This window comes from uncultured Chryseobacterium sp. (assembly GCF_936933875.1).
GTDB lineage: Bacteria > Bacteroidota > Bacteroidia > Flavobacteriales > Weeksellaceae > CAKZIK01.
This window is the reverse complement of the sequence record NZ_CAKZIK010000030.1, coordinates 1-57,671: the sequence shown is the minus strand read 5'-3', so window position 1 is coordinate 57,671 and position 57,671 is coordinate 1. Positions and strand designations below refer to the sequence as shown.

Annotated in this window: 58 protein-coding genes (1 of these 58 running past the window's edge); 33 read left to right on the top strand and 25 right to left on the bottom strand. The window is 36.2% G+C overall.

What is annotated here, in order from left to right; genetic code table 11:
* Positions 1-451, bottom strand: partial view of a PhoH family protein gene (locus Q0252_RS05410; protein ID WP_297984512.1) — the start only. It extends 509 nt beyond the left edge of the window; only the first 451 of its 960 coding nucleotides appear in the window; its start codon is at positions 449-451; the stop codon falls past the left edge of the window.
* Positions 452-565: 114 nt separating this feature from the next.
* Here Q0252_RS05410 and Q0252_RS05405 point away from each other — a divergent pair, with 114 nt between their 5' ends.
* From Q0252_RS05405 to gldG, 4 genes are all read left to right on the top strand, one after another.
* Entirely contained in the window at positions 566-1,396 is an 831-nt protein-coding gene (locus Q0252_RS05405; protein ID WP_297984511.1) for an SAM-dependent chlorinase/fluorinase, read from the top strand.
* A 61-nt stretch (positions 1,397-1,457) separates the two neighbouring features.
* Positions 1,458-2,006: a CopD family protein gene (locus Q0252_RS05400; protein WP_297984510.1), complete on the top strand. Its 549-nt coding sequence runs from the start codon at positions 1,458-1,460 to the stop codon at positions 2,004-2,006.
* Positions 2,007-2,013: 7 nt separating this feature from the next.
* Positions 2,014-2,742 carry an ABC transporter permease gene (locus tag Q0252_RS05395; RefSeq protein ID WP_297984509.1) on the top strand — a complete coding sequence of 243 codons (729 nt, stop codon included), beginning with the start codon at positions 2,014-2,016 and terminating at the stop codon, positions 2,740-2,742.
* A gap of 2 nt (positions 2,743-2,744) precedes the next feature.
* Complete coding sequence (gldG, locus tag Q0252_RS05390; RefSeq protein WP_297984508.1) at positions 2,745-4,406, top strand: gliding motility-associated ABC transporter substrate-binding protein GldG; 1,662 nt, start codon at positions 2,745-2,747, stop codon at positions 4,404-4,406.
* Positions 4,407-4,585: 179 nt separating this feature from the next.
* Here gldG and Q0252_RS05385 read toward each other — a convergent pair whose 3' ends face one another.
* Positions 4,586-5,014, bottom strand: a complete 429-nt coding sequence (locus Q0252_RS05385; protein ID WP_297984507.1) for a DUF4268 domain-containing protein — start codon at positions 5,012-5,014, stop codon at positions 4,586-4,588.
* A 176-nt stretch (positions 5,015-5,190) separates the two neighbouring features.
* Here Q0252_RS05385 and Q0252_RS05380 point away from each other — a divergent pair, with 176 nt between their 5' ends.
* From Q0252_RS05380 to Q0252_RS05355, 6 genes are all read left to right on the top strand, one after another.
* Positions 5,191-5,883: a phosphoadenylyl-sulfate reductase gene (locus Q0252_RS05380; RefSeq protein WP_297984506.1), complete on the top strand. Its 693-nt coding sequence runs from the start codon at positions 5,191-5,193 to the stop codon at positions 5,881-5,883.
* A 17-nt stretch (positions 5,884-5,900) separates the two neighbouring features.
* Positions 5,901-6,809, top strand: a complete 909-nt coding sequence (cysD, locus tag Q0252_RS05375; RefSeq protein ID WP_297984505.1) for a sulfate adenylyltransferase subunit CysD — start codon at positions 5,901-5,903, stop codon at positions 6,807-6,809.
* A 73-nt stretch (positions 6,810-6,882) separates the two neighbouring features.
* A complete protein-coding gene (locus tag Q0252_RS05370) occupies positions 6,883-8,124 on the top strand; it encodes a GTP-binding protein (protein WP_297984504.1) in 1,242 nt (413 codons plus the stop codon).
* 10 nt (positions 8,125-8,134) lie between these two features.
* On the top strand, positions 8,135-8,794 hold the full coding sequence (locus tag Q0252_RS05365; RefSeq protein ID WP_297984503.1) for a DUF2490 domain-containing protein: 660 nt from the start codon (positions 8,135-8,137) through the stop codon (positions 8,792-8,794).
* Between the two features lie 6 nt (positions 8,795-8,800).
* On the top strand, positions 8,801-10,324 hold the full coding sequence (locus tag Q0252_RS05360) for a TSUP family transporter (RefSeq protein ID WP_297984502.1): 1,524 nt from the start codon (positions 8,801-8,803) through the stop codon (positions 10,322-10,324).
* 431 nt (positions 10,325-10,755) lie between these two features.
* Positions 10,756-10,947: a cold-shock protein gene (locus Q0252_RS05355; RefSeq protein ID WP_124985582.1), complete on the top strand. Its 192-nt coding sequence runs from the start codon at positions 10,756-10,758 to the stop codon at positions 10,945-10,947.
* Positions 10,948-11,425: 478 nt separating this feature from the next.
* Here the strand turns inward: Q0252_RS05355 and Q0252_RS05350 are convergent, their stop codons facing one another.
* The 5 genes from Q0252_RS05350 to priA form a co-directional block, all read right to left on the bottom strand.
* Positions 11,426-11,743: a type II toxin-antitoxin system RelE/ParE family toxin gene (locus Q0252_RS05350; RefSeq protein ID WP_297984501.1), complete on the bottom strand. Its 318-nt coding sequence runs from the start codon at positions 11,741-11,743 to the stop codon at positions 11,426-11,428.
* A gap of 3 nt (positions 11,744-11,746) precedes the next feature.
* Complete coding sequence (locus tag Q0252_RS05345; protein WP_297984500.1) at positions 11,747-11,980, bottom strand: hypothetical protein; 234 nt, start codon at positions 11,978-11,980, stop codon at positions 11,747-11,749.
* Positions 11,981-12,136: 156 nt separating this feature from the next.
* Positions 12,137-13,333 carry a glycine C-acetyltransferase gene (gene kbl / locus Q0252_RS05340; protein ID WP_297984499.1) on the bottom strand — a complete coding sequence of 399 codons (1,197 nt, stop codon included), beginning with the start codon at positions 13,331-13,333 and terminating at the stop codon, positions 12,137-12,139.
* Positions 13,334-13,500: 167 nt separating this feature from the next.
* Positions 13,501-14,958, bottom strand: a complete 1,458-nt coding sequence (dacB, locus tag Q0252_RS05335; RefSeq protein WP_297984498.1) for a D-alanyl-D-alanine carboxypeptidase/D-alanyl-D-alanine-endopeptidase — start codon at positions 14,956-14,958, stop codon at positions 13,501-13,503.
* Between the two features lie 152 nt (positions 14,959-15,110).
* Positions 15,111-17,558 carry a primosomal protein N' gene (priA, locus tag Q0252_RS05330; RefSeq protein WP_297984497.1) on the bottom strand — a complete coding sequence of 816 codons (2,448 nt, stop codon included), beginning with the start codon at positions 17,556-17,558 and terminating at the stop codon, positions 15,111-15,113.
* 163 nt (positions 17,559-17,721) lie between these two features.
* On the opposite strand from priA, the gene Q0252_RS05325 reads away from it, so the two are divergent.
* The 3 genes from Q0252_RS05325 (at position 17,722) to Q0252_RS05315 (ending at position 19,569) form a co-directional block, all read left to right on the top strand.
* A complete protein-coding gene (locus Q0252_RS05325) occupies positions 17,722-18,237 on the top strand; it encodes a hypothetical protein (protein ID WP_297984496.1) in 516 nt (171 codons plus the stop codon).
* Between the two features lie 219 nt (positions 18,238-18,456).
* Complete coding sequence (locus Q0252_RS05320; RefSeq protein ID WP_297984495.1) at positions 18,457-19,035, top strand: hypothetical protein; 579 nt, start codon at positions 18,457-18,459, stop codon at positions 19,033-19,035.
* A 15-nt stretch (positions 19,036-19,050) separates the two neighbouring features.
* Positions 19,051-19,569, top strand: coding sequence for a DUF6705 family protein (locus tag Q0252_RS05315; RefSeq protein ID WP_297984494.1), 519 nt, complete (start codon positions 19,051-19,053; stop codon positions 19,567-19,569).
* Positions 19,570-19,617: 48 nt separating this feature from the next.
* Here Q0252_RS05315 and Q0252_RS05310 read toward each other — a convergent pair whose 3' ends face one another.
* Entirely contained in the window at positions 19,618-20,790 is a 1,173-nt protein-coding gene (locus tag Q0252_RS05310) for a proline dehydrogenase family protein (protein ID WP_297984493.1), read from the bottom strand.
* 97 nt (positions 20,791-20,887) lie between these two features.
* Here Q0252_RS05310 and aroB point away from each other — a divergent pair, with 97 nt between their 5' ends.
* Together aroB and Q0252_RS05300 are read left to right on the top strand one after the other, a co-directional pair.
* Entirely contained in the window at positions 20,888-21,928 is a 1,041-nt protein-coding gene (gene aroB / locus Q0252_RS05305) for a 3-dehydroquinate synthase (protein ID WP_297984492.1), read from the top strand.
* A gap of 314 nt (positions 21,929-22,242) precedes the next feature.
* Positions 22,243-22,866, top strand: a complete 624-nt coding sequence (locus Q0252_RS05300) for a porin family protein (RefSeq protein WP_297984491.1) — start codon at positions 22,243-22,245, stop codon at positions 22,864-22,866.
* A 53-nt stretch (positions 22,867-22,919) separates the two neighbouring features.
* On the opposite strand, the gene purF is transcribed toward Q0252_RS05300, so the two are convergent.
* The 6 genes from purF to Q0252_RS05270 all read right to left on the bottom strand — a co-directional run bounded on the left by purF (position 22,920) and on the right by Q0252_RS05270 (position 28,587).
* Positions 22,920-24,410: an amidophosphoribosyltransferase gene (purF, locus tag Q0252_RS05295; protein ID WP_297984490.1), complete on the bottom strand. Its 1,491-nt coding sequence runs from the start codon at positions 24,408-24,410 to the stop codon at positions 22,920-22,922.
* A gap of 24 nt (positions 24,411-24,434) precedes the next feature.
* Positions 24,435-25,157 carry a phosphoribosylaminoimidazolesuccinocarboxamide synthase gene (gene purC, locus Q0252_RS05290; RefSeq protein ID WP_297984489.1) on the bottom strand — a complete coding sequence of 241 codons (723 nt, stop codon included), beginning with the start codon at positions 25,155-25,157 and terminating at the stop codon, positions 24,435-24,437.
* A 68-nt stretch (positions 25,158-25,225) separates the two neighbouring features.
* Positions 25,226-25,927 (bottom strand): DUF3307 domain-containing protein, encoded by a 702-nt coding sequence (locus Q0252_RS05285; protein ID WP_297984488.1) that lies wholly within the window; start codon positions 25,925-25,927, stop codon positions 25,226-25,228.
* A 1-nt stretch (position 25,928) separates the two neighbouring features.
* Positions 25,929-26,531, bottom strand: a complete 603-nt coding sequence (locus Q0252_RS05280; protein ID WP_297984487.1) for a SatD family protein — start codon at positions 26,529-26,531, stop codon at positions 25,929-25,931.
* Positions 26,532-26,669: 138 nt separating this feature from the next.
* Entirely contained in the window at positions 26,670-27,347 is a 678-nt protein-coding gene (locus tag Q0252_RS05275; RefSeq protein ID WP_297984486.1) for a T9SS type A sorting domain-containing protein, read from the bottom strand.
* Positions 27,304-28,587: an endonuclease gene (locus tag Q0252_RS05270; protein WP_297984485.1), complete on the bottom strand. Its 1,284-nt coding sequence runs from the start codon at positions 28,585-28,587 to the stop codon at positions 27,304-27,306. The genes Q0252_RS05275 and Q0252_RS05270 overlap by 44 nt, the downstream gene beginning before the upstream one ends.
* A gap of 142 nt (positions 28,588-28,729) precedes the next feature.
* Here Q0252_RS05270 and Q0252_RS05265 point away from each other — a divergent pair, with 142 nt between their 5' ends.
* From Q0252_RS05265 to Q0252_RS05240, 6 genes are all read left to right on the top strand, one after another.
* Positions 28,730-29,869 carry an acyl-CoA dehydrogenase family protein gene (locus Q0252_RS05265; protein WP_297984484.1) on the top strand — a complete coding sequence of 380 codons (1,140 nt, stop codon included), beginning with the start codon at positions 28,730-28,732 and terminating at the stop codon, positions 29,867-29,869.
* A gap of 72 nt (positions 29,870-29,941) precedes the next feature.
* Positions 29,942-30,409: a nucleoside triphosphate pyrophosphohydrolase family protein gene (locus Q0252_RS05260; RefSeq protein ID WP_297984483.1), complete on the top strand. Its 468-nt coding sequence runs from the start codon at positions 29,942-29,944 to the stop codon at positions 30,407-30,409.
* Between the two features lie 4 nt (positions 30,410-30,413).
* Complete coding sequence (locus Q0252_RS05255; RefSeq protein WP_297984482.1) at positions 30,414-30,986, top strand: thioredoxin family protein; 573 nt, start codon at positions 30,414-30,416, stop codon at positions 30,984-30,986.
* Between the two features lie 2 nt (positions 30,987-30,988).
* Positions 30,989-31,603, top strand: coding sequence for a DUF4230 domain-containing protein (locus Q0252_RS05250; RefSeq protein ID WP_297984481.1), 615 nt, complete (start codon positions 30,989-30,991; stop codon positions 31,601-31,603).
* Between the two features lie 23 nt (positions 31,604-31,626).
* On the top strand, positions 31,627-31,809 hold the full coding sequence (locus tag Q0252_RS05245; protein ID WP_297984480.1) for a hypothetical protein: 183 nt from the start codon (positions 31,627-31,629) through the stop codon (positions 31,807-31,809).
* A gap of 178 nt (positions 31,810-31,987) precedes the next feature.
* Entirely contained in the window at positions 31,988-32,518 is a 531-nt protein-coding gene (locus tag Q0252_RS05240; RefSeq protein ID WP_297984479.1) for a hypothetical protein, read from the top strand.
* 62 nt (positions 32,519-32,580) lie between these two features.
* Here the strand turns inward: Q0252_RS05240 and Q0252_RS05235 are convergent, their stop codons facing one another.
* The gene (locus Q0252_RS05235; protein WP_297984478.1) at positions 32,581-33,444 is read right to left on the bottom strand and encodes an aldo/keto reductase family oxidoreductase; all 864 of its coding nucleotides are present in this window, start codon (positions 33,442-33,444) and stop codon (positions 32,581-32,583) included.
* A 27-nt stretch (positions 33,445-33,471) separates the two neighbouring features.
* Here Q0252_RS05235 and Q0252_RS05230 point away from each other — a divergent pair, with 27 nt between their 5' ends.
* From Q0252_RS05230 to Q0252_RS05200, 7 genes are all read left to right on the top strand, one after another.
* Complete coding sequence (locus Q0252_RS05230; protein ID WP_297984477.1) at positions 33,472-33,885, top strand: DUF6157 family protein; 414 nt, start codon at positions 33,472-33,474, stop codon at positions 33,883-33,885.
* Between the two features lie 74 nt (positions 33,886-33,959).
* Positions 33,960-34,367, top strand: a complete 408-nt coding sequence (locus tag Q0252_RS05225; RefSeq protein ID WP_297984476.1) for a hotdog domain-containing protein — start codon at positions 33,960-33,962, stop codon at positions 34,365-34,367.
* Entirely contained in the window at positions 34,364-34,924 is a 561-nt protein-coding gene (locus Q0252_RS05220) for an AraC family transcriptional regulator (protein ID WP_297984475.1), read from the top strand. Before Q0252_RS05225 ends, Q0252_RS05220 begins: the two co-directional genes overlap by 4 nt.
* Before the next feature lie 77 nt (positions 34,925-35,001).
* A complete protein-coding gene (locus tag Q0252_RS05215; protein WP_297984474.1) occupies positions 35,002-37,725 on the top strand; it encodes a heavy metal translocating P-type ATPase in 2,724 nt (907 codons plus the stop codon).
* A 1-nt stretch (position 37,726) separates the two neighbouring features.
* The gene (locus Q0252_RS05210; protein ID WP_297984473.1) at positions 37,727-38,332 is read left to right on the top strand and encodes a hypothetical protein; all 606 of its coding nucleotides are present in this window, start codon (positions 37,727-37,729) and stop codon (positions 38,330-38,332) included.
* Positions 38,333-38,419: 87 nt separating this feature from the next.
* A complete protein-coding gene (locus Q0252_RS05205) occupies positions 38,420-38,746 on the top strand; it encodes a hypothetical protein (RefSeq protein ID WP_297984472.1) in 327 nt (108 codons plus the stop codon).
* Entirely contained in the window at positions 38,743-39,423 is a 681-nt protein-coding gene (locus tag Q0252_RS05200) for an NAD-dependent deacylase (RefSeq protein ID WP_297984471.1), read from the top strand. Before Q0252_RS05205 ends, Q0252_RS05200 begins: the two co-directional genes overlap by 4 nt.
* 448 nt (positions 39,424-39,871) lie before the next feature.
* On the opposite strand, the gene Q0252_RS05195 is transcribed toward Q0252_RS05200, so the two are convergent.
* From Q0252_RS05195 to Q0252_RS05180, 4 genes are read right to left on the bottom strand one after another with little or no spacing between them, the layout of a single operon-like run.
* Positions 39,872-40,516, bottom strand: coding sequence for a response regulator transcription factor (locus tag Q0252_RS05195; protein ID WP_297984470.1), 645 nt, complete (start codon positions 40,514-40,516; stop codon positions 39,872-39,874).
* Between the two features lie 5 nt (positions 40,517-40,521).
* The gene (locus Q0252_RS05190) at positions 40,522-41,292 is read right to left on the bottom strand and encodes an ATP-binding protein (protein WP_297984469.1); all 771 of its coding nucleotides are present in this window, start codon (positions 41,290-41,292) and stop codon (positions 40,522-40,524) included.
* Positions 41,282-41,959: a hypothetical protein gene (locus Q0252_RS05185; RefSeq protein WP_297984468.1), complete on the bottom strand. Its 678-nt coding sequence runs from the start codon at positions 41,957-41,959 to the stop codon at positions 41,282-41,284. Before Q0252_RS05185 ends, Q0252_RS05190 begins: the two co-directional genes overlap by 11 nt.
* Positions 41,960-41,979: 20 nt before the next feature.
* Complete coding sequence (locus Q0252_RS05180; RefSeq protein WP_297984467.1) at positions 41,980-42,519, bottom strand: hypothetical protein; 540 nt, start codon at positions 42,517-42,519, stop codon at positions 41,980-41,982.
* Positions 42,520-42,614: 95 nt separating this feature from the next.
* Here Q0252_RS05180 and Q0252_RS05175 point away from each other — a divergent pair, with 95 nt between their 5' ends.
* The 3 genes from Q0252_RS05175 to Q0252_RS05165 all read left to right on the top strand — a co-directional run bounded on the left by Q0252_RS05175 (position 42,615) and on the right by Q0252_RS05165 (position 46,003).
* The gene (locus Q0252_RS05175) at positions 42,615-43,283 is read left to right on the top strand and encodes a YggS family pyridoxal phosphate-dependent enzyme (protein ID WP_297984466.1); all 669 of its coding nucleotides are present in this window, start codon (positions 42,615-42,617) and stop codon (positions 43,281-43,283) included.
* A gap of 106 nt (positions 43,284-43,389) precedes the next feature.
* Positions 43,390-44,574 (top strand): sigma-54 dependent transcriptional regulator, encoded by a 1,185-nt coding sequence (locus Q0252_RS05170; protein ID WP_297984465.1) that lies wholly within the window; start codon positions 43,390-43,392, stop codon positions 44,572-44,574.
* Positions 44,575-44,647: 73 nt separating this feature from the next.
* Positions 44,648-46,003, top strand: coding sequence for an MATE family efflux transporter (locus tag Q0252_RS05165; protein WP_297984464.1), 1,356 nt, complete (start codon positions 44,648-44,650; stop codon positions 46,001-46,003).
* Between the two features lie 64 nt (positions 46,004-46,067).
* On the opposite strand, the gene Q0252_RS05160 is transcribed toward Q0252_RS05165, so the two are convergent.
* From Q0252_RS05160 to Q0252_RS05135, 6 genes are all read right to left on the bottom strand, one after another.
* Positions 46,068-48,506, bottom strand: a complete 2,439-nt coding sequence (locus Q0252_RS05160) for a TonB-dependent receptor plug domain-containing protein (RefSeq protein ID WP_297984463.1) — start codon at positions 48,504-48,506, stop codon at positions 46,068-46,070.
* 10 nt (positions 48,507-48,516) lie between these two features.
* Positions 48,517-49,089, bottom strand: a complete 573-nt coding sequence (locus Q0252_RS05155) for an outer membrane beta-barrel protein (protein ID WP_297984462.1) — start codon at positions 49,087-49,089, stop codon at positions 48,517-48,519.
* A gap of 42 nt (positions 49,090-49,131) precedes the next feature.
* Positions 49,132-49,941 carry a 3-deoxy-8-phosphooctulonate synthase gene (kdsA, locus tag Q0252_RS05150; protein WP_297984461.1) on the bottom strand — a complete coding sequence of 270 codons (810 nt, stop codon included), beginning with the start codon at positions 49,939-49,941 and terminating at the stop codon, positions 49,132-49,134.
* 35 nt (positions 49,942-49,976) lie between these two features.
* Positions 49,977-50,501, bottom strand: a complete 525-nt coding sequence (locus Q0252_RS05145; protein WP_297984460.1) for a DUF1697 domain-containing protein — start codon at positions 50,499-50,501, stop codon at positions 49,977-49,979.
* A 28-nt stretch (positions 50,502-50,529) separates the two neighbouring features.
* Positions 50,530-52,020 (bottom strand): hypothetical protein, encoded by a 1,491-nt coding sequence (locus tag Q0252_RS05140; protein WP_297984459.1) that lies wholly within the window; start codon positions 52,018-52,020, stop codon positions 50,530-50,532.
* Positions 52,021-52,125: 105 nt separating this feature from the next.
* Positions 52,126-55,611: a DUF2723 domain-containing protein gene (locus Q0252_RS05135; RefSeq protein ID WP_297984458.1), complete on the bottom strand. Its 3,486-nt coding sequence runs from the start codon at positions 55,609-55,611 to the stop codon at positions 52,126-52,128.
* A 227-nt stretch (positions 55,612-55,838) separates the two neighbouring features.
* On the opposite strand from Q0252_RS05135, the gene Q0252_RS05130 reads away from it, so the two are divergent.
* Both Q0252_RS05130 and Q0252_RS05125 read left to right on the top strand, forming a co-directional pair.
* Positions 55,839-56,876, top strand: coding sequence for a PLP-dependent cysteine synthase family protein (locus Q0252_RS05130; protein WP_297984457.1), 1,038 nt, complete (start codon positions 55,839-55,841; stop codon positions 56,874-56,876).
* A gap of 116 nt (positions 56,877-56,992) precedes the next feature.
* Positions 56,993-57,671: pyridoxal phosphate-dependent aminotransferase family protein (locus Q0252_RS05125; protein ID WP_297984456.1), on the top strand; the 679-nt coding region annotated here is incomplete at its 3' end.

Sequence of the window (57,671 nt, the reverse complement as noted above, 5' to 3'; positions counted from 1 at the left end):
CGCGAAGTGCTCTCGCAGCCAAAGCTACACTGGTATAAGTTTTTCCGGTTCCGGCAGGACCAATTGCGAATACCATATCTTTAGTTTCACATTCTTTTACCAATTTTTTAAGGTTCGTAGTTTTGGCTTTAATTACCTTTCCGTTAACGCCTTTTACAATAATATCCTGGTCGAAAACCATCTGCTTTTCAGATTCGCTGGTGATTTTAAGAATATTTTCAAAGTCTTTTAAATTAATCGAATTGTTTCTCGAAATAAACTGCACAATATCATCCAGCTTATTTTTAAAAACATCCAGCGCTTCCTGATTACCCATGGCAAAAATAAAATTGTCGCGTCCGGTTATTTTAAGAGAAGGAAAAGAAGATTTCAGAAGGTTGTAATTTTGGTTCTGTACACCGTAAAAAGTTTTGGTGTTGATACCCGATAAGTCATAATTAATTTCAAACATACATTAATATCTTTCATTGATTTTGATTTTTAAATTTAAACAAAAATTCGGGATTCCTTCCATTTATTTATCCACAAGAAAGGTTTTTCCGGCAGATTGTTTTAATTTTGTGAAATGCCAATAATTACCCTTACTTCGGATTACGGACTCGTTGATTATCGCGTTGCCGCCATTAAAGGAAGCATTCTGTCCCAAAAGACAGATACACAAATCGTTGACATTTCTCATGAAATTGATGCCTACAATTTATTGCAGACTGCGTACATCGTTCGTAATGCCTACAAATTTTTCCCAACAGGAAGCGTACACATTATTTCTGTGGACAGCTTTTACAGAAAAGAAGTAAAAAGTGTTCTTTATTACGCAGACGGACATTATTTTATTGCAGCAGATAACGGCGTTTTGGGATTGATATTCTTTGATATCAAGCCTGATGCTGTTTATGAAATAACCCTGAACAACCGCTTCGACGATTATGTACAAAGCACAACCACAGATATTTTTGTTCCCGCTGCAGTTCATTTGCTGAATGGTGGGCTTCCTGAAGTTATTGGCAGAAAATTCAAAAATCCGAAAGACCTTTCTTTCCCAAGAGCAGTGTATACGCCAAGTGAAAAAATGATTATTGGTGAAGCGATGTACATCGATAATTTTGGAAACATTGTTTCTAATATCAGCAAGAAATTTTTTGAAAAGAATTTCAAAGGGTTCAACAGTTTTATCGTAAAATTCCGCACACTTGCGCTTTCTAATATATATAATCAGTACACCGATTTTGTTCCAGATTGGGAAAACGAAAGAGACTATCACGGAAAATCCGTAGCCATTTTCAACGATGCTGGATTGCTGGAATTATGCATCTACAAAGGAAATAAAAGCAATGGCGCAAAAAATCTTTTTGGGCTGAATGTTGGCGAAAAAATTTACATCGAGTTTACGAAATAACAGCCTTAAAACTCAGCTTTGTGCTTAATTTATTGTTTATATTTGCACACAAATTTTTCTGATGCTTTATACCATTATCAAAGCGGTTCACATCATCTTTATGGTATCTTATTTTGCCGGAATTTTCTATCTGGTAAGATTGTTTGTTTACTATAAAGATACCGACGAATTCGAGGAAACGAAAAAGAAAATCCTTCGCGAACAATACACTTTCATGGCAAGAAGACTTTGGAATATCATTACAGTTCCTGCAGGAATTATTATGTTATTGAGCGGTTTAACGATGATTTTTCTGAATTTCGGTTTGATGAAAACACCTTGGTTTCACCTGAAACTGACTTTTCTGATTGGCCTTGTAGTTTATCATTACTGGTGCTGGAAAAAAGTTTTACAACTCAAAAATCTTAATGGTGCTGAAATTCCTGTTGCGAACATCAAACTGAGACAAGCCAACGAAATCGCGACCTTTATTTTATTCCTTGTCGTTTTCACCGTGATTTTAAAATCTTACGCCATTGATTATTGGTGGCAATTAATTGCAGGATTTTTTGTTTTGGTATTTGCCATTATGATGACGGTAAAACTGGTTAACAAGAACAAAAAAAGTTAAACACTATATGTTTGCTATCTTTAAAAAAGAACTTTGGAGTTATTTTGGAAATTGGAGTGCATGGATTATTATTGCAGCTTTCAGTTTAATCGGGACGCTCTTTTTATTTTTCTTCGAAAACGATTCCAATATTTTTGATATCGGAACTGCTTCTCTACAAAGCTATTTCGTTTTGGTTCCATGGTTATTGATGTTTATTATTCCTGCTATTTCTATGAAGACTTTGGCGGAGGAACAACAAAGCGGAACTTTGAACTGGCTTTTTTCTCAACCCGTGAAAATTTCAGAAATCATTGGCGGAAAATTTCTCGCTGTTTGGTTGGTTGGAATTTTATGTTTGCTGCCGTCACTGGTTTATTTGTACACCGTTTATGTTCTGGGAGTTCCGGAAGGAAACATCGACATGGGAGCTACTTTGGGAAGTTATTTCGGTTTGATTCTTCTTATTGCTGCTTTTTCAGCGGTTGGAATTTTAGCTTCTTCCCTTTCTCAGAACCAAATTACGGCTTATTTGTTGGGCGTTTTCATGTGTTTTATTCTGTATTTTGGGATTGAACAATTGGCAAGCTATAAACTTTTGGGTGGTACAGATTATGTCCTTTCCAACCTTGGTTTTTATAAGCATTTTCTTGGTTTTACCAGAGGTTTAATCGATAGTCGTGATGTATTTTACTTTTTATTGATGATCACTTTGTGTCTGTTTTTATCTAATGTTTTTGTTGAAAAGAAAAGGTAGTTATGAAAATGAGCAAAAATAATATCATCTATATTATTGCCGGAATCGTTCTTCTCTTGGGAACTTTAGGAATTTTTTCTTTCCGTTTAGATTTAACCAAAGAAAAAAGATATACGCTTTCGGACAGTACTTTAAAAGTTTTGGAATCGGTTCAAAAACCGGTCACAGTTGACGTATATCTTGAAGGAGATTTTCCGGCGAGTTTTAAACAGCTTCAGAATGAAACGAAATTCATGCTCGAAGAATTTCAGAAAGTCAATCCGAAAATCAGCTACAAATTTATTGACCCAATAAAAACCAAAATTCCGCAGGATACTTTAATGGCGATGGGAATGCAGCCTTCTATTCTACCCGATATGAAGGACGGAAAAATTTCTCAGATTGTACTTTTTCCTTACGCAGTCATTAAACATGGTCAGTACGGAACTTCTGTTCCTTTAATTGTTCAGCAAAACGGAATTGAACCGGAAGAACAACTCAATCAGTCCATAGAAAATCTGGAATACAATCTTGTTTCCAATATCAAAGCGATTTCAACAGATAAAAGAAAAAATGTAGGAATCCTCATCAATCAGGATGAATTGAGACCGGAACAGTTTCAGGGATTTATGCAAATGGCGACGGAGAATTACAACGCAGGTCCTGTCATTCCCAAAAATCAGAAAGAACTGACTTTGGAAGATATTCCGATGCTTAAAAAAATTGATGCTTTGGTGATTGCAAAACCAAGAAAACCTTTTACCGACAGCGAAAAAGTAATTCTGGACCAATACATCATGAACGGCGGAAAAACGTTATGGATGATTGATGCCGTAAATGCCGAAATGGACACGCTTTTTCAGTCCAAAAAAATTATGGCGTATCCGATGGACAATAACTTAACGGACTTTTTCTTCAGCTATGGTTTAAGAATCAATCCGGGATTAACAAAGGACATGAAAAAATCTGCTCTGATTCGGATTGTTTCCGGAGAAGTGGCAGGAAATCCGCAGTACAGCTCATTTTTGTGGCCGTATTTTCCGTTGGGAATTGCTGAAAATCAAAATCCAATTACCAAAAATATTAATCCTGTAAAGTTTGAATTTCCCACTTCCATCGACACTTTAGGAAGACCGGGTGTTAAAACAAATGTACTGTACGAATCCAGCGAAAGAACAAACATTAAACAGGTTCCGAATTACGTTGCCCTTGCCGAAATTGTAAAAACCGACAGCATTGGACAAAATGAAAAACCTACCACTCCGAAAATTTATGCCGTTAGTTTGGAAGGAAAATTTAAATCAGCGTACGCTGCGAGAAGTGAAAAAAACGGTTATCCGAATTTCAAAGCTCAAAGTTCGGAAAACAAAATGATTGTCATTGCAGACGGCGACGTTGGAAGAAACCAAATCATGAAAGGCGAAGCGCTTCCTTTGGGAGCAGATGTTTTAACCAATCAGCAATACGGAAACGAACAGTTCTTGAGAAATGCTTTGGATTTTCTTCTGGACGATTCTAATTTAATGGAACTCCGCAACAGAAATATCGAAAACCGTTTGCTCGACAGGCAAAAAATCGAAGATGAAAGAACAAGCTGGCAATGGATTAATTTACTTCTGCCACTCGCAATTATCGCAGCTTTAGGAGGATTATTTTTCTGGCTGAGAAAGAGTAAGTTTGATTAATAGTTGATGTAAATTGTGAATGGTCAGTTGTTAATTTTACAAATTTAACTTAGAAGCGGATTCTACTCTTCCAGAGGGGTGGCGAAAAATCCAAAGGTTTTTTTTGACGGGGTGTTCAGATTATTTATAAACATTTCAGTACCAAAAATCTCCCAAATCTGCCAAATCCGCGAGAGACATCAAACATCCTTTATAAAATCCTCATACTCGTAAAAGAACCTTTCAAAACCATCCATTTTTTCGACAAAGAATTCGAAAATTTCCTGCCACGAATTTTTATTGAAGATCGAAACGTTTTCTTTTGTTACCCAAAATCTGGCAAACACTTTTCCGTTTTCAGCTTCGTAATATTCGTCTTTTACAAACTCCCCGATTTCATCTTTCAGCATATCTTCCAAAGACCAGATTTTTTCAAAATAGGCATTTCGGTACACTTCATCTTTCATTTCTATATCGAGGGAAACTTCGGCTTTCTTACTGTCTGCCGAAAACTTGAAAGAAAAATCCTTAATCTTAGTGTCGTACAGCAACCATTTCCTCGGAAAACTCTTTCCAAAGGCGGTCCAAAATTCTTGCTTAAATCGCTGTGCTTCCTCCTTGCTGAACATACGTAGATCCCGTTTATTTTAAAATTAAAGGCCATGCAAAACTTGGTTTTAGTTTGCGTTTACAAGATAACAAAAATCATGCTTTAATAGAATCCGGCAATCACAAAAAACGATGCTGTTATTTGGTTGACTGATTATTTTATCGGAAATTTGCACCTACCTAAAAAACACAGAAAATGTTATCACAGGAAGACATTTTACTTATCGAAAATCTTTCGTTTGAAGAAGGTTTGAAATTTATTACAGAAAAAATTTCTGGAGACGTAGTGTTCTCCACTTCTCTTGGACAGGAAGACCAGGTGATTACAGATGCCATCTTCAAAAATAATTTGCCAGTAAAAGTTTTTACGCTCGATACAGGACGCTTGTTTTATGAGCACTACGAACTTTTGGCAAAAAATAATGCCCGCTACAAAACCAAAACTCAAGTGTATTTTCCGGAAGCTTCCGATGTTGAAAAATATGTGAACGAAAAAGGAATCAACGCGTTTTATCAGTCGGTAGAAAACAGAAAAGAATGCTGCTTTATCCGCAAAGTAAAACCCTTAAACCGTGCTTTGGAAGGAGCAAAAGTTTGGATTACAGGATTGCGTTCCGACCAGTCTGAAAACCGCGAAGGCATGAAAATGGTGGAATGGGACGAAGAACGCCATTTATATAAGTACAATCCTTTAATTCACTGGACGTACAACGATGTTTTAAAATATATTGAAGAAAACAATGTTCAGGATTTACCGTTGCACAAACAGGGCTTCATCAGCGTAGGTTGTAAACCTTGTACAAGAGCGATTGTTGAAGGCGAAAATCCACGAGCCGGACGTTGGTATTGGGAAGAATCCCAAAAAGAATGCGGACTCCATTCTAAATAAAATTTAAAAAGAAAAACATGACACAATATCAGTTAGATTATTTAGAACAGCTGGAAGCAGAAAGCATCTTCATCATGCGTGAAGTTGCGGCGCAGTTCGAAAAGCCGGCTTTGCTGTTTAGTGGTGGTAAAGATTCCATCACATTGGTGCATTTGGCAATGAAAGCTTTTGCACCGATGAAAATTCCTTTTCCTTTGGTCCATATCGATACAGGGCACAACTTTCCTGAAGCTTTGGAATACCGCGATAATTTGGCAAAAACCATTGGTGCTGAATTGATTGTAAGAAAAGTAGAAGATACTATTCGCGAGAAAAAACTAACGGAACCGAAAGGGAAATTTGCTTCCAGAAACTGGCTTCAAACGCATACGCTTTTAGATACTATTGAAGAATTCAAATTTGATGCATGTATCGGAGGAGCCCGTCGCGACGAAGAAAAAGCACGTGCAAAAGAAAGATTTTTCTCTGTTCGTGATGAGTTCGGACAGTGGGAACCCAAATTGCAGCGCCCGGAATTGTGGAACATCTATAACGGAAGAATCCACAAAGGAGAAAATGTAAGGGTTTTCCCAATTTCCAACTGGACTGAGCTTGATGTTTGGAATTATTTAAAAAAAGAAAATATTCAGCTTCCATCGATTTATTTCGCACACAACCGCGATGTTATCGAACACGAAGGTCAGCTGATTGCCGTTTCGGATTTTATTACGATTGACGAAAACGATACAATTGTGAACAAAAAAGTGCGTTACAGAACCGTTGGAGACATGACCTGTACCGCAGCCGTGGAAAGTTCTGCAGAAACTTTGGACGATGTTGTGAAAGAAATCACCGCTTCCAGAATTTCCGAGCGTGGCGAAACCAGAATTGACGACAAAGTAACCGAAGCTGCAATGGAAGACCGTAAAAAAGGCGGCTATTTTTAAATCGTTGGATGACGGATACTGGAAGTCGAATGTTTCACCCAGCATCGAACATCTAACACCCAACAAATAATATATGGACATATTAAGATTTATCACTGCAGGAAGTGTTGACGACGGAAAAAGTACTTTAATCGGAAGATTATTGTACGACAGCAAAAGTATTTTGGTGGACCAGTTGGAAGCACTGGAGAAGCAGAGCAAAAATAAGAATGCAGACGGAATTGACCTTGCGATTCTTACCGACGGACTTCGTGCGGAAAGAGAACAGGGAATTACCATTGATGTTGCATACCGGTATTTTTCAACGCCGAAAAGAAAATTCATCATTGCAGATGCTCCCGGTCACGTTCAGTACACGAGAAATATGATTACGGGTGCTTCAAATTCGCAGTTAATTGTGATTTTGATTGATGCAAGACAGGGTGTTATCGAGCAAACCAGAAGACATTCGATTATTGCTTCACTCTTGAAGATGAAACATGTGGTAGTTGCCGTTAATAAGATGGATTTGGTAGATTATTCCGAAGAAGTTTTCAATAAAATTAAAGCAGATTACACCGAAGTTGCAGAACGTTTAGGTTTGAAAAATGTAGACTACTTCCCTATTTCGGCATTTCATGGCGATAATATCGTTGATAAATCTGAAAAAATGTCTTGGTTTGAAGGCGCTCCGCTTTTAGACTTTTTGGAAAATGTTGAAGTAAGAAACGATGTAGATTACGACAATGCGAGATTCCAGGTGCAGTATGTGATTCGTCCTCAGACAGATGAGTTGCACGATTACAGAGGTTACGCAGGCCAGATTATTTCCGGAACGTATAAAAAAGGGGATAAAATCACGATTCTTCCTCAAAATATTGAAACAACCATTTCTTTAGTAGAAACCGGCGGAAAGGAAGTTGACGAAGTTTTCGCTAAACAGCCTGCGGTTTTGCATATTGCAGAAGATATAGACATCAGTCGTGGAGATTATTTCGTGAAATCCGACAATCTTCCTCAAACCGAAAATGAATTTGAAGCATTGGTTTGTTGGCTCGACAAGCGCGAGTTGGTAGAAGGAAATAAATATTTTCTTCAGCACAAAAGCAAGTTGATTAAAGCCATTGTTCGTGAAATTGAGTATAAAATAGATGTGAACACTTTAGAACAAACTCCTGCAACGGATTCCGTAAAGCTGAACGAAATTGTAAAAGTTCGTTTGAAGACTGCTTCACCTTTGGTTTTTGATGCTTTTGAAAAAAATAATTCAACAGGAAGTGCGATTCTGGTTGATGAAACCAGCAACTCTACTGTTGGAGCCTGTATGATTCTTTAGAAAATTTCAGTTGAAAAAAGTTGCCTTTGTCCTGGCCTTTTTGGTAAGTTTTGCTTTGAGTGCACAGCATCAAAAAGGTTTTTCATTCGCTTTGCAGTTTCCGGTAAAACTCAGCGAGAAATTTGAACTGCATAATGATGGCGGAATTCGTCTGAGGGGCGACAATATGGAGGTTTACCAAATACTGTACAGAAGCGGTTTGCGGTATTATTTCAACAAAAAATATTCAACAGCTGCCGGATTTGCATTATTTTTTACGGATGGAAATCTAAGTTCGGATGAGAAAAAAATGGGCGCAGAGTTTCGCTTATGGGAAGAATTCATGTTTCAGAAAAGCTATCCTAAAGATAAAATTTTGCTGAGATTCCGAGGAGAACAGCGATTTTTTGACGATTACGGAAAGAAACAATCTTACGGCGCAGAAATATTAAGGCTTTTAACCCAATACACAAAAAAAATCTACGGAAATTGGAGTTTGCAGACTTCAAATGAGTATTTTTATCAGTTCAGAGCAAATTTTTCACAAATGGACCAGGACAGAATCATCGTGAACGCTGTCTATTCCAACGAAAAACATCACTGGGAACTGCGTACCGGATTTATGGAAGTCATTTATCCAAACAAAAAATACACTGATAATCTGATGTTGGGCATCAGCAAAAAATTATAATATTTTATGACGTCACAACCAAATCAAAATAATCTTCTTCCCGTTTTCATCAGCGCGGAACGTTTGAATATTTTGGTCATTGGCGGTGAAAAAGACGCACACGAAAGGCTTCAAAGCATTATTAACACTTTTTCGGTTAACAGTATTAAAATTATTTCGGATAAAATTTCGGAATCGATTAAAGAAACGGCTTCAGAGTATGATTTTATCGAAGCTGAAGAAAGAAAAATCAGTGCTGAAGATTTTCAACAGATTAATTTTGCTTTTGTCTGTGAAGGACGTTCAGATTTTAATGATTTAAAAAACTCGGCATCAAAAGCTTCTGCTTTTATTCATTTCAGTCATCATCCCGAACTCAGCGATTTCGACTGCGGAACTATTGTTGACAAAGGAAAACTGAAAATTGCTTTCGTTACCAACGACGTTGCTCCAAGTATTTCGGAGAGAATTAAAAACACTTTCAACGAAATTATTCCCGATGAAATTGATGAGCTTCTCGGAAATCTTTCGTGCGTAAAAGACAAATCCAAACGCGAATTCCGTGAGAAAGTTTCGGCCATCAATAAGTTTACAAAGGAAGTAAATAAGCTGGACGGTTATGTTGACCCTTATTCCGAGCTTGAAAACACCACTAAAATTGTAAAAGCAGCGCAGCTGAAATCCAATGTTTATCTTGGAGTTATTGGTGCTCTGATTATTTTCGGGCTTTTCTTTTTGACGATTTATGAGTTTAATCTTTTCCCGGATGTAAAATCTTTTCTGAATCAGGACGGCAAAATTTTCTACTGGATGCTTTTGGTGGGCTTTCTCGCAGAAATTGTTGCAGGTTCGATGGGAATGGGTTACGGCGTGATTTGTACCACTATTCTACTGTTGCTGAATGTTCCACCGCCAATTGTGAGTGCGAGTATTCACTCCGCGGAAAGTTTTACGACAGCTGCAGGAAGTATCAGTCATTTCAAGTTAAAAAACGTGAACATGAAGCTCGTGAAATCTTTGGCTCCATACGCAGTTGTTGGTGCAGTTATTGGCGCCCTTTTGCTGACATATCTTGGTGAACATTACGCTGCTATCGTAAAACCAATTATTTCGCTGTACACGCTTTATTTGGGAGCAAGAATTTTGAAAAAATCTCTGCAGAAAAAAGAAAACTTCAAAGCCAACAGAAAAAAATCAAACCTGAAAGTTTTAGGTTTAGCCGGAGGTTTCATCGATTCTTTTGCAGGTGGAGGTTGGGGTCCTTTGGTTACTGGTTCACTAATTAAAGACGGAAGAACACCGCGTTACGTCATAGGAAGTTCTACCCTTGCGAAATTTATTTTGACCATCACTTCCGCCATTACCTTTGTATTTACCATAGGAATTCATCACTGGAACATCATTCTCGGACTTTTATTGGGTGGAATTATTACCGCACCTTTCTCCGCAATGCTCACTTCCAGACTTCCTGTTAAGAAAATGACGATTGCCATTAGTATTCTCGTAATTGTGATGAGTTTAATTACGATTGGGAAGGCACTGTTGAAGTAGCGTTAGGATTTTTTTTAAACAATACACTTTTTGCCTGTAGTGGCTGTTGTCGAGTCAAAATAATATTTTGTGGGTAAATAATTACTGGGTCAAACGGTTTAAGTTTAAGTCAAATTGATTTTTAATGATAAATAACCTTTATTTAATTTATTTGCAAGAGTAATTTTATTTTAGTATATTTGCACTAATATCAGAGATGATATATTATAAGTTACAAACCAGAGTGTTTGATCTACTTTATTTTTAAATTTTTGGCGTAAAGCCAAACACTTCTTAAATTACTGTATTTTACCCCCTTTTGATTTTTACTTTCAATATATTCAATTTATTATTGATTTTAGTCTCATTTTATTAAACGTTAAATATCACACGTTAAGTTGATAAGAATATGAGAGTTTAAAATAATAAATTCTCTTATAAAAGTAATTATTATGCAAGAAGGTACAGTGAAATTTTTTAATGATTCAAAAGGTTTTGGATTTATTACAATTCAGGAAACAGGTAAAGAAATTTTTGTTCATACTTCAAATTTGATAGATGATATCAGAGAAGGTGATAAAGTTTCTTTCCATACAGAACAAGGTCAGAAAGGCTTGGCGGCTGTTAAAGTAAGAAGAATTTAATTATTAGTTTAAAGTCAATGGATTGTGGTTAAAAACCAATCAAATCCGAATGTGATTTTAAAGTATTTAAATAAACGCTGATTTCAAAAAGGAATTAGCGTTTATTATTTTGATATTCTATGTGTCTTGAATTGTATTCTGGCTAACGTTAAGTTTTCACTTTTATAATCAATTAGTTATACTTTAATGCGTTTTTACTATTTGATTATCAAAATTAGTAAAAAATAATCGTTAGCGGCTAAAAACAACTTCGTTTTCGAGTTGGGGAATTAGCGCTAACGGAAAACAGCTTCGCGAGGTCCGGACCTTTGATAACTGAAAGTTCAAAAAAGAACAAACCGTAGCAAAAATCTTTTCCATTTTTTAAAATTAAGAAAAACCTAAAAAATGGAAAAGTTTTTTGCCTGTATTTGCACTGAAATCTTAAAGAAAGTATTCAACTCCGCATCTTGCGAAACCGATGTTAGCAGAAGTGCCTTTATGAATTTAGCCTTTTTTCATCATTTATTTTTGCAGGATTTTGTCGAGCGTCAAAGACATCGTTAATTATGACTTCATTGTGAGATAACCTGTAAATAAGTTTGTAATTTCCGTTTACTAAATATCTATGATTTTCTTTTAGAGTTTCTAAATTGTGTTCAACTTGACCAGATTCGGGATTTAGTATGAGCTGCTTTGCTGCTTCAAGGATTTGCTTTCTAATTTTATGAGCAACTTTTTTATTCGCTTTTGCAGAATAATATTCAAAGATTTGCTTTAAGTTTCCAATTGCGAAGTCAGTCCAAACTATTTTCATAGATTACCAATTTGCAGAAATATTTTCCAAATCCTCTTGAGTTTTGAAATTTCCGTTTTTATAGTCTTGCTCTGAAATTTCAATTCTGGAAATTAATTCTTCAACAGAAAACTGTCGCAATTCTTCAGTTTCCTTTGATTTACGCAATATGTAGTTTTCAATTTTTTCAAAGAAATTTTCGTCCTGCATTTGAGCAAGATATGTAATCAAATTTAGTTTTCGAGTTTGCAAATCCATTTTTCTATATTTTATTCAAATATACAAATTTTGTTTTGTGCAGAATTTTTATGGCATTTCTGCTAACACTAAATATACGCAATATTTTTTCACCTAAACAATTACAAAAAAGCCCTCCATTTCTCAAAGGCTTTCTTTATATTTTTTTTGATTGAATTATTGAATTACACCCAATTCTTTACCCACTTTTTCGAACGCAGCAATGGCTTTGTCCAAATGTTCTCTGGTATGTGCAGCAGAAAGCTGAACACGAATTCTCGCTTTTCCTTTCGGAACTACAGGATAAAAGAATCCGATAACATAAATGCCTTCATCCATCAGTTTCTCAGCCATTTTTTGTGAAAGTGGCGCGTCGTACAACATCACCGGAACAATCGCAGCATCACCATCTGGAATATCAAAACCTTTGGCTTTCATCTGCGATCTGAAATACTCAGCATTTTCCATAACGCGGTCGCGAAGTGTGGTATCATCAGAAATCATATCAATCACCTTCATTGCAGCTCCCACAATTCCCGGAGCCAAAGAATTCGAGAACAAATAAGGTCTTGAACGCTGGCGAAGCATATCAATAATTTCCTTTTTCCCGGAAGTAAATCCGCCTAAAGCTCCACCTAAAGCTTTTCCAAGCGTTGAAGTGATGATATCAACCCTTCCCATTACTTCATTGGCTTCATGAGTTCCGCGTCCTGTTTTTCCGATAAATCCGGTTGCGTGAGAATCATCCACCATCACCAAAGCATCATATTTTTCAGCCAAATCGCAAACACCTTTCAAATCGGCAACAATTCCGTCCATGGAGAAAACGCCGTCCGTCACAATAATTCTGAAACGGTGATTTTGTGCTGATGCAGCTTTCAACTGCGCTTCCAGATCTTCCATATTATTGTTTTTGTAACGGTATCTCGCAGCTTTACACAAACGGACACCGTCGATAATGGAAGCGTGGTTCAGTTCATCAGAAATAATAGCATCTTCTTCCGTAAACAAAGGTTCGAAAACCCCACCATTTGCGTCGAAACAAGCTGCGTACAAAATCGTGTCTTCCATTCCCAAAAATTTGGAAACTTTCGCTTCCAGTTCTTTGTGGATATCCTGAGTTCCGCAGATAAAACGTACAGACGACATACCGTACCCGTGGCTTCCAATCATGTCCTGCGAAGCTTTCATTACTTCCGGATTGCTGCTTAATCCCAAATAATTATTGGCGCAGAAATTCAACAGTTTTTTTCCATTGGCCTCAATTTCTGCAGACTGTTGCGAGGTGATAATTCTTTCGCGTTTGTAAAGCCCGTCGTTATCAATGTTCTGAAGTTCCTGTTTTAAAGTTTCAAGATATTTTGCTGAAATCATATTTTTAATTTTTTCGATGGCTAATTTACTAAAAAAGCCCTCATTTCTGAAGGCTTCATGCTGTATTCTTTAATAAATTTCCGGGTTTGGCTTTGAAGTTCTTTTAATGTCTAAAAAAAACCTTCCAAATTGGTTGAAAGGTTTATATTATTTTGAAAGCTCATCTTTTATAAATCCATTGACGGATCCAAAAGCTCCTCCATTTTAGATTTAACCTGATCTACCGAACCTGCGTAATTATTTATCAGCAAAGAGAACACTAAAGTTTTACCGGTTCTGGTTTTGATGTAACCTGCCAAAGCTTTTGTTTTGCTTAACGTTCCGGTCTTCGCAAAAATTTGTCCATAAGAATTTCCGTAGAACATTTTCTTTAAAGTTCCTGTTTGTCCTGCTACAGGTAAAGATTCAAAGAAATCTTTGTAGTATGGTTCGTTCATTAAGTTCGTAAGGAATTTCACTTGTGCAATTGGCGTTACTAAATTACTTTTAGAAAGTCCGCTTCCGTCCATATACCTTAAACCGTTCATATCGAAGTTTTTCGAGCGAAGGTGTTCTGTTACCACCATTCTTCCACTTTCCAAAGATTGGTCACCTCCTTTCTGGAAACCTACCATTCTTAAAATCGCTTCTGCGAGAGCATTATCGCTTCTTTGGTTCGTGTCGTACACGATTTCTTTTAGCGTAGGAGATTTATAGTTGGTAATGGTTGTTCTTTTTTCCGGAGTAGGATCTTCCAGTTTGGTCACTACTTTTCCAACTACAGGAATTCCACTTTTGATCAAGCTGTTTCTCATATAATTAGCAAGGTAAGCAGGTGCATCAGGAATTTTTGTCATTACAGAACCACCACTAAATTTATCAGCGAAAACTAATTTTTTTACATACGGAGAAATGTAAAAGTACCTTTTTGATTCTTCGAAAGGATTGGCCTGCTTTGCGATCAACTGCTCGTTTCTGGGATCAATATTCAATGTTGTGCCAACAGGAAGATAGTAATTGTTGTGCTCCATCCATACAATATTTTCCGGAAGAGAAGCTACTTTATTTTCCTTGAAAACCCCTGTTTGGATCACTATATCACCGTTAACTTTTTTGATTCCTTTATCAGCCAACGCATAAATAAAGTCAGAAGCAATTGCAGCGTAAGACGAAGCTCCGGCTTTCCCGGTTCCCAAAGAGGGGTCGCCGCTTCCTACGATATAAATATTGCCGTTAAGGTTTCCATCAGCATCTATGTCTCCGGAATATTCTAACTGCGTAATCCAGCGAAATTTCGGTCCCAAAATGGAGACTGCTGTTTCTGTAGTTAAAAGTTTTGTAGTAGAGGCGGGAACGAAAGAGCTGGTTTCGTTATAGGAATTAAGAACTTTTTTGGTTTTTGGGTCGTAAATAACGAATCCCCAATGTGCATTTCTAAGAACCGGGTCGCTCATCAAACGGTTGATGTTAACGTCAATCTGCTCTTTTGCACTTAATAATACTTTTTCAGGTTCTGCTGTGGTAGCTTTTGCACTTTGGTTTTCATACATCTGAGGATAATGTGAAACCGAGGCTGAACCTTGTCCAAATGCAATTGCAGAAACCGCAACGGCAATTGGAGCAAATATATTTTTAAGTCTAATCATTTAATTTTATTTATTTGATTATCTGTAAACTCTTTTGTTAAATTTTGGAAATTGTCTCGCACAAACATATTCCAAACGGTCAAAAATATAAATTATTGTTGAAAGTCAATACTTTAGAAACGCTAAAACACCCTAATTTCTGTTAAAATTTGTTAAAAATCAACAAAAATCAGTTTTTTGATGGAGTGATAGGCTGTAATCTCATCAAATTCCTCCAAACTTTTTGTTATAAGATTTTTGTATTCCGTATAGTTTTTTCCACGCGGAAGCTTCAATAAAATCTGATACTGATAAAGCAAATTCAACTTTCCAATCGGAGATTTTTCGGGACCAAGAACGCATTCTTCCGGAAGGTATTTTCGAAGAACCGAACCCATAAATTGCGACGCTCTGTCCACTTTATCTTCTTTGCGGTGTTTCAGTTCAATCAAAATTAATTTCACGAAAGGCGGATAATGAAATTTCTGCCGTTCATCAAGGAAATGCTGATAAATTTTTTCGTGATTATTTTCCTGAATGAGTTTAAAAACCGAATGCTCCGGATTGTAAGTTTGAATTAACACTTTTCCTTCTCCTGAAGTTCTTCCGGCTCTACCCGAAACCTGCGTAATGAGCTGAAAAGCTCTTTCTTCTGCCCGAAAATCCTGAACATACAGCATTGAATCAGCTTTGGGAATGGCAACCAGTTCAATATGGTCGAAATCCAGACCTTTTGAAATCATCTGAGTTCCAACAACAATATCGGTTTCGCCTTCTTCAATTTTTTCGTAGAGCTTTTCGTAGGCAAATTTTTTGCGCATCGAATCCACATCCATTCTGTCGGCTTCCGCTTCCGGGAAAAGTTTGGAAATTTCTTCGTGAATCTGCTCTACACCAACACCGCGCTCATTCAAATTTTCCGAATGACATTTCGGACAGTGTTTAGGTTTAGCAGCTCTTTGTCCACAATAATGACATTTCATTTCGTTAGAAAATTTGTGGTACGTCATCACCACATCGCAATTCGAGCAGTACTGAACATAGCCGCAACTTTCACATTCTACCACATTGGCGTAACCGCGGCGATTGTGAAGAATGATGGTCTGTTTTTTGTTTTCAATCTGTCTTCTGATATTGTCGAGTATTTCTGCAGAAAAATTTCCGCTTACTTTTTTAGAATTCTGCGCTTCTTTAAAATCAATTAAACTGAATTTCGGGAGCTGAACATTTCCAAATCTTTCACCCAGAAAAACATATTTAAGTTTATCGTTCTTCGCCTGAAAATAAGATTCTACAGACGGTGTTGCAGAACCCAAAACCGCATTGGCTTGATACAGCTGCGCCAAAACCAGTGCCGAATCTTTCGCATTGAAATATGGAGCAACTTCGCGCGGTTTGTAGCCGGAATCGTGTTCTTCATCAACAATAATCAGACCTAAATTTTGGTAAGGAAGAAATAAAGCATTTCGAGTTCCAATCAGTATTTGGATTTCGTTGTTTTTGATGCGTCGCCAAACTTCTACCCTTTCAAAATCCGTGAGTTTCTGATGATAAAAACCCAGCTGTTTTCCATATTTTTTTTCGAGTCTTTGCGTAATTTGTTTCGTGAGAGAAATTTCGGGAAGCAAAAACAGAACATTCTTTCCTGATGCGATGGTTTCTTCAATTTTTTCGAGATAAATATGCGTTTTTCCGGAAGAAGTTACGCCGTGAAGCAACACATTTTTCCCTTCTGCAAAAGCATCATCAATTTCTTTCTTCGCCTGAAGCTGAATTTCCGAAAGCTGCTCCAGTTCTTCTGTTTCGCCTTCATACATTTCAAGTCGGTCTTTCTGAAGATAATATTCCTGCACAAAACCTTTTTCCAACAAAGATTTCAGTTGCGTATTTGCAAAATTTCCGGCATCAAAAATTTCGGATTTGCGGATGGGTTTTTCGGGATTTTCGGTCTCTTTTTCAATCAAAAGAAGCAATAATTCTTGTTGCTTTGGCGCTTTCCTTAAGCTTAAAAGAACTTCGGGCAAATTATTAATTATTAATTTTTCATTATTAATTCGCAAATACGCAATTTCTTTCGCTTTATATTTTTCTGCAATTTTTTCATCCACTTCAATGTACTGCAAATCAATTAACGCATTAATGGTTTTTACAATATCTTTTTTCGGGATAAAGGCTTCAATCTCCGTTAAATTAATCATTTGCCGCACTTCCAAAGCCTGAATGAGATACATTTCGTTCACATCCAGATTTTCGAAATCTACGGTAACATTGGGTTTTAATTTTAAATACGTTTCGCTCTCCAGTTTTAAAGAACCCGGAAAAGCAAAACGGTAAATTTCGCCCAAATTACAGAGATAATAAGAAGAAAGCCAGTTCCAGAATTCAATCTGTTCTTTGGGTAAAATCGGGAAATCGTCGAGAAGACTGATAATTTCTTTGGGTTTGAAATTTTCCGGCGCCAAATCATGAATTCCGGCTACAATTCCCGTATAAATTTTTTTTCCGCGAAACGACACCAAAACACGCATCCCGACCTGAATCTGCGGCAGCAATTCAACCGGTACTTTGTAGGTAAAAGTTCCTTTAAGATTAAGCGGGAGGATAATTTCGGCGAACTGCATTAGAGATTCAAAAGTAGAGAAAAAGTAAGGGTTTTGCAAACGGGAGATTTAATTCCTATTTTTTTAAAAAATTTTGTGAACTAAAAAAAAAAAAATTATATCTTCCTGAAATAATAATTTAGCAATAATTGAAATAAATTACTAACCTTTAAATTGTGCGCATATGATGAAAAAGCTATTTCTGGGGTTTCTCACTTTTCTATTGTTTTATGCATGTAGAAATGAAGAAACATTTACAAACTATGAAACTAAAAAACAAGAACTTATTTCTAAATCCTTATGGAAGGAAGATATAGTTTACATTAAAAATGTGAAAAACGTTTTTGAATTGAATTTTAATGTTGAAAAATTTAACCAAAATTTTGGAGAAGTTGAATGGAGTTACGCAATGTCTTTCGGAAACTTTGACGAAACCTTTTTGAGAGTTCCAATAATTAATGACCAAAAAGTTGTTAGTATAATGCAGGCTGTACGAAATAAAGAACGAGATAAAGTTTATTTCAGTCATACTGAAGATAAAGAATCTCTCATTTTTTTTCAAAATTTAATTTTCTCAAAAAGAGACTTGAAGCCCCTAAAAGATTCTGCTTACCCCAATTCAAATCCTACTTCAAGAGCTTATTGGAATGCTATAAAAACCTGCACATCTAGAAAATTGGAGATTGGCTGTGTTTATTAAACTGGTTCTGTTGTTGACTGCACACCGCTATACAGTACAACAACAACTTGTACTACTACTTATGTTTACGTTGACGATTACTCTGACTCTAATGATGGAATCAATCCACCTGATGGTTATAATTATGATGGTACAAGACCTAAAATAACTGATGATGAAACAGTAACACCCTGTGATAAAATTAAAAAATTTGGAGATAATCAAAAAACAAAAAATTTAATGTCTACACTTAAAGGTGAAACAAAAAGTGACAGAGAAAAAGGCTATGCATTAAAAGATAATTCTGGAAACTTAAGCGAATCCTATTTTGAAGGGATTCCTGGTGAAAACTTTTTGGATGTAGATGTTTCAGGTGGTGTAAACGCAATAATACATTCACATTATACAGGCCTCCTCTCAATATTTTCTCCTGATGATATTTTTGTTATGGCAGCAGCTTATAAAGGAGGTTATATAAAAGACACAAACAATTTTGTTCTTGGTGTTGTTACTGACTCTGGAACGCAATATTATATGGTTATCGATGATATTAATAAATTTAGTAGTTTTACAAACGGACTTTTTAATGGTTCCAGTTTTGATAATATTAGTTTAAATGTATATTCTGACTTTTATAAAAAAATTGCAAAAATTAATAGTGCAAACCATGCCATAATAAACGAATACAATTTTTTAAACTACCTTGATATAAATAATACAGGACTCAAAGTTCTAAAAGGTTCAGAAAATATGGAAGAATGGTCTGCCATTAAAAAAGGAGACAATAAAAATGAAATTATAGAAGAAAAATGTCCTTAAAATTTAATTAATATAATGAAAAATATACTAACTACAATTATCTTATTTTTTAGTTTTAGCTGTTCAGCTCAATATGGTAAAGAATTTAACAATGGAGATAATTATCTTAACAATAGTTTAAACAAATTTGTAGGAACGTGGAAGTACAGTGATGCTAATCAATCTTTAACAATCATTTTGAAGAAAGAGAATATAAAACTCCCTATTGAAAACGATGTTAGAGCAGATGCAATAATTGGCTTTCATAAATTTGTTAAAAATGGCAATATAATTGAGGATAATACAATGTATTTTAACACAAATTATAGCGACAAAAAATTCTCACTCTTTGCTTTTGGTGATGAAAACGAAATTACTGAATTTGAAATCGGCCTTACAAGCCAATCAACAAATAAAAATGTTGATGTAAAAATACAATATATAGATTCAACACACATAAAAATAATTTCAATAAAAAACACACCAGGACTAAAACTTAAACCGTTTGACCCAGTAATTATTTATCCTCAAAATATCATTCTGACCAAACAATAGAAATTTCTAAAAACAAAAAAGTCCCGAATTCCTCGGGACTTTCTATTTCTAAGCGTTTCTTCTGCGTTTCAGTTCTTTTTGTATTAACCCTAATTCCCTTCCGGTTTGTCCGGCAACGGAAGTATTTTCCATTGCGCGTCTTGTAAGGTAAGGAACCACTTCTTCCACCGTTCCATACGGAAGATACTTGGATGCGTTATATTTTTGTTCGCCCAAATAATATGTGATATTGTCGCTCATTCCGTACAATTGCCCGAAATGAATATTGTTGTAATCATTCGGTAAACCTTTTTCCAACATTTTCTTCATCACAATTTGTGTAGAATTTTCGTTGTGTGTTCCGAAGAAAGCCGAAACTTTATCCAGATTTGCCATCACAAAATCGATGGCTGCATTATAATTTTGGTCTGTTGCTTCTTTCGTGGGCTGAATTGGGTCTGCGTAACCTTTCTCTTCTGCTCTCGCTCTCTCCTTTTCCATGTATGCGCCGCGAACAAATTTGTAACCCAAAAAGTAATTTCCGTTTTTGGCTCTTTCCAAATCTTCCGCCAAATATTCAAGACGGCCGGTTCTGTACATTTGAACGGTATTCCAAATCACCGCTTTTTCTTTATTGTATTTCGCCATCATTTCGTTCACCAAATTATCCGCTGCGCCTTGCATCCAGGTTTCTTCTGCATCCACCATCAAAACCACATTTCTTTCGTAAGATTCTTTACAAACGCCTTCAAAACGGGCAACAACTTTATTCCATTCTAATTTTTCGGCATCCGTTAAAAATTCCGGATTATTGCCGACTTTATCATATAAATCGATTCTACCGAAGCCTGTGGGTTTAAAAACCACAAACGGAATCGCCGGATTTCCCTGTGCGAATTTGATGTTCTGCAGAATTTCTTCATAAGTTTCATCAAAATCAGCCTCCTTTTCAATTCCTTCTTTCGAATAATCGAAAATACTTCCGATGTGATGTTTGAATAGCATTTTTACAACTTCCATACTTTTTTCACGGGTTTCGCCACCTACAAACTGTTCGAACAAAGTATTTCTCACAATTCCTTCCACAAACGGAAGTTTATTTTCTATACTGAAATTAAGGGCTTTTACGCCTAAACCCGTTAAACCGGGATACTGAATCATGGTGAACATCCATTTTGCTTTCTCGAGCTGTTTGGTTGTTTTATCGGCAAAAGCAATTTTGGTATCGTTGAAAATCGACATTATATGTTGTAATTTTTAAGTTGCACAAATTTAACAATCCCCTGCGAATTGATAAAACGAAATTTTAAGTTTAATTTTGTCTTAAATTTCAAAGAATATGATTAGTGTTTTAGACCAGAATTTTTCTCAGCTCAATAATTTTATTAATGAATTAAAGCCGTCCAAGCTTTTTATTTTGGTTGATGAGAATACGCATGAACACTGTCTTCCAACACTTTTAGCAAATTTAGAAACCGAAATACCTTTCGAAATTATAGAAATTGAAGCCGGAGAAGAACTAAAAACCATTGAAACCGCTACACAACTTTGGGAAATTTTGTCCGAATTTCAAACTGACAGAAAAGCTTTGATAATGAATCTTGGTGGCGGCGTGATTACAGATTTGGGTGGATTTGTAGCTTCTACTTATAAAAGAGGAATTAAATTCATCAATCTTCCGACAACGCTTTTGGGCATGTGCGATGCTTCAATTGGTGGCAAAACCGGTATCGACCATCAATTTCTAAAAAATATTGTGGGAACTTTCGCACAACCTGACCAGATTTTTGTTTATCCTGAATTTTTAAAGACACTTTCCTTTGAAGAATTACGAAGCGGATTTGCCGAAATGTTGAAACATGGACTTATCGCTGATGAAAAACATTGGAACGATTTAATTTCCATTGAAGAATTAACTCCCGAAAATATTGCTCCTTATATAGAAAGGTCGATGCAGATTAAGCAACACGTCGTGGCAGTTGATTTCAAAGAACAGAACATCCGTAAAACGTTGAACTTCGGACATACGATTGGTCATGCCATTGAAAGTTTATTTCTGCAGAAAGGAGAACTCATTCCACACGGGGAAGCTGTAGCTTTGGGAATGATTGGTGAAACACATCTTTCCTTCCTTGAAAATTTAATTTCGAAGGAGGTCTCAGAAAATATTATTCAAAATATCCGAAAATTCTATCCTTATATTAGTATTGATTCTTTTTCCACAGAAGATATTCTGAGTTTAATGCAGAACGATAAGAAGAATTCTGATGGAAAAATTAGTTTCTCTTTGCTTGAAGGCATTGGAAAATGCAATTTCGACTACGCTACAAGCGATATAAATATTCGTACTGCATTACATTATTATCAAAACTTGGCTTAAAAATCCACTTTTATCATTTTTTAAGCCATTCTAATCTTCTTCATTCTAATTTTTTTAAACTGATTTTTTCATGTTGATTATCTGTTATTTACATATTATAATATTTAAACCATCGTTTAATTTTTCAAATAAAAACAGATTTTGGCATAGGGTTTGCAAAATCTTTGGCGTAAAACAAAATTAAAATTTGCAATGATAATGAGGCTTTATGAGAATTGTATAAGTAAAAATTGAAATTATATAACTCAGAATTCCAAATTATTAAATTCGCAAATAAAATTTAAAAAAATTGTAAAAATTAAAATTTAGAAATTATGAAAAAGTTATTTTTAGGAGCAGCAATCGCAGTAAGTTCATTGTCATTCGCTCAACAGTTTGGTATTAAAGGTGGTATGAACGTTTCTTCACTTTCAGAAGATGCTTCTTTAAGCGACCAAGCTTCAAAAATTGGTTTTAATGCAGGTGTGTTTATGAATGCTCCTTTAGCTGAAAACTTCAGCATCCAACCGGAAGTTTTGTATAATGACTTAGGATCGAAAATTACTAGAAGTACTACAGTTAATGGCAATACTTATTCTGCAGATTATGCAAGAAACTTGGGTTACATTTCGGTTCCAGTAATGTTTCAATATAATGCTACTCCAGCATTTTATTTAGAAGCAGGTCCTCAATTTGGTTTCTTAGTAAGTGCTAATGACAAATACAAAAGTTCTACCAACGGAAACACCAACAGTTCAAATATCGTAGCTTTAGATAAAGATGCGTTCAACACATTCGATTTTGGTTTAGGTCTTGGAGCAGGTTATTATTTCACACCTAATGTAGGTCTTACAGCAAGATATGTAGCCGGATTAACTGATATTGCTAAAGACAGACCTTCAGGATCCGATGCTGTTAAGAACAACGTTTTCCAAGTAGGTTTAGCTTACAAATTCTAATAAAGTAGAAAATTAGATATCAGAAAGGTTGAGAAATTCTCAACCTTTTTTATTTATTCATCTGTATAATCAGGGTTTGGCCCCGCTGGAACTGGATACTCTTCCGTAAAACATCCGAAACAGTGCTGATGTGAACCCAGAATTTTAATGAGATTTTCAATGCTCAAAAATTCTAAAGAATCCACTCCCAAATAATTCCGAAGTTGTTCCGCACTCATGTTTGCTGAAATCAAATCGTCTTTTGAAGGCGTATCAATTCCCAAATAACAAGGAGCAATGATTGGCGGAGAAACACTTCTGAAATGAATTTCCTTTACTCCCGCATCTTTAAGAATTTTCACCAAACGTTTTGAAGTAGTTCCACGAACGATGGAGTCGTCAATAATTACTACTCTTTTTCCCTTTATTTCTGAAATTATTGGATTCAACTTTAGATTCACTATTCTTTCCCTCATTTCCTGAGTTGGAACAATGAAGCTTCTGCCAATGTATCTGTTTTTAATCAGAACCGGACGAAAAGGAATTCCCGAAGCTTTGGAAAAACCAATAGCAGCAGGAACACCGGAATCCGGAACGCCAATCACAATATCTGCTTCAACCGGCGACTGTTCCCAAATTTTTTCCCCTGATTTCTCACGAATCTCATGAACATTAATATTTTCAAGTGTAGAATCTGGTCTTGCGAAATAAATATATTCGAAAGCACACAGTTTACGTTCACAATCTTCTTTTACAAGGAAACTTTGAAGCCCTTCCTCATTTTCGTTGGTGTAAATAATTTCGCCTGGCAAAATATCTCTTACATATTGAGCTCCTACTGCGTCCAAAGCAACAGATTCGGAAGCCACAACGAATGTTTTCTCATCAATTGCGCCCAAAACCAAAGGACGAATCCCGTGGAAATCCCGAAAAGCAAAGAATTTGTTCCTCGTCATTCCGACCACAGAATAAGCGCCTTCAATTTTTTCCATGGTTTCTTTAATGGCACCACGCAAACCTAAATCGAGGTTTTTCTGAATGAGTCTTAAAATAACTTCTGAATCGGAAGTTGCTTTAAAAACAACGCCTTCTTCTTCCATTTCTCTTTTCAGTTCTGCCGCGTTCGTTAAATTTCCGTTATGTGCTATGGAAAGGATGATTTGGTCGTATTCGTTCTTTGCAAAAAATGGCTGAAAATTATATTTCTTTTTGTCTCCTGCAGTCGTGTATCTCGTATGACCAATCGCCGAATTTCCCATAAAGGTTTCCGGCTCTCTGATGTTCTTGTACACATCCAAAACCAAACCTTCATCCTTTATATTATGGATTTTCCCGTTGTTCATCACAGAAATTCCGCAAGCTTCCTGTCCGCGATGCTGCAAGGCGAAAAGCCCAAATTGAGACAGCGAAAAAGTATCCAAATCTGCTTCAGAATACATCCCGAAAATACCGCATTCCTCACTCGGAACATCGAAAACATCTTCCTGCTTCAGAAAATTTCTGCCGTAAGTTCTTGTTTTAAACTGATTTAAATAATTTTCCCGGTGTTGTTGTAAATCTTTCATTTTTACGTTTTCGTACGGAAATTTTTATTTGTTAAGTACCGCTTTCAAACGGTTATAAATTTCTACATAAGCTTCGGTAACTTCGCCCAAATCTCTTCTGAAACGGTCTTTATCAAGCTTCTTCATGGTATCTTTATCCCAAAGTCTGCAAGTGTCCGGAGAAATTTCGTCTGCCAAAACAATTTTACCGTCGGATGTTTTTCCTAATTCAATTTTGAAATCAACCAAAATAATATTCATTTTGTCGAATAAATCGATAAGGATTTCATTGATGTCGGAAGTCAGTTCGTACATTTCATCCAGTTCTTCATACGTTGCAGCTCCAAGAAAAACTGCGTGATGATCATTAATCAAAGGGTCGCCCAATTCGTCTTTTTTATAACAAATATCGAAAATGGTTACCGGCGATTTTATGCCTTCTTCCACACCCAGTCTTTGCGCCATACTTCCCGCAGAATAGTTGCGAACCACCATTTCCAAAGGAATAATGTTCACTTTTTTTACCAACTGTTCTCTTTCGTCGATTTTTTTGATGAAATGCGTTGGAATTCCCTTATCGTTCAGATATTCGAAAATTAAAGTAGTAATGGCGTTGTTCATTTCGCCTTTCAAATCTACACTGCCTCTTTTCTGTGCATTAAAAGCCGTTGCATCATCTTTGAAACGCACTACAACCTCATCCTGATTGTCGGTTTCAAACACCTGTTTTGCTTTACCTTCATAAAGCATTGCTCCTTTTTGACTCATTTTTTCTTTCTTTTAGGAAAACTTTCGTCTTCCGTTTTACTTTTATTAAATTTTATTCTTTTAAGTTTTTAAAGCTTAACCAAAATTCCGGTTAAAATAGCGATACCGAAACTCAGTAAAGTTCCTATCAAAACATATTCTGTAAGTTTCCGCTGTTTTGCTTCCGCCAAATCGCTGAATCTGAAAACAGATTTTGCGGCAATCATAAATCCTACTCCTTCCCAATGATTCACGATGATGAATACGAAAACCAGCAATCTTTCCAAAATCCCGATGTATTTTCCTGCGTTGGCTAAAGAATCGGTTTGAATATTGGTTTTCTCGGTTGGATTTGGCGTCCAAATCGTGATTAAAGTTTTAATGATAATGGAACTTGGAACCGTTAAAAATAACGCTCCCGCTAAAATCCTCAAAACCGGTTCAGTGAAAATATCCGTGAAGTAAAAATTCGGGAAATACCAGAACGAAACTCCCGCGATGACTGCGATATGTAAGAGTTGGTCGACAAAAAACCAGGTTCTTTTTGTTTTTGGATTTTGAAAGCTCAGTTTTGCCCAATCAGTAAAGAAATGTGTTACGGCAACAATTGCAGCAATCCACCATAATTTGATGTCCCACAGAAAGATAAAGGTTAACGCGAAATGAATCAGAACATGCAGATACAGATAAAAACTTTTCTCCTTTTTCTTCTCTTTATCAGCTACCCAAGAATTCGGTTGGAACAAGAAATCCCCAAGTAAATGTGCTAATATGAGTTTGGTGAAAATCATGTTACAGTGCGGCTACTTTTTTTCGGAAATATTTGTCGGTTTCTGTGATGAGGTCGTAATTGGCGCGTTTCAGACGTTGCGAAACAGACGATTGTGTTATATTGAGTTTTTTGGCTACGTCTTCCTGATTAAGAGCTGAATCCTGAAGAAAAATATCCATAATTTCTGCGGAAACTATCGACCAATTGTCGGTTACGAGACTAAGCCAACTGAAAACGAGATTCATGGTTTCATCAAAATCTTCGTTGGCAGAATGAATACCGAGATTTATTTTTTCTGACTTGAGTTTGTCGAGATTTCGACCGGAATTGACGAAAGCACTTCCATTCGATTCTGAAACTTTACCGCCTTTGAAATCCTGCATCCCAAGACCAATTGACATCCGAACATCCAAATCCTGAATTTTTTTGATTTTGGCCTTAATCTGCATTAGTTTCAGAAAAGCATCTGCAGCATCGTCCACCAAAACCTGAAATTCATCTCCGCGATAAATTTCCCAGTTTTCTTCTTTTTCGTTGGCTAAAGCTTCTTTTAGCGCATTGTGCCATACTTCAGTATCGAAATCCTGAGATTTTACAATGTCGCCTGTAATTACCGCTTTCATGGTACAAATATAATCAAAATAACTTATACCCGAAGATATAAGTTATTTTAATTATAAACTAAAAAATTAGCGATTTCGATTATATTTTAAAATATTAGCTTTATTGCTTATAAATTTTGAAATAAGTTTTTGCGCTAATTATTTTTTGATAAATCTGAATGATTTTCCATCCAACACAAGAAGATAAACGCCAGCTTTCAACTGACTTACGTCAATAGATTTTTTGGTTTTGAAAGGTGAATTTTCCTCAGAAATTAATTTTCCGGAAACATCATAAATCTGCGCTTTCGAAATTTTCTGCACATCCTCTCCTTTCGCAAAAAGATTTCCTTCCGAAACAGGATTTGGATACAAACGTATTTCATTTCCGGCAATTACAACATGCTGAGCTGCTAAAACACCAAGATTTTCACAATAGTTCGTACTGTAGCTCTGCCATTCGGAAGAGTTAAATGTTGTAGTAGGATGAGTAACTGAAGTCAATCTGTAAAGCGAAACATTATTATTAGCATTCAACATATCTTTAGTACCAACAACATCAACAGCGGTACTTTTATAGGCAAGTTCAATATATTGGGTTCCTGTGTACATCATCGGAGGAGCTGCAGTTACAAACTTCGCCTGTGAAACAGAATAGCAAGGTAAACTTGCTTCGGGATTCATCACTACAAAAGTTTCACCGGGAGCTGCGGTTCCTTCCAACTCATAAGAATCTGAAAAATAATAGTTTCCAGTTGAATAATCGTAAGTCTGAATATTAAGCTTGTAATTGTTAAGATTTACTGCATGACCTGTTATTGGTAATCTCGATAGCATTATTGAAGATTTTTGCATTGGAATCGGTTGTACCTTCAATATATTTGGTAATCATTAAATCCTTTGCATAAGAATCTGAAGCCAATGTAGTTGCAGAAATTACATTACTGTCCGAAGACAGCAAATACCCATTATCATATGCCTTTACGGTAATGTTATAAGAAGTAGAAGCCGAAAGATGATCTAAAGTAAAATCTGTAGTTTTCGTAGAGCCAACTAAAGCTCCATCAACATAAACTTTATAGCCAATAACGTCAGCACTTACAGAAGGAGACCAATTTACAGTAATAAAATGAGCGCCACTTTGCGTAAAAGCTAGATTAGTAGGTGCATTTGGAACTACACCATCAACAGTTTGATTCCAAATTAGATCTACCCATTCCGGATGATCAATAAAAGGGTTTCGGTTTTTCTGAATGTTGTAAACCTCGTTATTTCTGTCAATTTCTCGTTGAGAAACCGGATCTTGAGTATTCCATTGCAAAAGCTGCTGTAAAAACCATGGATCCAAAGCCCTTTCCAAAGTTCCATCCAAAGTACTAACATCGGTAGTGGGGTTTTGAGTTGTTGATGAATAATAAATTTCAGATTTAAAACCTGAAAGTTTGCTCTCATAACGAACAACGAAATAAAGAATCATTCTTGCAATATCACCACGAAACTCCGGAATCGGCTCATAGACCCGGCCTCTGTATTCGGTTCCCGGGTTTAATCTATTTCCAATTTTAGAGGTGTTGGAAAAAGTATAATGTAGTTCAGAAGCATTTGTTTTCGAAATGCCATAAGGGTAATAATTACGAAGCTGATTAATTTTTGCATCTGCAGGAATTACAAAATGAACATCGGAATACATGGGATAATCCGAATTAAACGTAGCCTGTGGAACAATATGCTCTCTGTTGAGTGCGCTTCCTTCACCTGCAGCTCCCGTTCCGACTATTGGATAAGAAAAAACCTGAGTATCCAAAGTGGAAAACTCCTTTTTATCCGGTCCGGTTGGATTTTCTGAGTAGATATCCAGAAACGTATTATTGTTCTCATAATACTTGTCAACATCGGTTGTTGCATAAATATCACGAAGATCACTGTCGTAATTCCAGTTATAATTGCTCTTCGAAATAATTTCATGAAGTTTGGTCTTCAGTGCATAGCCTGACAAACCTTCGGTACCGAAATAATACGTCCCTTGTGCGAATAGTAAAGCCGGTAAAAATGATAAAGAAAATAGAAGTTTTTTCATACACAAAATGATAAGACGGCAAATGTAAGTTTTTCACCTTCAAGTTGTTAATTTTTTTATGTTAAATATCACGATGAGTTATCCACATCTCCTCAATGGTGATAAATACAAAAAATGTATATTTGAGAAAATTAAATTTATAATGGACACACCTACTTTGGATAACCTGAAAATGGTAGCAGAAACCGCTAAGGATTTTGCCGAAAAAAACATCAGACCGAATATTATGGATTGGGATGAAAGTCAAACTTTCCCTGTAGAACTTTTTCATCAGTTGGGTGAAATGGGTTTTATGGGCATTGTAATTCCTGAAGAATATGGCGGTTCCGGTTTAGGTTACCATGAATACGTGGCGGTTTTGGATGAAATTTCTCAGGTTGACCCGTCTATCGGACTTTCAGTTGCAGCACATAATTCGTTGTGTACGAATCATATTTATGAATTTGGAACGGAAGAACAGCGCCACAAATGGCTTCCACAGTTGGCTTCCGGAAAAGTGATCGGAGCTTGGGGATTAACAGAGCACAATACAGGTTCTGATTCTGGTGGAATGAGCACAACCGCTGTCAAAGAAGGTGATGAATGGATTATCAACGGGGCGAAAAATTTCATCACGCACGCTATTTCAGGAGACATTGCTGTTGTCATGACAAGAACAGGTGAAAAAGGCGCAAAAAATAATTCCACAGCTTTCGTTTTGGAAAAAGGAATGCCAGGATTTTCTTCAGGTAAAAAAGAAAACAAATTGGGAATGCGCGCTTCCGAAACCGCAGAACTTATTTTTGATAACGTAAGAGTTCCCGATTCCCACAGATTGGGTGAAGTTGGAGAAGGTTTCAAACAGGCCATGAAAATTTTGGACGGCGGTAGAATTTCTATTGCGGCTTTAAGTTTAGGAATTGCAAGAGGTGCTTACAAAGCGGCTTTAAAATATGCTAAAGAAAGACAGCAGTTCGGAAGACCAATTTCGGATTTCCAAGCGATTAATTTCATGCTTGCAGATATGGCAACAGAAATTGATGCAGCTGAATTGTTGATTCAAAGAGCTTCTACCTTGAAAAACGGCAAGAAAAAAATGACAAGAGAAGGTGCAATGGCAAAACTGTACGCTTCTGAAGCTTGTGTAAGAATTTCGAACAACGCACTTCAAATCTTCGGAGGTTATGGTTATACTAAAGATTTCCCTGCTGAAAAGTATTACAGAGATTCTAAACTGTGTACGATTGGAGAAGGAACTTCAGAAATCCAGAGATTGGTTATCGGTCGCGATATTACTTCGTAACAAACAACAAAACATATTTTGAAAAGCATCTCTTTTGGTGCTTTTTTTTATATTTGCTCAAATAAAAATTTAATGGAAAAGATTGATTCACTGAATCAGGTTGCTGAATTTCACAAAACTTTTAATGCACCCATTTTAGATACGCCGCAAATCCCATCAAAGGAAAGATGCGAACTTCGTGTTGAACTTCTACAGGAAGAACTTAACGAACTTAAACAAGCCATTGCAGACAATAATATCGTAGAAGTTGCAGATGCACTTTGTGATTTGCAGTACGTTTTGAGCGGCGCGGTTTTAGAATTCGGTTTGGGCGAAAAATTTGTGACACTTTTTAACGAAGTTCAAAGATCAAATATGTCAAAAGCCTGTGCAACACAACAGGAAGCAGACGAAACGATTGAATTTTACAAAGAAAAAGGTCAGGAAGCGTACGCTGAAGCTTCTGGAGATAAAATTAATGTTCACCGAACTTCCGATAATAAAGTGTTGAAAAACAAATACTACTCTCCTGCCGATTTACAGTCAATTCTTGAAAAATAATTCAATGATGAAAAAAATAATTTTCACAATATCATTTGCAGCAATTTCCTTATTGGCTTTACAGTCATGCGAGGCACAAAAAGTTGTCGTAAACAGACAAGTGGAAACACAAAACGACGGTTCGATGCTTTTGGGAACTCAAACCATAGATCAGTTTCATAAAACTCCTTTCAGCGATTGGTACACAAAGGAACACGACGAATATAAAATTGATGAAACTTCTGTTGCTGAACTGAAAAAAGAAAAACTCAATTCTTACCAAATTGTAACTTTTTTAGGAACCTGGTGCGAAGACAGCCACCGCGAATTTCCACGTTTGATGAAAATTTTGGAAGCAGTAGATTATCCTGATGCAAAACTCACCATTATTGCGGTAAACAGAAAGAAAGAAGCTCCCAATGGTGAAGAAGGTCTTTACAACATCCAAAAAGTTCCTACCATTATAGTAAAAAAATACGGAAAAGAAATTGGCAGAATTATTGAATTCCCTAAAACAGGCTTCCTTGAAAGGGATTTATTAGAAATCATCAAAAAAGACAACCACGGAAGCGTTATTGGAGAAATCTTTAAAAAATAATTTTGAAAAACAGAAATATCATATTATCGTTTATCGCAGGAGTAATCTTAACATTGCTCCTGTTTTTTGTTTTGAAGGGAATTTTCAGTTCAGATAAAGAGAAAACGCAGAACGATTTCTACATCATCACCAATCAAATTAAAAAAATGAATAAAATGGTGGTGATGGAACAGGATTTTTCGAGCATGCAGAAAACGAAAATGACTTCCGAACTTTTAGGCGGCGGTTTACTTCCACCCATGGAAAAGGAAATCATCACTTTTACCAAAACCAATGCCCAGGTTTCTTATGATTTAAATAAAATGAAACTGGATGTGGATAGCATCAACAAAAAGCTTATAATTTCCGAACTTCCTTCTGCAGACATCAAAATTACACCGAGTGTTGAAATCCAATCGATGGACGATTCGTTTTTTAACAGGTTTGATGAAAAAGACCTTCAGAAAATTACAAAAACAGCCAAAGACAATGCTTACAAAACGGTCGATCAAAACCGTTTAAGAAGCGAAGGCAGAAAACAGCTTTTAGAAAATCTCAACAATATTTTCGTTTTGGCAAAGGCTTTGAATTACACTATTGAAGATAAGACAGGAACTGTCGATACTTCAAAATACTAATTCACAAACTTAAATATTAAATTATGGACAAGCCAACCAAACACACAGAAAAAGCGGAAGTTAAGAAACAAAATCAGGACTTTCCCAATATTCCCGCAGCTTCGGAAAAAATTAAAAGCGAAGCTGTTGTAAAAAAAGAAATTAAAGAAACTTCTAAACTTCACGACGACGGTAAAACCGACAATACAGAACAGAACAGCAATTAACTTGCTGTTTTTTTTATCACAATTCCAATATTATGTTAAATAAAAGTTAACTCAACTCCGATTCTATAACGATTGTGTTAAACAATGATAAACTTTATGCAAAACATGACAATTGTCATGTTTTTTGCTGTTTACAGGACATCAAATCACAAATTATTAACACTTAAAAATTAAAATTATGTCTTACACAATCGTGGGAATGTTTCCCGACACCAAAATGGCAGATGATGCTTCCAATAAGTTAGATAGCGCAGGCTTTGAAAAAGAAGATTATACGATTTCTCGTTACAAAACTATTGGCGAATACGATGCAAATGGAGATTACGAATACGAAGAAGACGAAAAAACTACAGGTTTCTGGAACTGGCTTTTCGGAGAAGATGAATCCGAAAGAAAAAAATACAGCTACGCAGGAACCAAAAGCAATCTTGTGACAGTTTACACCAATGATTTAGAGAGAGCTGAAAAAGCAAGAGATATCATGAATGATCAAGGTGCAATCAACGTCAACGATTTCGCCGGACAGAATGAAGCACACGAAGAATTTACCTCTACAGAAAGCAATACATTATCGGCTACTGAAAGAGCAAGAATTATAAATAAAGCCAAAAACGACCTCTATTTCAGCAACGACGATCGGACTTACAACGTTAGAAGCAGAGGAATGACCAGTGATATGGACTCAATGGGAACAAGAGATGACGCCTAAATAATAGTTTCATAATTTGTTTATTCCGGCTTCTCCAATTTTTTTGGAGAAGCCGGTTTATTTTATGCAACCTCTTCTCCTTTTGCAGCTTCCAATAAGGAAAACCAATCTTCCCTTCCAAAATTAATTTCTAAACTTTTTTTGAATTTTTGAATGGTTTCGGTTTTTGAAGTTCCAATAACCGGTAAAATTCCGGAAGGATGTTTTAAAATAAAAGCTAAAAGGATTTGATTTTCCTCCGCATTGTATTTATCACAAAGACCTTTCAAAACTTTTTTGATTCTTGAATTCTGTTCAGAATGTTCAGAAAAATAATTTCCCATAACACTCCAAGCCATTGGCCGAAGGTTTTTCATCATGAGTTGGTCTAAAGTTCCGTCAGTAAAAGAATTGGTATGATTTAATGAAACTTCAAGCTGATTGGTTATGAGTGGATAAACCTGATGAATTAAATCAAATTGTGTAGTGGAAAAATTAGAAACCCCAAATTCCAAAACCTTTCCCTGATTTTTCAGCGTTTCAAATGCTTCTGCAATTTCGTGAGGATTCATCAAAGGTGAAGGACGGTGAAGCAACAGCAAATCCAGATAATCTGTCTGAAGATTTTCCAAACTTTTCTCTACAGAACTGATGATGTGTTCTTTTGAATAATTATAAGATTTCAGTTTAAAATCTCGGTTTTCGCAGGGAATTTCAATTCCGCATTTTGAAATCAGCTGAATTTTCTCACGGTTTAAGTTCATTTCTTTCCAGGCATCACCAAACAGCTTTTCTGTCGTATAATTTCCATAAATATCAGCGTGGTCGAAAGTATAAAGTCCGAGTTCAAGCGATTTTTCGATAACCTTTTGTACTTCTTGTGGAGAATAGTTGGCTCCCCAAATTCCCCAACGCATGGTTCCGATAATGATTGGTGAAAAATGCATAATTTTAGATTTAAAACAAATTTAAAAATGAAAATCCACACCACCAATTACGAAAATACTTTTATTGAAGTTGCTGAAGACTGTAAAGTTTCTGCATCGAAACAACCACCGCAAAAACCAAACAAAACTGTTGGAGAAATTCAGTTTGAAATGATTTCTAAAAATCCTTACCAATACACTTCGGACGATGTTATTTTTGAAACCTTCGCACAAAAAAATGATATTTCTGAAACTGAAAAATCCGAAGCCAGAAAACATTTTTTCTCAAAAGGACAAGCCTGTTTGAGATGTTCTCCGCTAACCAAAACCTATGGTTTCGGTGTTCACAGCGATGCGGAAGGAAAAATTGCTTTAGTTCCTATGGAGAGTGACGATTATCAAAAATTTCTAAATGATGAAAAGGTGCAGAAAGTAAAAGCCATGCGTTCTACGAAAGCTTAAATTGATTTTCTCAATCATTCAAAACCATTGATTCATCTCGATTTTCTGCGTAAATTTGTTCAAATTTTAAAAAGATGAATTACCATACCAGAAAATGGATAAAGCCTGAAGATTTAAACCCAAATCATTCCCTGTTCGGAGGAAGATTACTGCAGTGGATTGATGAAGAAGCCGCGCTTTATGCCATTGTTCAGCTGGAAACACCACGTTGTGTTACCAAATTTATTTCGGAAATTAATTTTGTGAGTTCTGCAAAACAGGGGGACATTATCGAAATCGGTATTGAAGCCACCGAATTTGGCAATACGTCTATCACTTTAACCTGTGATGTCCGCAACATGATGACGCGCCAAACCATTATTACCATTGATAAAATTGTATTTGTAGGCTTAGATGAAGAAGGAAAACCAAAAAAACACGGCAAAACGAAAATCGAATATGTAAGCGACAGGCTTCAGAATATTGACAATCCTTCAAGTTGAAAATCTTTATTAAAAATATGGTTTGTGGCCGTTGCGAAATGGCGGTTTCTCAAATTTTTAAAGATTTGGGAATTGAGACCGTTTCCGTTCAGTTAGGCGTGGCGGAAACTCAGAATGATTTGGGTGAAAAGGAACTAAAAAATCTAAATAACCAACTAAAAAAAATCGGTTTTGAAATTTTGGAAGACCAATCGCAGAAACAAATCGAGCAAACCAAAAATCTCATTATCCAGAAAATTACTGAACTGGATATTTCCGAAGATTTCCTGCTTTCCGAATTTTTGAGCGACAAAATGCACCGCGATTACAGTTCGATTTCCAAACTTTTTTCACAAAACCAAGGTAGCACGCTGGAGCAATTTTTCATCCTTCAAAAAATTGAAAAAGTAAAGGAACTGCTTTTTTACAAAGAATTTTCACTCACCGAAATTACCGGGAAACTTGGCTACAAAAGTGTGCAGCATCTGTCGGCGCAGTTTAGGAATACAACCGGATTTACGCCAACGGAATTTAAAAAAATGAAAGGCGAAAACCGCCTGCCACTCGACAAATTCTGAATTTCATAAATCTTTTCCCGATATTTGTAACTGTCTGAGATTTCAACTCCCGAAATTTGTAGTAGAAAAATAATCGTATGGAAAAAACCTATCGCGTAACCGGAATGACTTGCTCCGGATGCCAAAATAAAATATCAAAAACTTTAAATTCAATCGACGGAATTCACGCGGAAATTAATCTTGAGGATGCTTTGGTTAAAATTCACTCTCACCATGAAATTTCTTTAGATGAATTAAATTCCAAATTGAAAGAAGCCGGAAATTATGCTTTGGTTGAATTAAATTCAACAGAAAAAACCATTCAAATTCCCCCAAAAGACCGCATTTCCCCAAGTTCTGTTTACTATTGCCCTATGGAATGCGAAGGCGAAAAAGTCTATTTTGAGCAGGGAAAACGCTGTCCGGTTTGCAATATGTATCTCGTTCCCATTGAGGAAAAGGAGGAATATAAAAACAAGCCTCAAACTTTTTCCAAAACCAATCTTCCCGAAAACTTTAAAGATAAAATAGGCGAATATTTTTGCCCAATGTTCTGCGAAGCTGATAAAACCTACGATTCTGATGTTGGTTGCCCGGTTTGTCATATGCATTTGGAGAAAATTGATGAGCAATTATTAATGAGCAATAAGCAATCTGAAAATATTACTCATCACTCATTGTCCATTACTGATGACCGAGCCGGAAAATACTACTGCCCTATGTTCTGTGAAGGCGACAAAGTTTACGAAAGCAATGTTGGCTGTCCGGTTTGTGGAATGGATTTAGTACAAATTCCGGGAAAGGCCGGTGAATTTGCAGAAGATGGTACTGTAAAAATTTTATCACGAAAATTGTGGATTGCTGTAGCTTTCACTATTCCGGTTTTTATTCTTTCAATGGGTGGAATGTGGATTAAATGGCCGTTTTCGCATCAAGTTCAGGGAATTTTGGAACTGATTTTAACGCTCCCGGTTTTGTTTTATGCGGGTTGGTTCCTCATCGTTCGTGGTTACCGTTCCTTCAAAACCTGGAACCTTAACATGTTTTCGTTGATTGCTTTGGGAGTTGCAGCAGCTTTTCTTTTCAGTTTAGTGGCTTTGTTTGTTCCAAATATACTTCCTCATCAAATGACACATGAAGGAAAAGTTCCTCTTTATTTTGAGGCTGTTTCTGTAATTCTGACTTTGGTTATTTTGGGACAACTGATGGAAGCGAAAGCACACCAAAGAACCGGCAAAGCTATAGAAGAACTCATGAATCTTTCTCCCGATGAAGCCAACTTAATGATTAACGGAGAAGAAAAAAAAGTTCCGCTTTCCGAAGTAAAAGTTGGAGATATTCTGCGCGTAAAACCCGGTGAAAAAATTCCTGTTGATGGGAAAATTTCAGAAGGAAATTCTACAGTTGATGAAAGCATGATTACGGGAGAACCCATTCCAGTGGAGAAAAAAATTGATGAAAAAGTAACTTCCGGCACCATCAACGGAAACGGAACTTTTTTGATGGTAACAGAGAAAATTGGTAGCGACACACTTCTTTCAAAAATTATTGACATGGTGAATGCTGCAAGTCGCAGCAAAGCGCCTATGCAAAAACTCGCAGATAAAGTCTCGAAAATTTTTGTTCCGACAGTAATTCTGATTTCTGTTTTGACTTTTGTCTTGTGGGTTATTTTTGGTGGTGAAAACCGATGGATTCTGGCTTTTGCAAATGCTGTTGCTGTTCTAATTGTTGCATGTCCTTGTGCGCTTGGTTTAGCAACACCGATGAGTTTGATGGTAGGAATTGGAAAAGGCGCCAAAAACGGAATTCTGATTAAAAATGCAGAAGCTTTGGAGCAAATGGCAAAAGTAAATGTCCTAATTACCGATAAAACCGGCACTTTAACTGAAGGCAAACCAAGTCTGGAAGAAGTTGTTACCGCAGATACTTCTCAAAAAGTTGAAATTCTGAAATTGGCGGCTTTACTCAATCAAAATTCGGAACATCCTTTGTCTAAAGCGGTTTTAGATGAATTCAAAACTGCTTCTGTAAGTAATTTTGAAAAAGTAGAAAATTTCGAAAATATTTCCGGAAAAGGCGTTAAAGGAAATATTGATGGGGAGCGAATTCTGCTGGGAAATGAGGCACTTTTGGAACAGTTCAATGTTGAAATTCCTGAAATTCTTAGAAAGCAAGTGGTGGAAAATCAGGATCAGGCAAAAACAGTTTCTTTCCTCGCAAAAGGCAGTGCAACGTTAGGATTTCTAACTTTTTCAGATAAAATTAAATCTACATCCAAAAAAGCAGTTGAATTTCTACAAAATGATGGTGTGGAAGTCATTATGATTACGGGTGACAACGAACATACTGCAAAAGCTGTTGCCAGTGAACTCGGGATTCAAAAATTTGTGGCAAGTGCGCTTCCACAAGACAAGATGGAGGCTGTAAAAAAACTTCAGGCTGAAGGAAAAATTGTAGCGATGACGGGAGACGGAATTAATGACGCTCCAGCTTTAGCACAATCTAACATCGGAATTGCAATGGGAACCGGAAGTGATGTCGCTATCGAAAGTGCTGAAATTACTTTACTGAAAGGAGATATTTTAGGCGTTGCTAAATCAAAAATTTTGAGTGAGGAACTTTTGAAAAACATTAAGCAGAATCTCTTTTTCGCATTTATATACAACACTATCGGGATTCCGATTGCCGCAGGTTTACTCTACCCTGTTTTCGGAATTTTACTGAGCCCGATGATTGCTGCAGCTGCTATGAGTTTTTCTTCGGTTTCTGTGATTATAAATTCTTTGAGACTTAATGCTGTAAAATTAAATATCAATTAGAATGGATATAAAAATTCCCGTACAAATACAAGGTGGCTCCAGCGATACGGTTTCCACAATTGTTTTTAAATCCGATGCGGAAGCTCGCCTCCATTTTGAAAAAGTAAAAAAAAGATTTTTGGATATCAACTCATGGGAACTGTTTGCAGGAAAGGAAAAAGCGGAGTTTTCACTGCGGAATAATGCAGGTGAAATTCTGCTTGAAAAACCTGCAATTGGTGATTATCTCAAAATTAAAATTCCGGGGTTAAAAAATCCCACTGGTAACGGTTTCGACTGGGTAAGAATTGAGGATATTTTAGAAGCGAAAGAGCCTAACTGCGAAAGTGTTTACATTCGGGTAAGACCAACTTGCGATCCCACAAAGCCGGAGGAAAAAACCGCGCATTTTTTTGATGAAAAAGCAACTTCAAATTTTATTATAAAAAGAGAAAAAAATACAGTTTCGGCGGAAGTTCACGGTAGAAATGAAGAACCCAATCTTGAAGATTTGTCAGCGGTTGAAAAAGTGCGGAATTTTTTAGTTGCCGTTGGCGGAATGATTGCAGGAAGCAAGTTCCAGTGGAAATCTTTAACAGATGGTTTAATAAGTAATGATGAAAAATAAGGCTTACATCGGCTGATTTTTTTTTCAACAATACTTTAGTACTGCGGAATCCAAAATGCCCTATTTTTTAAATCAAATTTTAATGTGATGAAAGATTCGAGCAGAACAAATCATGAATATTTAATGAATCAACTAATCAGCAATTCTTTTGCGGAAGTTTTTAAAAATTACGAAGAAGATGATTTGGAAAGCAAACTCGCCGTTTATATTAACGAATTGATTGACAAGGATTTTAACAAACTTATAAATCTCCTTTACCGAATTGACATCAGCGAAGATAAACTGACAAAAGCCTTAAAGGCTGAAGATAAAACTCAAAGTTCAGGAAACACCATCGCAAAACTCATTATAGAAAGACAGCTTAACAAGTTAAAATTCAGAGAACAGTTCTGTAAAAAGAAAATTAACGAATGAAAAAGAAATTGGTCGTTTTATCCGGTGCCGGAATTTCTGCCGAAAGTGGTATTAAAACTTTTCGGGACTCTAATGGACTTTGGGAAAATCATCGTGTTGAAGATGTTGCAAGTCCGGAAGGTTTTGCGAAAAATCCGCAACTGGTTCTGGATTTTTACAATGCAAGAAGGCGACAGCTTAAAGAAGTTGAACCCAACGAAGCGCACAAAATTTTAGCCGACTTGGAAAAAGATTTCGATATTGAAATCATTACCCAAAATGTAGACGATCTGCACGAAAGAGCCGGTTCTACAAAAGTTTTGCATCTTCATGGTGAACTCAGGAAAGCGCGTCCTGTAAATTCTTTGACGAATATAATTCCTTGGGAAAAGGATTTGAATTTAGGCACTTTGGATGAAAACGGAAACCAACTTCGTCCGCACATTGTTTGGTTTGGGGAAATGGTTCCTGAAATGGACAATGCCTTAGAAGTAGCGTCGAATGCAGACATTTTCTTGGTTATCGGAACATCAATGCAAGTTTATCCGGCTGCAGGATTAATTCATGAAATTCCGGAAAATTGCGAAATTTTCGTTATTGATCCAAATCTCGAAAATCGTTTCACTCATTCGGAAAACTGTTTTAAATGTGGTGCTTCAGAAGGGATGAGAAAGTTCAGAGAAAAACTCACCAAATAAAAAACCAAACATCTTACGGGATCTTTGGTTTTCTGTAGAAACATCCTCTTAATATAAGAAATGGTTATTAGTTTTTCATTTTTGTTACACCAAAGATAAAATGAAAAACAATATATTAAGAGCGTTATTTAACTGAATTTTTTGTAGGAAAAACACCCTATCATCAAAAAACCACATGAAAGAAAATCATGTGGTTTTTTGGTGCGAAAAAAATAAATAAAATATGAAGAAATGGTTATTAGTTTTTCTGTTTTGTTTACCCAAAGGTATCTTGAAAAACAAACCAATGTAAAAGGAAATAACCTATAAAAATTAGAGGAAAAACACCCATAAAAAATACCGACCTCGAAAAGCCGGTTTTTCATCATTTGTGTTAGTAAGTGTTTTTTTTAATGTGTTGTAAAAGTAAAAAAAGAGGTCTCACCAAAAAAGGGGAAAAACACCCTTTTTATTGCAAACCGTGTTTTATCGCATACAAAACAAGACCTACTCTGCTTTTTACATCCAGTTTGATAAACACAGAATCTCTGTATCCATCAATGGTTTTAGGGCTCAAAAACATTTTGTCTGCAATTTCTTTATACGTCAGTTCGGAACAAGAATATTTTATGAATTCTTTTTCCTTATCCTTCAGTTCGTTCATTATATTTTTATGCTCCTTTTCTTCGGTTTTAATTTTCAGTAAACTTTGTGCAACCATATCCGTATAAAAAACTCCTTTTTCATATACTGTTTTCAAAGCTTCAAAAAGCATTTCGGGTTGTGTATCTTTCAGCAAATATCCTTTTGCGCCGGCTTTCAGCATTTTGATGATGGTATTTTCGTTGTCTTCCATCGTTAATGCAATTACTTTTACTTCCGGATATTTTTTCGTGAGTTCTTCAGTGGTATCGATGCCGTTTTTCAAAGGCATATTAACGTCCATCAAAACAACATCGCGTTTTATAGCTATACTTTCGTAGTCTTCCAAAAATTTTTCACCATTCGGACTGTTCATCACTACTTTGAATTTTTTATTCTCGGAAATCACGTTTTCCAGTGCTTTGGAAATCAGCTGATGATCATCTACAATGGCTACTTTTATCGGTTCCATGGCTTTTAGGATTTTGGGTAAATTAGTTGAAGTGAAGTTCCGACATTTTTTTCAGAATTAATATTTAAATCTGCTTTAATCATGGTTGCCCTTTTTTTCATATTGGCCAAACCTGAGCTTTTCACTGCGTTTTCGGAAATACCGACACCATTATCAGCAACATTTACCAAAAGAATATTGGGTTCGTCAGAAACAGTTATCACCAGTTTTTTTGCTTTAGAATGCTTCAGTGCGCTATTGATACTTTCCTGAATAATTCTGAAAATAATCAATCCGTCCTTTGGATTAATGTCGATATCGTTTTTATTGGTGGAAAACTCGGTTTCAATTAAGTTCAGTTTCGAAATCCTTTTCACTTCCAGTTCCAGCGAGTCGATCAATCCGAAATGTTCAATCTGCTCAGAAATAAACGTTTTAGACATGTTCCGGATATCCTGAATACTTTCACCCAACAAATCGTTAATTTCTTTCAGGTTATCCTTTGTTTCGCCTTCTGTCTTCGAAATCATTTGGTTATTCATCATTTTCGCAACCGAAAGTTTCTGCCCAATATCGTCGTGAAGTTCCTGACCAACATAAGTTAAAGTCATTTCCCGCATTTCTATCTGCGCCAATGCGAGTTCCTGTTCAAACTGTGCTTCCTTTTCTTTTTGGGAAACAAGCAATTGAGTTTTCTTTCCTACATAGAAAAGATAAATAAGCACCATCATTAATATAAGAAGAAGGATAACAATGCTCGACATAATGAGGAGCATATCCAAGTCACTATTTTTCAAATTTTAACTTTTTTTGAAAATCATTTTTACTGTAAAATATCCCAATAAATAAAATTGAATAACCAATTAGGTTTATTGAAAAAAGCATTGCACCAAAAATATTTCCATTCAGTTTTTCTCCGACTGTTTGACTCATGATTAACAAAGGGAGAATTCCAAGATATATAAATACTAAACTAATAGAAATCCAAAAAGGATAATAAGATTTAATTTGTAAGATTTTTTCACTATTAAAAGTCTCATAGAAAAACAACATTACGGAAAATAAAAGCAATATTATCGATACAAAGTAATTGTAAAAAGAGAATGTTGAGAAAAAGTCCTCAATTAAATGAAAGGATGCAAGCAAATTAAGCATGTTTAAAACAATTATTAAAAGCTGTATTTTTTTTAACCTCGGTGTTTCTAAAATTTTGTAAAAATAAATAAGCATAACAGAAAAAAAAATAACAGCAATTCCCACCGAATAAAATAGATTTACATTAAATTTGCTGTTAAAGATTCTTACAATATAAACAACCCATTCTGTAATTACCACAGTAAGCATTGCAAAAATAAATAACCAGATTTGTTTACCTAATCTCTTCTTGTAAATAAGCAAAAAGACAAGAATAACTAAATAAAAAAAATTAAGAAGTAGAGTGAAAATTTCTCGACTAGTGCTCATAATCAGTTTTAATTTTTTTCTTATTTTGGTGGATTAAGATGCCCCATATCCATTCCCGGAATTTCTTCCACTTCTTTATCTGTAGGCATTGCTTCGGTTCCTGTAGAGCCGGTACCACTACTTTGAATTTGTGCTGTACCTACTTTAAGTTGTCCAGTCGGTACAAAATAAATTGTTTGATAACCGTTGTATTTTGCAGGAACTCTATCGTCAAATTTTCCTTCTTTAGGATATTGTCCCATTTTTATTTTAATACCCATATTTTGATATCCTTTTGCTTTCGCTTCGCTTTTTACAAATTCAATATAGCTTTCTAAAGTTTCCAAAGAATACCAATACTCGCGGGAATCTGGTAATTTTGGATCTCTTTTTTCATTGATAAGGCTGTAATTAAACTTGGTATAAGTATCTTCTAATATCTTCTCCTGTTCTTTTGTAATAATTTTATCCTTATAGCTGTAGTTAATAGCTTCCGGTTTCGATTTTGGAATACACATCTGGAAAAGCAGGCTAACAAGCAGTGCACAAAGCAATCCTAACACAAGTAATTTTGATTTCATGGTCCTATAATTTTTAAGTTTACGCAAAATTAGAGTATATTTGAAACCTACTCACAGGAAAAACACCCATTTTTACATCAACTCCTTCTATCACGATGATTCCCGAATATTTAGCCGCTAATTTTAATCAGATTAAAAGCCTTTTACCCGATAATGTACAACTGGTTGCAGTATCTAAAACCCATCCAGCAGAAAAGATACAAAATCTTTATGATCTTGGGCAGCGCGTTTTCGGTGAAAATAAAGTACAGGAACTGTGTGAAAAACAACCCTTACTTCCCAACGATATTCAATGGCATTTAATCGGTCATCTTCAAACCAATAAAGTAAAATACATCGCTCCTTTTGTAGATACGATACAAAGTGTGGATTCCGAAAAACTTCTGGAAGAAATTGGTAAACAGGCTGCAAAAAATCATAGAAAAATTAAAGTCTTGCTACAGGTAAAAATTGCTGAAGAAGATTCCAAAACCGGACTCGAAGTGAATGAAACCAAAGAACTTTTCCTGAAATATCTGCAGGGAAATTTCCCAAATGTTGAAATTACAGGTTTAATGGGAATGGCGACTTTTACTGAGGATGAAGCACAAATCCGCAGAGAATTTACTTTTTTGAAACAGCTATTCGATCAACTAAGTTTTCAGAAAAAACTCGAAACCCTTTCGATGGGAATGAGCGGCGATTTTGAATTGGCTATTGAATGTGGTGCAAACTCCGTTCGTGTAGGTTCTGCCATTTTTGGAGACCGAAATTATTCTTTGTGAAAAATTTAACGAAAAAAATCACTTAAACTTACGTTAAAGGAATAATTTTTGTTACGAAATGAATAATTATTTCCGAAATTTTTAAATATTCATTAAATTTGCAGTTATGCAGAAAATCCTAATCGTAGAAGACGAAAAAGCCATTTCGGGCGTCCTTCACAGCATTCTTTCCGACGAGTTGAAAGATGCAGAATTTGTAATTGCTGAAGACGGTCTTGAAGGCTTTAAACAGATAGAAAAAGAAGACTTTGCGCTTGTTATTTCCGACATCAAAATGCCGAAACTTTCCGGTACAGAACTGTTGAAACAGGCTCTTGCAATAAAACCAGAAACCACTTTTGTGATGATTTCCGGTCATGCCGATATCGACACCGCAGTTTCTGCGCTGAAAGAAGGTGCTTACGATTTCATTTCAAAGCCTATTGATATCAACCGTTTGCTTACCAGCGTAAAAAATGCCTTGGATAAAGGAAATTTAAAACAGGAAAACAAATCCCTTCAAACCGAAAATAAAACTTTAAAGAAAAAAGTCAACAAAAAATATCAGATGATTGGCGAATCTCCTGCCCTGAAAAAAATTCAGGACATGATTGAGAAAGTTGCTGCATCCGACGCGAGAGTTTTAATTACAGGACCAAACGGTGCCGGAAAAGAGTTGGTTGCGCATGCGATTCACTCTCAAAGTGAGCGTTCCAGAGGACCAATGGTAGAAGTAAACTGTGCGGCGATTCCTTCGGAACTGATTGAATCCGAACTTTTTGGACACGTAAAAGGTTCATTTACAGGAGCTATTAAAGACAAACAGGGTAAATTCGAATTGGCGAACAATGGAACTATTTTCCTCGACGAAATTGGTGATATGAGCTTAATTGCACAGGCAAAAGTGCTTCGTGCATTACAGGAAAGCAAAGTTTCTCCCGTAGGAAGCGACAAAGAAATTAAAGTGGACGTAAGAGTTTTGGCTGCGACTAACAAAAATATGCAGACCGAAATTGAAGCCGGAAGATTCCGTGAAGACTTGTACCACAGACTTTCTGTAATCGAAATTTACGTTCCGCCTTTGGACGACAGAAAAGATGACATCCAGCTTTTGGTAGAGCATTTTGCGAAAAATATCGCCGAAGACCAGGGAACGGCAGAGAAAAAATTTGATCCAGCTGCAATTAAAGCTTTGGAAGCGTTCAGTTGGACAGGAAATATCCGTGAACTTCGAAATGTTGTAGAAAGATTGATTATTTTGGGAGCAAACCCCGTAAGTGCAGAAGATGTGGCAAGTTTTGTAAGAAAATAAAATCATATAACTTTAAAATATTTTGAAAAAGTTTGCAGTAATTTTGCTGCAAACTTTTTCTTTTAGAAAACTCATGCGATTTTTAAATAAAAACTATACTCAAGAATGCCTGAAACTGGCGCTCCCTGTAATGTTAACACAGGTTGGACAGGTTTCGGTAAATTTATTCGACAATATTATCGTTGGTAAATTACTTGGAGCTCAGGCTTTGGCGGCAGTTTCCTTAGGAAACGCCGTATTTTTCTCGGTGTTTGTTTTTGCACTCGGATTTTCGTTTGCCATTCCGCCTTTGGTTTCGGAAGCGCATTCGCAAAATAATCACGAGAGAATTAATTCGGTGTTTCGCCATGGATTTGTCATTAATCTTGCAGTTGGCTTATTACTAATGATTTTATTGATTTCGGCGACACCATTGCTCTATCACATGAATCAGCCCAAAGAAATTATTCCGGACACCATTTCGTTTCTTACAATCATGACGGTGAGTATTATTCCGTTCATGGTTTTTCAGACTTTAAGAGAGGTTTCAGAAGGACTTTCTTATACAATTGGGGTAACGAAAGCCACTATTATCGCAAATGTGATTAATATCGCTCTGAATTATGTTTTCATTAAAGGAATGTTCGGATTTCCACCAATGGGTGTAAAAGGTTCAGCTTTGGCGAGTTTATTGGCAAGAATTTTTATGATGATTTTCCTTTATTTCGTTCTTTTAAATCAGGAAAAGACGAAAAGATATATCAAAGATTTTTCACTGAAAATTGCAGGATTTTCCAAAGCCATGTTCGATAAAATGCTGAAGCTTGGTTTTCCAACAGCATTACAAATGTTTTTCGAAGTAACAGCTTTTGCAGCTGCAGCTTTTATTTGTGGTTTAATTTCAGCAAAAGATATTGCTTCACACCAAATTGCGCTTTCGATGGCGTCGTTCACTTTTAATCTTTGTATTGGTTTCAGTGTGGCTTCAACGGTGATGATTGGTAGAAAACTCGGGGAGAAAAATTTTGTGGAACTTCAGAAAGTAGGAATCAACAATCTGAAAATTGTGTTTCTTTTCATGCTTTTTTGTGGTTTGATATTTATTTTAGGAAGAAATTTTTTGCCTACATTTTTTACCAAAAAAGAAGATGTTGACGTGATTCTGCTTGCTTCAAAACTTATGATTATTGCAGCTTTGTTTCAGCTTTCAGATGGAGTTCAGGTGGTTGCTTTGGGAAGTTTAAGAGGAATTCAGGATGTGAAAATTCCTTCTATTATTACTTTTATCGCTTATTGGGTCATTACCATTCCTTTAGGCTACATCCTTTGTGTGTGGGAGAAAATGGGCGCTTTTGGAATGTGGATTGCGCTTGGATTAGGATTAACACTTTCCGCAGTAATGCTTGTTTACAGATTTATAACGCTTTCTTCGAATAGGATTAAAACCTAGATTAAAAATTGTTTACCTAAAACTGTGTCAAATATTTAGAACATTTGATAAGGTTCTTCGAAGTTTAAAGTTTAAATTCTAATTTCACATTGAAGAATCTTCCTGTCAATCGAACCGGAACGGCATAACTGTAACCAGAATTTACATCATTAATCCACTGATTTGCTACGGTATTGCTGATGTTGAAAGCGTTGAAAATCTGTACACCTAAAGTCAGTTCTTTAAAATTACCCCAGAAATTTCCGGAAGCTTTATTGTCTTTTTGGTCAATGAAAACTTTGGAAAGTCCGATATCCACTCTTTTGTAAGACGGCAATCTTCTTTGATAATTGTATTGGGCGCTGAAATCGGGCAAATTCGTTACAGGATCAATTGTTACGGGAGTTCCTGTTGGTAAACCATTCGCATAAACCAAAGTCAAGTTCACTCTCATGCTCGGAAATTTAGGCATATAATCCTGATAAAACATCGAGAAACGGAAACGTTGATCCGTTGGTCTCGGAATGTTTCCGCGGTCTTCAATATTTTCAAAAACACGGGCATAACTTGCAGAAATCCACGAATCTACACCCGGAACAAATTCTCCGAAAAGTCGGGTATCCAATCCGTAAGCGTAACCTTTTGCATTATTTTCTCCGGAATATCTTGTTCTTACATTGTCGATGTAATAAGGAATTAGTTTATCAAATTTCTTGTAGTACGCTTCTGTCGTTAATTTAAAAGGTCTGTCCACCATTTTAAATTCGTAGTCATTCGCAAGAATTAACTGAATAGATTGCTGCGCTTTAATATTTGGATTGAAGCTTCCACTCAAATCTTTAATTTCCTTGTAAAAAGGTGCCTGATAATAAACTCCCGCCGAAATTTTGAACAACATATCTGCATTCCAATCTGGTTTTATGGCAAACTGAGCTCTTGGCGAAACAATGGTTTCATCATTAAAATCCCAATGTTGTGCACGAACTCCCGCGTTGATAAAAGCTTTGCTTCTTCCCCATTCAAATTTTTTAGAATATTGTGCAAAAGCAGAAAGTCTTGTAGGAGAAATATCGTTGTTTCCACTGATATTGTATTTCAAAGCTAAAGTTGAAGCATCCAAAGTTCCGGGATTCGTCCAGTCTCTTGGTTGGCTGTAGCCTAAGGAATCGATCAGTTGCCATTCATTTGTTAAGTCTCGGATTTTTTCCTTCTCCAACTTAATTCCAACTTCGTAATTCGTATTCGCATCCGGAGAAAATCTTGTTTTGAACTGACTTCCGAAAGTTTTTACCAACAAATCATTTCTTGCATGGTCGATTTGTCCACCAACATCGTATGATGTAATTGGCTCTCCTGTTTCCGGGTCGAAAGTCTGCAATTCGTAGCCGGAAGCGATGGTGTAATATTCTTTTTCACGGTTTTGATACGCAAAATTATCAAGCGTGAACGTCCATTTTTTATTAGGTTTGAAGGTGACAGATGCTGTTCCCATCATATTTCGGTACATATCATCTTCTTTTCCGGCATAACCAACGGTTAATTTTAAAGGAGTTTGCAGCGTACCGAAGTCCACTTCCTTGCTTTTCGGAATCATTTCGTAATCGTTTTTGGAATAATAACCGATAAACGAAACATTCCATTTTGGGTTGATGTTATAATTGATGTACGACTGGAAATCCATGTATTGTGGATTGAAATCGGTGTCTTCATTCAAAGTATTCAGCACAAGATTTGTATTTCGGTATCTTCCGGAAAACAGTGCAGACAATTTTTTATTTTTAGAAGCAAATCCTGTTGAAAGTCTTCCACCAATTAAACTTGCTTCACCAGAAAGTTCAAATTTTGTAGGCTGTCTGTAATAAATATTTAAAGCTGAAGACATTTTATCGCCGTATTTCGCTTCAAAACCACCGGGAGAAAAGTTGATAACAGAAACCATATCGGGATTAATGATACTCATCCCTTCCTGCTGAGAATTTCTTATAAGAAAAGGTCTGTAGATTTCAACATCGTTTATGTAAATTAAGTTTTCATCGTAGTTTCCACCGCGAACCATGTATTGGGACGACAGTTCGGTATTGGAGTTTACTGATGGTAAAGTTTTCAGAATACCTTCAATTCCGCCTGAAATAGAAGCAACCTGCTGCGCTTCTTTGGCTGAAATTTCAATGGAGGTTAAATCTGTAATTTTTGGTTTTGCCTTTTTCTGAAAAACAATTTCCTCAATTTCATTTTCTTTGCTAATTGGTAAGAAAAGTACATTCAGGTTTTGAATTTTCGGACTGGTTTTAATTGTTTTGGAAAAACCTTTGAAGCCTTCTTTCTGTACTGAAAGATACTGTTCTGTAATGGCTAAAGGTATTTTTACAAAACCTGATTCGTTGGTTGTAAAAGTCGAATTATTGTAGCTTACCGCAGCTTGTGAAACAGGTTTTCCGTTTTCATCCAAAATTCTCAGATTAATTTGAGAAAAAATAAAAACCGGAAGTGCAAATACAAAAAAGGTAAAGAGTTTTTTCAACATGAAATTTCAATTAAAATACTAGTCCAAGCTGTAATCCGAAGTCTGTGATAAAGTCATTATTATCGTTGAAGGAAAGTAAAGTATGTGCGTTGGCAAAAGGCGCTAAACGAAATTTAACATTTCCCTCGCCAAAATCCTTGCCGGCAGAAACCCCAAAACCAATTCCTGAAAAATTATCGAAATAACCGTCTTCCTTAAAGCTGTCTATCGAAAAAATTGGGCCGCCTTTGATGAAAAATTTGTTCTCGAAATTGTATTTGTAATTCAGAGGAATAAAGATAAGATTGAGGTTTCGTGAGGTAACAGTTTGATTATTTGGCATTGGAGCAGAGGTAACCTCCAATTTATTTTGCTGATAATAAACTCCCAATTCAATTTCATCGCTGTTTGGCATCAGAAAAGCGGTGCTTAAACCCACATGAAATCCTGGTTTAACTTCTAGTGTTCCACTTCCAATCATTTTTTGTTTTGCGGCGATTGTTGCGTAACCAGCTCCGCCGGAAACGGTGTAAGTAACAGACTTTTTTTGAGCAAAAAAAATTGCTGAAAGAAAAAGCATCGTAAATATGGAAACTTTTTTCATGATTTTATTTTTTATAAAATTAGCGATAAAAAGCTGAGTTATCTATAAAATTGCTTCTCGTACTCTCGTTAATTTTCCAAGCAGATCGTCCAATAAATCCAGCTTTAGCATGTTGGCTCCGTCAGATTTTGCACAGCTTGGGTCTGGATGTGTTTCGATGAAAATTCCGTCTGCACCAACTGCAATTCCAGCTTTGGCAATCGTTTCAATCAGTTCCGGTCTTCCTCCGGTTACACCAGAATTTTGGTTCGGCTGCTGAAGTGAATGCGTTACATCTAAAATAACGGGCGCGTAATTTCTCATCGTCGGAATTCCCCTAAAATCTACCACCAAATCGGTATATCCAAAAGAATTTCCACGTTCAATAATCGCGGTTTTAACGTTGCCGGAGTCTTTTACTTTCTCCACAGCGAATTTCATCGATTCTGGAGATAAAAACTGACCTTTCTTCAATGTTACACATTTTCCGGTTTCGGCTGCAGCAATTAATAAATCTGTCTGACGAACCAAAAACGCAGGAATTTGCAAAACATCTACATATTGTGCAGCCAAAGCAGCGTGTTCGTTTTCGTGAATATCTGTCGTTGTAGGAACATTAAAATGCTCTCCTACTTTTTTCAGGATTTCTAAAGCTTTTTCATCTCCAATTCCCGTAAAAGAATCTACTCGGGAACGGTTGGCTTTTTTGAAAGAACCTTTAAAAATGTATGGTATATTGTATTTGTCTGAAAGTTTCACAATTTTTTCAGCAATTTCAAAAGCCATGTTTTCGCTTTCAATGGCACAAGGACCGGCAATAAGAAAAAAATTTTTGGAATCTTTGTGGTGGATGTTATCTAAATATTGAATCATATTTCTGTCTCGGGTTTTGAACTCAGAGTTAAAGGTTAAAATTTATTAACGATTTTTTCAAAGGTATTGATATTTCTTGAGGTGAATTGGTCTTTCAGGTCTTTTCTGCCCAAAATTTTTCCAAAAGTGGAATCCAAAGTATTGCCTTTCGGAACGCGCCAAAAAAAGTTGCCGTTTTTTAATAAACCATCTTCATCATCTGCTTTGTCGGCTTTTTTAAAGTTTTCAAACAATATCTTTTCGACATCTTTATTGCCAACAAATCCGTAAATGTGAAAGTTTTCGTCTTTTGTAAATGGATTACTCTCGAAAATTTCCTTGACTTCGTTTTCAGATTTAATGAACAGAAAAGCTTCGTAATTAAAGTGAACCGACATTGCTTTCTCCAAAATTTTCTTGAGTTCAACAGCTTTTTTATCGGAACTGAACAAAATATTTCCCGTAGCTAAAACCGAAGAAACATCTTCCACTCCGGCTTTTTTAAACACATCAACAACTTCAGCCATTTTCATAGAAGTTCCTTTGACGTTGACACCGCGAAGAAAAGCGCAGAATTTCATAAGTAATTAGTAATGAGCAATAAGTAATTTATTTCCTTTCGTAAAGATTGTAATCTGTTCCGGAAGGTTTCAGTTCATAAATTTTCTGAAGAATTTTGTTCTCGGAATGAAGATACTGATTAATTCTGAATTCTTTCAGTAGCTTATAATTTGCTTTGTAATACTCCGCATTTTTACCATTGAATAAATCTTCGTACGAAAGCAGATATTTCGGTTTTCTGTTTTTAACGGTGTTAATCCAGTAATTCGGCTTGTCTTTGATCATTTCGGTCTGAATTTCTTTGTCCACCAAACCAACTTCATCAATAGTTTTCAAGCCTGAAAAGTATGGAACATAACCTGCAGGTTCCAGCAAAATCCATTGATTTTTGTCCTTTTCATACTGATTTAAATACAATCCGATACTTCTTCTGTAGTTCCATTCTCCATTTCCTGTAGCGATGGAATGTATCGTTTGGAAAGCCAACATCGGCAAAATGTAAAAAATCAAAAGCAAAGAAAACCATAAATATTTTCTGTGTTTCTGTTCTAAAATGAAAACTAAAACCGGCACAAAAAGCAGAATTTGCGGAACCCAGTAATACCAGTCGAAATAACTTTTTTGTGAGATGAAAATGATTTGTTTCGCCCAAGCAAAGATGAAAATAATCCAAAGGAAAAGATTTCTGCTTTCCTTTCTTCGAACCAAAAAAATAAAGCACACCAATTCAAAAATCAAAACCAGAACCGTGTACGGATTAAAATATCCCGGAAGTTTCAGCATTCCCCAAAAATTCCCCCAGTTTTGGTTGAAATAAATCCAGCTTAAACGCGGCGTAAACTGTTGGTCGTAGCGCAGTTTTTTAGCGACAATGGTGTTGTTCACAAACTCTCCGAAATAGAACCAGTTGAAGCTCACCACCGCGAAAACGCCTAAAAATCCCCCTAAGATATAATACCAGCGGATTTTTTTGTTCCAGATGAAATCAATTATGAAAACAATTCCGAGGAAAATTACCGTATCAATTCTTGTGAATAAAATCAGGATGGGGAAAACAATTTGTGCCCATATTTTTCCTTTCGAAAAGCCGTAATACAGCAAAGCCATTTCCACAAAGAACAGAATTCCGTATTCCATTCCCAGGATTGAAATTTTGATTGAAGGTGGTAAAATCCCGAACAAAAAGATGAAAATCATCTGATGAACGGCGTTTTTCAAAATTAATTTTGAAAGAAAATAGCTTCCAATGGTGAATAATATCGAATTGAAAATCAGAATGGGATAAATAAAATTTTCCTTACCAAAAATGACGTTGAAAACCCACGAAACAAAAACGTACAAATGCGTTGTGGAAGCTGAAATTTTGGTATCTCCATTGAAGCCAATCACGCCATAATCCAATAAATTCTGCGCAACCCGCCAAGTGATAAATGCATCTTCCTGAATGTGATGTGTGAGGAGAAAAAGCAATTTAAATAAAACTGTAAAAATTACAGCGTAAATAGGAAGTTTAGCGTACTTCTGTAGATTTTCCTGCATGTGTTTTTGCAAAAGTTTTTACAAAGATAATTTTAAATTTCGGCTAAAGCCAATGTTATGGCACAAAAAAAACGGGCTAAAGCCCGCTTATGATTCACAGTTTGGTTACTGAGTTGCTTTCATGATTTGCGTGGTGATTTGATTCATCTTTTCTTTGGAATAAGTAGAATCGTAAGGCTTCATCACCTCAAAGATATATTGGTAGAAAGGTGCAATTTTCTGAACATTTTCAGATTCTTTGTAAGCCTTTTCTTTGCCCATTTGTTCAAGATTTTTAATAAAAGTGTTGAATCTTTTATCAACAGGTTCTATGGATTTTACAAGATATGCGTACGATTTATCCTTATTGCCTAATTTCTCGTAAGCGCTTGTTACCGCTTCTACAATTAACGAATATTCAAAAGGTTTTGCACGCATTTGTTTTCCTACAAATTTCTGTTCCTGTGGAGAAAGACTGCTGTAATAATCGTATTCTGTGAAAATTCCTTTTTTCAATTCTTCAGCAAGTTTCAATCCTTTCTGCTCTTGTCCTGCTACGATATAACCATAAACCATTGAACTTAAAGAACGTGGGTCGTTGTATTTGGAAACCGGAATTTCACGACTCGCCAAATCCAGTATTTCCAAAGCTTTCGCTTTTTCTCCTTTCGCCGCCAAAGCATCTGCAGCACGACTTGCCGAACTTCTGTAGCCAATAATATTTTGGGTGCAGGTTTCATCAAAATGTACATTCACATCTTTGAAATTACCCCACTTGAAGTTTTTCACAATATTGTAAAGGTCGTCTCCATCTACCCTTCCCATTTCGCCGGATTCCTTCTCTGGAGTAAGAATCGGAACCAAACGGTAGCTGAAACCGTCGTACTGAAGATAATCATTCAGATAGAAAATACTTTCATCATCATAAATTCCACCGGTAGAGAAGTTGATTGGGCGTTTCCAGTCAAAATTCGCTAAAATATCCAGCATCATCATATTGCTTTTGAACATGCTTTGCGATTTGTAATTCACCACCAAATGGTCAACAGCAAGAGCTGCATCGTGAGGCTTGATGATTCCTGATTTTACAGCATTTGCTTTATTTACCGGGATAATAAACTTAGAAACCGGCAACAAATTAAATCTTTCATATTTTTCCTCTCCGAAAAGCAATTTCAGGATTTGGTCTTTGTCTTCAGATTTGGATTTCAAGAAATTCACTGCTTCCTGAACTGTCATTGAATCCTGAGTTAAATATTTTCTGAAACCTGCCAAAGCAGTATCAGGAGCGCCTTGGTCTTTCAGGTTTGCAAACATATTTTCCCAGTCGTCTTTGCCCATCAAATAAATTTGGTCGTTGGTTCCGTCGCGGTATTCTTCGTGAGTCAAACTTGATGGAACCGGCATCGAATCATAAGTTCTTCTTCGAACCTGGTCAATATTCCAAGGTGTTGAAAGCAATGTAAAATTGACCACTTTTACATCATTTCTTACGCCGGAAGTTTCCTGGAATCCCCAAACCGGATAAGTATCATTATCGCCGTAAACAAAAAGGATATCGTTTTTCGGCAAAGATTTTAATACAGAATACGAATAATCGTAAGCTGCAGACCTGCTGCTTCTGTCGTGTGGATTATAATTCTGGAAGCCCATCATCAAAGGAATTCCAAGAAGTGCAATTCCTGCTGCGAAATTGACAGCGTTGCTTTTTACTTTTTCCTGAATAAACCACAGAATTGCGGCAGCTCCCAAACCAATCCAAATGGCAAAAGCATAGAAGGAACCAACCATCGCATAATCTCTTTCTCTTACTTCAAAAGGTTTTACGCCGGTGTAGAAAATAATTCCGACACTTGTGATGATGAACAGAGAAAGTATGGCATAAAATCTTCCAAAATCTTTGTTGGCCTGATAAAAGAAACCTATCAATCCTAAAAGAAATGGCAGAAAGAAAAATGCAACGGTGCTTTCATTTTTGAATTTTGCGGGCATATTGTCCTGATTTCCCCACAAAGCATTATCAATAAACGGAATTCCGGAAATCCAGTTTCCATTGGTATTTTCCATGTGACCTTCCAAATCGTTCTGTCTTCCAACGTAATTCCACATCAGGTAACGCACAAAATAATAACCGTTCTGGAAAGTGACGAAGTAATCTAAATTCTGACTTAATGACGGTCTCTGAACATTAATTAAATCATATTTTTTTGCTTCCAAATAATCGGAAACTTCAATGCTTCCTTCATCATACTTTTTTCTTAAATCATCAAAATACTGCTTAGCTTCAGGACTGTCTGCAGCATCTTCATTGTTATAATTGAATGTAAAATCAGGATTTCCGTACATCGACATGTAATTCGCCATAACGTCTTTATCCTCGTTAAACATTCTCGGCATAAAACTCACGTGGTCTTTACTGAAAACATAGTTGAAACGTTCTCCTACTTTTCTGTAGGTTCCGGATTTTTCGTCTTTTTCGTAAACGTCTCCGGTTTTATCAGTTTTTAAGCTTCCGTCCTCGTTTTTCTGCATTCCATTCGCATCAAGATAAGCGGTGTAGTTTTGTCCGTAAATTGTTGGCCAGTCTCCGTACTGTTCGCGGTTATAATAATCCAGCATTCCAATGGCGTTGTCCGGATTATTAAGGTTCATTGGTGGATTTGCGTTTGCACGAATTGGAATAACCAACCAACATGCAAAACCAATCATCATAAATACTGCTGAAAGTGCAGCCGTTCTGTAAATATTTTTTGTGGCTTTTCTGGATTGTTTCAAAACGAAATAACAAATTCCAATCAATAAAGCAAAAGCAATTAAAGTTCCTGTGTGGAAAGGCAAACCAACACCATTCACAGCAAAAATTTCAAGCTTTCCGAACATCGTCATAATCAATGGGAAAATTCCTTTGAAAACGATAGCCAGAATAATTAAAGTAATCACATTTGCCCAGATAAAATTTTTCCAGGTAAACTGATAATTTCTTGCATAATAAATAAAACAAACAGCCGGAATTGCAAGCATACACATCATGTGAACTCCTACAGAAAGCCCAACAACGAAGAAAATAAGGATAATCCATCTTTCATTGTCTGCATCGTGATATTCGTTTTCCCACTTCGTAATCAGCCACACCAATAGTGCAATAAACAAAGACGCCATCGAATAAACCTCTCCTTCTACCGCCGAAAACCAAAAAGTATCCGAAAAAGTAAAAGCAAGCGAGCCTATAACTCCCGCGAAAAGTATCGCAATTTCTTGATGTTTGGTAATTTGCTCAAAATCTTTATTCAAAAGTCTTCTAACCAAATGCGTAATGGTCCAAAATAATAAAAGTATCGTTAAAGCACTGAAAAGTGCAGACATGGCATTGATGACAATTGCATAATTTTCACCATTTCCAAAAGCGAAAATGGCAGCAACAGCTCCCACAAGCTGAAACAAAGCAGCTCCAGGTGCGTGTGTAACCTCCAGTTTTACCGCCGAAGAAATATATTCTCCGGTATCCCAGAAGCTCAGATAGTGCTCCATTGTGGAGAGATATGTGATAAATGCAATTACGAAAACAACCCATCCTAAGATGGTATTCCATTTCTTAAAAGACCAGTCCTTCATAAACAATTTAAATACTTTTTCAACTGCCAAAAATAATGTTTTTTATCTGCTTTTCCTTAACTTTTGAGAGATTATATTTTTCGGTGCATTTTTTGTAAATTAGTCTTGGAAATATGATTAATGTCATAAATGTAACCCGCTATGTCACAATTTATTAACATTAATGATTACATCAGTTAAAAAATTAGTAATTTTGCAATCGATTTTTTCGAGAAAAAAAATTAAAAATGACGAATGTTTACGATAATATCCTAGGGTTAATTGGTAATACACCAATGATTAGACTCAACAAAGTAACCAAAGACATTCCGGGGAATGTTTTTGCAAAGCTGGAGTCGTTCAATCCGGGACATTCTGCAAAAGACAGAATTGCACTTCATATTATCGAAAGTGCTGAAAAAAAAGGTTTACTAAGACCCGATTCTGTTATCGTAGAAACCACTTCCGGAAATACCGGATTCTCTATTGCGATGGTTTCCATCGTGAAAGGCTACAAATGTATCCTTGCAGTAAGCGATAAAACGAAGGCTGAAAAAATTGCCTATCTAAAAGCTTTAGGTGCAACTGTTTATGTTTGCCCCGCAAATGTTCCTGCAGATGACCCTCGATCTTACTATGAAGTGGCTAAAAGAGTGGCTTCAGAAACTCCAAATTCTATTTACATCAATCAATATTTCAACGAACTGAATATTGATGCACATTACGCTACAACCGGTCCTGAAATTTGGGCGCAAACTGAAGGTAAAATCACTCACCTTTTTGCGTGTACAGGAACAGGAGGAACACTTTCAGGTTCTGCAAAATTTTTGAAGGAACAAAATCCGGATATTAAAATTATCGGCGTTGATGCCGATGGTTCTATTTTGAAAGGATATCACGAAACCGGACAAATCAATCAGGAAGATATTCATTCTTATCAGATTGAAGGAATGGGAAAAAATTTGATTCCGGGAGCTTTACTTTTTGACCAGGTTGATGAATTTGTAAGAGTAAACGATGAAATGTCTGCTTACAGAACGCGTGAAATCGCCCTGAAAGAAGCTATAATGGGAGGTTACACGACAGGAGCAGTTGTACAGGGATTAATGCAGTACGCGAATTCACACGAATTTAAAAATGATGACGTAGTTGTTTGTATTTTCCCGGATCACGGTTCAAGATACATCACAAAAGTTTACAGCGACAAATGGATGGCAGAAATGGGTTTCACCAGCAATTGCGTTCATAATTATGACGAAGTTTTCAAGACGGAATTTATCAAATAATTTATGTGGAAAATATCATATTAAAAGCCTTTTGTTATTAAGCAAAAGGCTTTTTTATTGTGGTAAATTTAATTAACTTTGCGTTCATATCAATTTAGAATTTAAAACAATACATAATGGTAGATATTTTTGAAAGAATCAAGCAGAATCCCGGTCCACTTGGACAGTTTGCTGATTACGGCGAAGGTTATTTTATTTTCCCGAGATTAGAAGGTCCAATTGGGCCGAGAATGATTTTCCAGGGGAAAGAAGTAATTTTCTGGAGCGCAAACGATTATTTGGGACTTTGTAACCATCCTGAAGTTAAAAAGGCGGATGCAGACGCTGCCGCAGAATTCGGAATGTTTTATCCGATGGGAGCAAGAGCAATGTCCGGGGAAACCGACCAACATTTGCAGTTGGAAAGAGAACTGGCAGATTTCGTAAAGAAAGATTCAGCTTATCTTTTGAACTTCGGTTATCAGGGAATGGTTTCTACTATTGATGCTTTGGTTTCTCGCCACGACGTTATTGTTTACGATTCAGATTCTCATGCCTGTATTGTGGACGGTGTTCGTCTTCACATGGGGAAAAGCTTCATGTACCGTCATAACGATATGGCGAGTTTCGAAAAAAATATCAAACGTGCACAAAAAGTTGCCGAAGAAAACGGTGGCGGTATTTTAGTTATTACCGAAGGAGTTTTCGGGATGACAGGACAACAAGGAAAACTGAAAGAAATCTGCGAATTCAAAAAAGATTACAGCTTCAGACTTTTGGTAGATGATGCACACGGTTTCGGAACTTTGGGGACAG

Excerpts from the sequence above, each read along its gene's own strand:
- Q0252_RS05160 (WP_297984463.1), bottom strand. The coding sequence starts at position 48,506 with ATGTTGAAAAAACTCTTTACCTTTTTTGTATTTGCACTTCCGGTTTTT.
- cysD (WP_297984505.1), top strand. The coding sequence starts at position 5,901 with ATGACACAATATCAGTTAGATTATTTAGAACAGCTGGAAGCAGAAAGC.
- Q0252_RS05130 (WP_297984457.1), top strand. The coding sequence starts at position 55,839 with ATGACGAATGTTTACGATAATATCCTAGGGTTAATTGGTAATACACCA.
- Q0252_RS05360 (WP_297984502.1), top strand. The coding sequence starts at position 8,801 with ATGACGTCACAACCAAATCAAAATAATCTTCTTCCCGTTTTCATCAGC.
- Q0252_RS05165 (WP_297984464.1), top strand. The coding sequence starts at position 44,648 with ATGCGATTTTTAAATAAAAACTATACTCAAGAATGCCTGAAACTGGCG.
- Q0252_RS05225 (WP_297984476.1), top strand. The coding sequence starts at position 33,960 with ATGAATTACCATACCAGAAAATGGATAAAGCCTGAAGATTTAAACCCA.
- Q0252_RS05145 (WP_297984460.1), bottom strand. The coding sequence starts at position 50,501 with ATGAAATTCTGCGCTTTTCTTCGCGGTGTCAACGTCAAAGGAACTTCT.
- kbl (WP_297984499.1), bottom strand. The coding sequence starts at position 13,333 with ATGATTTCAGCAAAATATCTTGAAACTTTAAAACAGGAACTTCAGAAC.
- Q0252_RS05380 (WP_297984506.1), top strand. The coding sequence starts at position 5,191 with ATGTTATCACAGGAAGACATTTTACTTATCGAAAATCTTTCGTTTGAA.
- Q0252_RS05180 (WP_297984467.1), bottom strand. The coding sequence starts at position 42,519 with ATGAAATCAAAATTACTTGTGTTAGGATTGCTTTGTGCACTGCTTGTT.
- Q0252_RS05240 (WP_297984479.1), top strand. The coding sequence starts at position 31,988 with ATGTCTTACACAATCGTGGGAATGTTTCCCGACACCAAAATGGCAGAT.
- Q0252_RS05205 (WP_297984472.1), top strand. The coding sequence starts at position 38,420 with ATGAAAGATTCGAGCAGAACAAATCATGAATATTTAATGAATCAACTA.
- priA (WP_297984497.1), bottom strand. The coding sequence starts at position 17,558 with ATGCAGTTCGCCGAAATTATCCTCCCGCTTAATCTTAAAGGAACTTTT.
- purC (WP_297984489.1), bottom strand. The coding sequence starts at position 25,157 with ATGAGTCAAAAAGGAGCAATGCTTTATGAAGGTAAAGCAAAACAGGTG.
- aroB (WP_297984492.1), top strand. The coding sequence starts at position 20,888 with ATGATTAGTGTTTTAGACCAGAATTTTTCTCAGCTCAATAATTTTATT.
- Q0252_RS05385 (WP_297984507.1), bottom strand. The coding sequence starts at position 5,014 with ATGTTCAGCAAGGAGGAAGCACAGCGATTTAAGCAAGAATTTTGGACC.
- Q0252_RS05135 (WP_297984458.1), bottom strand. The coding sequence starts at position 55,611 with ATGAAGGACTGGTCTTTTAAGAAATGGAATACCATCTTAGGATGGGTT.
- Q0252_RS05280 (WP_297984487.1), bottom strand. The coding sequence starts at position 26,531 with ATGAAAGCGGTAATTACAGGCGACATTGTAAAATCTCAGGATTTCGAT.
- Q0252_RS05310 (WP_297984493.1), bottom strand. The coding sequence starts at position 20,790 with ATGTCGATTTTCAACGATACCAAAATTGCTTTTGCCGATAAAACAACC.
- Q0252_RS05320 (WP_297984495.1), top strand. The coding sequence starts at position 18,457 with ATGTCTACACTTAAAGGTGAAACAAAAAGTGACAGAGAAAAAGGCTAT.
- Q0252_RS05215 (WP_297984474.1), top strand. The coding sequence starts at position 35,002 with ATGGAAAAAACCTATCGCGTAACCGGAATGACTTGCTCCGGATGCCAA.
- Q0252_RS05230 (WP_297984477.1), top strand. The coding sequence starts at position 33,472 with ATGAAAATCCACACCACCAATTACGAAAATACTTTTATTGAAGTTGCT.
- gldG (WP_297984508.1), top strand. The coding sequence starts at position 2,745 with ATGAAAATGAGCAAAAATAATATCATCTATATTATTGCCGGAATCGTT.
- Q0252_RS05325 (WP_297984496.1), top strand. The coding sequence starts at position 17,722 with ATGATGAAAAAGCTATTTCTGGGGTTTCTCACTTTTCTATTGTTTTAT.
- Q0252_RS05140 (WP_297984459.1), bottom strand. The coding sequence starts at position 52,020 with ATGCAGGAAAATCTACAGAAGTACGCTAAACTTCCTATTTACGCTGTA.
- Q0252_RS05355 (WP_124985582.1), top strand. The coding sequence starts at position 10,756 with ATGCAAGAAGGTACAGTGAAATTTTTTAATGATTCAAAAGGTTTTGGA.
- Q0252_RS05350 (WP_297984501.1), bottom strand. The coding sequence starts at position 11,743 with ATGAAAATAGTTTGGACTGACTTCGCAATTGGAAACTTAAAGCAAATC.
- Q0252_RS05185 (WP_297984468.1), bottom strand. The coding sequence starts at position 41,959 with ATGAGCACTAGTCGAGAAATTTTCACTCTACTTCTTAATTTTTTTTAT.
- Q0252_RS05170 (WP_297984465.1), top strand. The coding sequence starts at position 43,390 with ATGCAGAAAATCCTAATCGTAGAAGACGAAAAAGCCATTTCGGGCGTC.
- Q0252_RS05345 (WP_297984500.1), bottom strand. The coding sequence starts at position 11,980 with ATGGATTTGCAAACTCGAAAACTAAATTTGATTACATATCTTGCTCAA.
- Q0252_RS05285 (WP_297984488.1), bottom strand. The coding sequence starts at position 25,927 with ATGATTTTCACCAAACTCATATTAGCACATTTACTTGGGGATTTCTTG.
- Q0252_RS05255 (WP_297984482.1), top strand. The coding sequence starts at position 30,414 with ATGATGAAAAAAATAATTTTCACAATATCATTTGCAGCAATTTCCTTA.
- Q0252_RS05270 (WP_297984485.1), bottom strand. The coding sequence starts at position 28,587 with ATGAAAAAACTTCTATTTTCTTTATCATTTTTACCGGCTTTACTATTC.
- Q0252_RS05395 (WP_297984509.1), top strand. The coding sequence starts at position 2,014 with ATGTTTGCTATCTTTAAAAAAGAACTTTGGAGTTATTTTGGAAATTGG.
- Q0252_RS05275 (WP_297984486.1), bottom strand. The coding sequence starts at position 27,347 with ATGCTATCGAGATTACCAATAACAGGTCATGCAGTAAATCTTAACAAT.
- Q0252_RS05400 (WP_297984510.1), top strand. The coding sequence starts at position 1,458 with ATGCTTTATACCATTATCAAAGCGGTTCACATCATCTTTATGGTATCT.
- Q0252_RS05200 (WP_297984471.1), top strand. The coding sequence starts at position 38,743 with ATGAAAAAGAAATTGGTCGTTTTATCCGGTGCCGGAATTTCTGCCGAA.
- Q0252_RS05315 (WP_297984494.1), top strand. The coding sequence starts at position 19,051 with ATGAAAAATATACTAACTACAATTATCTTATTTTTTAGTTTTAGCTGT.
- Q0252_RS05175 (WP_297984466.1), top strand. The coding sequence starts at position 42,615 with ATGATTCCCGAATATTTAGCCGCTAATTTTAATCAGATTAAAAGCCTT.
- Q0252_RS05370 (WP_297984504.1), top strand. The coding sequence starts at position 6,883 with ATGGACATATTAAGATTTATCACTGCAGGAAGTGTTGACGACGGAAAA.
- Q0252_RS05265 (WP_297984484.1), top strand. The coding sequence starts at position 28,730 with ATGGACACACCTACTTTGGATAACCTGAAAATGGTAGCAGAAACCGCT.
- Q0252_RS05300 (WP_297984491.1), top strand. The coding sequence starts at position 22,243 with ATGAAAAAGTTATTTTTAGGAGCAGCAATCGCAGTAAGTTCATTGTCA.
- Q0252_RS05195 (WP_297984470.1), bottom strand. The coding sequence starts at position 40,516 with ATGGAACCGATAAAAGTAGCCATTGTAGATGATCATCAGCTGATTTCC.
- dacB (WP_297984498.1), bottom strand. The coding sequence starts at position 14,958 with ATGATTAGACTTAAAAATATATTTGCTCCAATTGCCGTTGCGGTTTCT.
- Q0252_RS05235 (WP_297984478.1), bottom strand. The coding sequence starts at position 33,444 with ATGCATTTTTCACCAATCATTATCGGAACCATGCGTTGGGGAATTTGG.
- purF (WP_297984490.1), bottom strand. The coding sequence starts at position 24,410 with ATGAAAGATTTACAACAACACCGGGAAAATTATTTAAATCAGTTTAAA.
- Q0252_RS05245 (WP_297984480.1), top strand. The coding sequence starts at position 31,627 with ATGGACAAGCCAACCAAACACACAGAAAAAGCGGAAGTTAAGAAACAA.
- Q0252_RS05405 (WP_297984511.1), top strand. The coding sequence starts at position 566 with ATGCCAATAATTACCCTTACTTCGGATTACGGACTCGTTGATTATCGC.
- Q0252_RS05260 (WP_297984483.1), top strand. The coding sequence starts at position 29,942 with ATGGAAAAGATTGATTCACTGAATCAGGTTGCTGAATTTCACAAAACT.
- Q0252_RS05155 (WP_297984462.1), bottom strand. The coding sequence starts at position 49,089 with ATGAAAAAAGTTTCCATATTTACGATGCTTTTTCTTTCAGCAATTTTT.
- kdsA (WP_297984461.1), bottom strand. The coding sequence starts at position 49,941 with ATGATTCAATATTTAGATAACATCCACCACAAAGATTCCAAAAATTTT.
- Q0252_RS05210 (WP_297984473.1), top strand. The coding sequence starts at position 37,727 with ATGGATATAAAAATTCCCGTACAAATACAAGGTGGCTCCAGCGATACG.